General features: G+C 39.4%; 54 protein-coding genes and 1 other annotated feature (1 of these 55 cut by a window edge). Of the genes, 24 read left to right on the top strand and 30 right to left on the bottom strand.

Going from position 1 to position 57671, the window contains the following annotated elements:
* The first annotated feature begins 133 nt into the window (after window positions 1-133).
* The 3 genes from F991_RS08465 to F991_RS08475 all read left to right on the top strand — a co-directional run bounded on the left by F991_RS08465 (window position 134) and on the right by F991_RS08475 (window position 3831).
* Window positions 134-1353, top strand: a protein-coding gene (locus F991_RS08465) for an IS3 family transposase (RefSeq protein WP_145972635.1) whose coding sequence is annotated in 2 segments (ribosomal slippage) — window positions 134-410 and window positions 410-1353 — 1221 coding nt in all. Because the reading frame shifts where the segments join, the coding sequence is not laid out codon by codon here.
* Window positions 409-525 (top strand) — a sequence feature (AL1L pseudoknot). It overlaps the preceding gene by 117 nt.
* 153 nt (window positions 1354-1506) lie before the next feature.
* Window positions 1507-3387 carry a tRNA uridine-5-carboxymethylaminomethyl(34) synthesis enzyme MnmG gene (mnmG, locus tag F991_RS08470; RefSeq protein ID WP_004670589.1) on the top strand — a complete coding sequence of 627 codons (1881 nt, stop codon included), beginning with the start codon at window positions 1507-1509 and terminating at the stop codon, window positions 3385-3387.
* A gap of 111 nt (window positions 3388-3498) precedes the next feature.
* The gene (locus F991_RS08475) at window positions 3499-3831 is read left to right on the top strand and encodes a DMT family transporter (protein WP_004670590.1); all 333 of its coding nucleotides are present in this window, start codon (window positions 3499-3501) and stop codon (window positions 3829-3831) included.
* A gap of 66 nt (window positions 3832-3897) precedes the next feature.
* Here the strand turns inward: F991_RS08475 and F991_RS08480 are convergent, their stop codons facing one another.
* The 4 genes from F991_RS08480 to F991_RS08495 all read right to left on the bottom strand — a co-directional run bounded on the left by F991_RS08480 (window position 3898) and on the right by F991_RS08495 (window position 8199).
* Window positions 3898-5343: a hypothetical protein gene (locus F991_RS08480; protein WP_004670591.1), complete on the bottom strand. Its 1446-nt coding sequence runs from the start codon at window positions 5341-5343 to the stop codon at window positions 3898-3900.
* A 135-nt stretch (window positions 5344-5478) separates the two neighbouring features.
* A complete protein-coding gene (locus F991_RS08485) occupies window positions 5479-6102 on the bottom strand; it encodes a sterol desaturase family protein (protein ID WP_004670592.1) in 624 nt (207 codons plus the stop codon).
* A gap of 95 nt (window positions 6103-6197) precedes the next feature.
* Window positions 6198-7199 (bottom strand): AraC family transcriptional regulator, encoded by a 1002-nt coding sequence (locus tag F991_RS08490; RefSeq protein WP_004670593.1) that lies wholly within the window; start codon window positions 7197-7199, stop codon window positions 6198-6200.
* A gap of 115 nt (window positions 7200-7314) precedes the next feature.
* Window positions 7315-8199 carry a DUF4198 domain-containing protein gene (locus F991_RS08495; RefSeq protein ID WP_004670594.1) on the bottom strand — a complete coding sequence of 295 codons (885 nt, stop codon included), beginning with the start codon at window positions 8197-8199 and terminating at the stop codon, window positions 7315-7317.
* Between the two features lie 100 nt (window positions 8200-8299).
* Between F991_RS08495 and F991_RS08500 the strand changes: the two genes are divergently transcribed.
* The 3 genes from F991_RS08500 to F991_RS08510 are packed head-to-tail and all read left to right on the top strand — an operon-like array spanning window position 8300 to window position 11982.
* The gene (locus tag F991_RS08500; protein WP_004670595.1) at window positions 8300-9871 is read left to right on the top strand and encodes a DUF2271 domain-containing protein; all 1572 of its coding nucleotides are present in this window, start codon (window positions 8300-8302) and stop codon (window positions 9869-9871) included.
* A gap of 34 nt (window positions 9872-9905) precedes the next feature.
* On the top strand, window positions 9906-10496 hold the full coding sequence (locus F991_RS08505) for a PepSY-associated TM helix domain-containing protein (RefSeq protein ID WP_004670596.1): 591 nt from the start codon (window positions 9906-9908) through the stop codon (window positions 10494-10496).
* Between the two features lie 10 nt (window positions 10497-10506).
* On the top strand, window positions 10507-11982 hold the full coding sequence (locus tag F991_RS08510; protein ID WP_004670597.1) for a sulfite reductase subunit alpha: 1476 nt from the start codon (window positions 10507-10509) through the stop codon (window positions 11980-11982).
* Window positions 11983-11999: 17 nt separating this feature from the next.
* Here the strand turns inward: F991_RS08510 and F991_RS08515 are convergent, their stop codons facing one another.
* The 3 genes from F991_RS08515 to F991_RS08525 form a co-directional block, all read right to left on the bottom strand.
* The gene (locus F991_RS08515; protein ID WP_004670598.1) at window positions 12000-12221 is read right to left on the bottom strand and encodes a DUF6500 family protein; all 222 of its coding nucleotides are present in this window, start codon (window positions 12219-12221) and stop codon (window positions 12000-12002) included.
* A 218-nt stretch (window positions 12222-12439) separates the two neighbouring features.
* Window positions 12440-14500, bottom strand: a complete 2061-nt coding sequence (locus tag F991_RS08520; protein WP_004670599.1) for a TonB-dependent receptor plug domain-containing protein — start codon at window positions 14498-14500, stop codon at window positions 12440-12442.
* Between the two features lie 179 nt (window positions 14501-14679).
* The gene (locus F991_RS08525; protein ID WP_004670600.1) at window positions 14680-14952 is read right to left on the bottom strand and encodes a hypothetical protein; all 273 of its coding nucleotides are present in this window, start codon (window positions 14950-14952) and stop codon (window positions 14680-14682) included.
* Between the two features lie 319 nt (window positions 14953-15271).
* Here F991_RS08525 and F991_RS08530 point away from each other — a divergent pair, with 319 nt between their 5' ends.
* From F991_RS08530 to F991_RS08545, 4 genes are all read left to right on the top strand, one after another.
* On the top strand, window positions 15272-17467 hold the full coding sequence (locus F991_RS08530; RefSeq protein WP_004670601.1) for a TonB-dependent receptor: 2196 nt from the start codon (window positions 15272-15274) through the stop codon (window positions 17465-17467).
* Window positions 17468-17793: 326 nt separating this feature from the next.
* Window positions 17794-17979 (top strand): hypothetical protein, encoded by a 186-nt coding sequence (locus F991_RS08535; RefSeq protein ID WP_004670602.1) that lies wholly within the window; start codon window positions 17794-17796, stop codon window positions 17977-17979.
* A gap of 325 nt (window positions 17980-18304) precedes the next feature.
* A complete protein-coding gene (locus F991_RS08540) occupies window positions 18305-19624 on the top strand; it encodes an NCS2 family permease (protein WP_004670603.1) in 1320 nt (439 codons plus the stop codon).
* Between the two features lie 126 nt (window positions 19625-19750).
* Window positions 19751-20749, top strand: coding sequence for an adenosine deaminase (locus tag F991_RS08545; protein ID WP_004670604.1), 999 nt, complete (start codon window positions 19751-19753; stop codon window positions 20747-20749).
* Window positions 20750-20791: 42 nt separating this feature from the next.
* Here F991_RS08545 and F991_RS08550 read toward each other — a convergent pair whose 3' ends face one another.
* The gene (locus F991_RS08550; RefSeq protein WP_004670605.1) at window positions 20792-21346 is read right to left on the bottom strand and encodes a cytochrome b; all 555 of its coding nucleotides are present in this window, start codon (window positions 21344-21346) and stop codon (window positions 20792-20794) included.
* Window positions 21347-21567: 221 nt separating this feature from the next.
* Between F991_RS08550 and F991_RS08555 the strand changes: the two genes are divergently transcribed.
* On the top strand, window positions 21568-21948 hold the full coding sequence (locus F991_RS08555; RefSeq protein ID WP_004670606.1) for a hypothetical protein: 381 nt from the start codon (window positions 21568-21570) through the stop codon (window positions 21946-21948).
* Between the two features lie 40 nt (window positions 21949-21988).
* Window positions 21989-22558, top strand: a complete 570-nt coding sequence (gene rnhB, locus F991_RS08560) for a ribonuclease HII (protein ID WP_004670607.1) — start codon at window positions 21989-21991, stop codon at window positions 22556-22558.
* A 76-nt stretch (window positions 22559-22634) separates the two neighbouring features.
* On the opposite strand, the gene csrA is transcribed toward rnhB, so the two are convergent.
* The 3 genes from csrA to alaS form a co-directional block, all read right to left on the bottom strand.
* Complete coding sequence (csrA, locus tag F991_RS08565) at window positions 22635-22904, bottom strand: carbon storage regulator CsrA (protein ID WP_004670608.1); 270 nt, start codon at window positions 22902-22904, stop codon at window positions 22635-22637.
* Between the two features lie 236 nt (window positions 22905-23140).
* Window positions 23141-24421: an aspartate kinase gene (locus tag F991_RS08570; protein WP_004670609.1), complete on the bottom strand. Its 1281-nt coding sequence runs from the start codon at window positions 24419-24421 to the stop codon at window positions 23141-23143.
* A 63-nt stretch (window positions 24422-24484) separates the two neighbouring features.
* Entirely contained in the window at window positions 24485-27172 is a 2688-nt protein-coding gene (gene alaS, locus F991_RS08575; protein WP_171063430.1) for an alanine--tRNA ligase, read from the bottom strand.
* 223 nt (window positions 27173-27395) lie between these two features.
* On the opposite strand from alaS, the gene F991_RS08580 reads away from it, so the two are divergent.
* Together F991_RS08580 and F991_RS08585 are read left to right on the top strand one after the other, a co-directional pair.
* The gene (locus F991_RS08580) at window positions 27396-28418 is read left to right on the top strand and encodes a type I glyceraldehyde-3-phosphate dehydrogenase (RefSeq protein ID WP_004670611.1); all 1023 of its coding nucleotides are present in this window, start codon (window positions 27396-27398) and stop codon (window positions 28416-28418) included.
* 41 nt (window positions 28419-28459) lie between these two features.
* Window positions 28460-28765, top strand: coding sequence for a hypothetical protein (locus tag F991_RS08585; RefSeq protein WP_004670612.1), 306 nt, complete (start codon window positions 28460-28462; stop codon window positions 28763-28765).
* Here the strand turns inward: F991_RS08585 and F991_RS08590 are convergent.
* From F991_RS08590 to F991_RS08600, 3 genes are all read right to left on the bottom strand, one after another.
* Window positions 28736-29290 (bottom strand): hypothetical protein, encoded by a 555-nt coding sequence (locus tag F991_RS08590; RefSeq protein ID WP_004670613.1) that lies wholly within the window; start codon window positions 29288-29290, stop codon window positions 28736-28738. The two genes, F991_RS08585 and F991_RS08590, sit on opposite strands and share 30 nt — an antisense overlap.
* A 76-nt stretch (window positions 29291-29366) precedes the next feature.
* On the bottom strand, window positions 29367-30671 hold the full coding sequence (locus F991_RS08595) for a hypothetical protein (RefSeq protein ID WP_004670614.1): 1305 nt from the start codon (window positions 30669-30671) through the stop codon (window positions 29367-29369).
* Window positions 30664-31251 carry a hypothetical protein gene (locus tag F991_RS08600; protein WP_228127770.1) on the bottom strand — a complete coding sequence of 196 codons (588 nt, stop codon included), beginning with the start codon at window positions 31249-31251 and terminating at the stop codon, window positions 30664-30666. The genes F991_RS08595 and F991_RS08600 overlap by 8 nt, the downstream gene beginning before the upstream one ends.
* Window positions 31252-31540: 289 nt before the next feature.
* Between F991_RS08600 and F991_RS17480 the strand changes: the two genes are divergently transcribed.
* From F991_RS17480 to F991_RS08615, 4 genes are all read left to right on the top strand, one after another.
* On the top strand, window positions 31541-31687 hold the full coding sequence (locus F991_RS17480) for a hypothetical protein (protein WP_004670616.1): 147 nt from the start codon (window positions 31541-31543) through the stop codon (window positions 31685-31687).
* A 203-nt stretch (window positions 31688-31890) separates the two neighbouring features.
* Window positions 31891-33057: an ATP phosphoribosyltransferase regulatory subunit gene (locus tag F991_RS08605; protein ID WP_004670617.1), complete on the top strand. Its 1167-nt coding sequence runs from the start codon at window positions 31891-31893 to the stop codon at window positions 33055-33057.
* Window positions 33058-33113: 56 nt separating this feature from the next.
* Window positions 33114-34433 (top strand): adenylosuccinate synthase, encoded by a 1320-nt coding sequence (locus tag F991_RS08610; protein WP_004670618.1) that lies wholly within the window; start codon window positions 33114-33116, stop codon window positions 34431-34433.
* An 81-nt stretch (window positions 34434-34514) separates the two neighbouring features.
* Window positions 34515-34820 carry a putative quinol monooxygenase gene (locus F991_RS08615; RefSeq protein ID WP_004670619.1) on the top strand — a complete coding sequence of 102 codons (306 nt, stop codon included), beginning with the start codon at window positions 34515-34517 and terminating at the stop codon, window positions 34818-34820.
* Between the two features lie 427 nt (window positions 34821-35247).
* On the opposite strand, the gene F991_RS17745 is transcribed toward F991_RS08615, so the two are convergent.
* The gene (locus F991_RS17745) at window positions 35248-36243 is read right to left on the bottom strand and encodes a helix-turn-helix transcriptional regulator (protein WP_004670621.1); all 996 of its coding nucleotides are present in this window, start codon (window positions 36241-36243) and stop codon (window positions 35248-35250) included.
* Window positions 36244-36459: 216 nt separating this feature from the next.
* Between F991_RS17745 and F991_RS08625 the strand changes: the two genes are divergently transcribed.
* The 4 genes from F991_RS08625 to F991_RS08640 all read left to right on the top strand — a co-directional run bounded on the left by F991_RS08625 (window position 36460) and on the right by F991_RS08640 (window position 40234).
* The gene (locus F991_RS08625) at window positions 36460-38010 is read left to right on the top strand and encodes a circularly permuted type 2 ATP-grasp protein (RefSeq protein WP_004670622.1); all 1551 of its coding nucleotides are present in this window, start codon (window positions 36460-36462) and stop codon (window positions 38008-38010) included.
* A 94-nt stretch (window positions 38011-38104) separates the two neighbouring features.
* Window positions 38105-38707 (top strand): alpha-E domain-containing protein, encoded by a 603-nt coding sequence (locus tag F991_RS08630; RefSeq protein WP_004670623.1) that lies wholly within the window; start codon window positions 38105-38107, stop codon window positions 38705-38707.
* Window positions 38704-39483, top strand: a complete 780-nt coding sequence (locus F991_RS08635) for a transglutaminase family protein (RefSeq protein WP_004670624.1) — start codon at window positions 38704-38706, stop codon at window positions 39481-39483. Before F991_RS08630 ends, F991_RS08635 begins: the two co-directional genes overlap by 4 nt.
* 16 nt (window positions 39484-39499) lie before the next feature.
* Window positions 39500-40234, top strand: a complete 735-nt coding sequence (locus F991_RS08640; RefSeq protein ID WP_004670625.1) for a proteasome-type protease — start codon at window positions 39500-39502, stop codon at window positions 40232-40234.
* A 57-nt stretch (window positions 40235-40291) separates the two neighbouring features.
* Here F991_RS08640 and F991_RS08645 read toward each other — a convergent pair whose 3' ends face one another.
* The 14 genes from F991_RS08645 to ppsA form a co-directional block, all read right to left on the bottom strand.
* Window positions 40292-40759, bottom strand: a complete 468-nt coding sequence (locus F991_RS08645; RefSeq protein WP_004670626.1) for a DoxX family protein — start codon at window positions 40757-40759, stop codon at window positions 40292-40294.
* 70 nt (window positions 40760-40829) lie between these two features.
* The gene (gene alr / locus F991_RS08650; RefSeq protein ID WP_004670627.1) at window positions 40830-41903 is read right to left on the bottom strand and encodes an alanine racemase; all 1074 of its coding nucleotides are present in this window, start codon (window positions 41901-41903) and stop codon (window positions 40830-40832) included.
* Between the two features lie 59 nt (window positions 41904-41962).
* On the bottom strand, window positions 41963-43408 hold the full coding sequence (dnaB, locus tag F991_RS08655) for a replicative DNA helicase (protein ID WP_004670628.1): 1446 nt from the start codon (window positions 43406-43408) through the stop codon (window positions 41963-41965).
* Window positions 43409-43560: 152 nt separating this feature from the next.
* The gene (locus F991_RS08660; protein ID WP_004670629.1) at window positions 43561-43860 is read right to left on the bottom strand and encodes a TM2 domain-containing protein; all 300 of its coding nucleotides are present in this window, start codon (window positions 43858-43860) and stop codon (window positions 43561-43563) included.
* Window positions 43861-43976: 116 nt separating this feature from the next.
* The gene (gene rplI, locus F991_RS08665) at window positions 43977-44423 is read right to left on the bottom strand and encodes a 50S ribosomal protein L9 (protein ID WP_004670630.1); all 447 of its coding nucleotides are present in this window, start codon (window positions 44421-44423) and stop codon (window positions 43977-43979) included.
* 12 nt (window positions 44424-44435) lie between these two features.
* A complete protein-coding gene (rpsR, locus tag F991_RS08670) occupies window positions 44436-44663 on the bottom strand; it encodes a 30S ribosomal protein S18 (RefSeq protein WP_004648825.1) in 228 nt (75 codons plus the stop codon).
* Between the two features lie 11 nt (window positions 44664-44674).
* Complete coding sequence (gene rpsF, locus F991_RS08675) at window positions 44675-45058, bottom strand: 30S ribosomal protein S6 (RefSeq protein ID WP_004670631.1); 384 nt, start codon at window positions 45056-45058, stop codon at window positions 44675-44677.
* Window positions 45059-45261: 203 nt separating this feature from the next.
* The gene (gene cyoE, locus F991_RS08680) at window positions 45262-46140 is read right to left on the bottom strand and encodes a heme o synthase (protein WP_004670632.1); all 879 of its coding nucleotides are present in this window, start codon (window positions 46138-46140) and stop codon (window positions 45262-45264) included.
* A gap of 10 nt (window positions 46141-46150) precedes the next feature.
* Complete coding sequence (locus tag F991_RS08685; protein WP_004670633.1) at window positions 46151-46480, bottom strand: cytochrome o ubiquinol oxidase subunit IV; 330 nt, start codon at window positions 46478-46480, stop codon at window positions 46151-46153.
* A complete protein-coding gene (gene cyoC / locus F991_RS08690; RefSeq protein ID WP_004670634.1) occupies window positions 46480-47100 on the bottom strand; it encodes a cytochrome o ubiquinol oxidase subunit III in 621 nt (206 codons plus the stop codon). The genes F991_RS08685 and cyoC overlap by 1 nt, the downstream gene beginning before the upstream one ends.
* A gap of 4 nt (window positions 47101-47104) precedes the next feature.
* Window positions 47105-49087, bottom strand: a complete 1983-nt coding sequence (cyoB, locus tag F991_RS08695) for a cytochrome o ubiquinol oxidase subunit I (protein WP_004670635.1) — start codon at window positions 49085-49087, stop codon at window positions 47105-47107.
* A 3-nt stretch (window positions 49088-49090) separates the two neighbouring features.
* Entirely contained in the window at window positions 49091-50134 is a 1044-nt protein-coding gene (gene cyoA / locus F991_RS08700; protein ID WP_004670636.1) for a ubiquinol oxidase subunit II, read from the bottom strand.
* Between the two features lie 299 nt (window positions 50135-50433).
* On the bottom strand, window positions 50434-51210 hold the full coding sequence (locus F991_RS08705; protein WP_004670637.1) for an RDD family protein: 777 nt from the start codon (window positions 51208-51210) through the stop codon (window positions 50434-50436).
* Window positions 51211-51276: 66 nt separating this feature from the next.
* On the bottom strand, window positions 51277-53655 hold the full coding sequence (ppsA, locus tag F991_RS08710) for a phosphoenolpyruvate synthase (RefSeq protein ID WP_004670638.1): 2379 nt from the start codon (window positions 53653-53655) through the stop codon (window positions 51277-51279).
* 158 nt (window positions 53656-53813) lie between these two features.
* Between ppsA and F991_RS08715 the strand changes: the two genes are divergently transcribed.
* Together F991_RS08715 and F991_RS08720 are read left to right on the top strand one after the other, a co-directional pair.
* Window positions 53814-54650: a posphoenolpyruvate synthetase regulatory kinase/phosphorylase PpsR gene (locus F991_RS08715; RefSeq protein WP_004670639.1), complete on the top strand. Its 837-nt coding sequence runs from the start codon at window positions 53814-53816 to the stop codon at window positions 54648-54650.
* 337 nt (window positions 54651-54987) lie between these two features.
* Window positions 54988-57039, top strand: a complete 2052-nt coding sequence (locus F991_RS08720) for a sensor domain-containing protein (RefSeq protein ID WP_004670640.1) — start codon at window positions 54988-54990, stop codon at window positions 57037-57039.
* A gap of 64 nt (window positions 57040-57103) precedes the next feature.
* On the opposite strand, the gene F991_RS08725 is transcribed toward F991_RS08720, so the two are convergent.
* A protein-coding gene (locus F991_RS08725; protein ID WP_171063431.1) for an LLM class flavin-dependent oxidoreductase crosses the window boundary here: on the bottom strand, window positions 57104-57671 show its 3' portion. It continues 434 nt past the right edge of the window; only the last 568 of its 1002 coding nucleotides appear in the window; its start codon lies beyond the right edge, outside the window — the gene reads right to left on this strand; its stop codon occupies window positions 57104-57106.

Raw genomic sequence — 57671 nt, forward strand, 5'->3', positions numbered from 1 at the left:
ACAGTGGTGATCAGGTTAGTAATCTTAGAGCGCTTTGTTAAAAGTACAGGGAAAATGCAACAGGAAGTTTCTTTTTGTGTCATTGAACCGTACCGGGTTTGTCGGAGACTCAATATTCTGAGAGACTATTCCGATGAAAAAACCAACCTATACCCCCGAAATTAGAGAAAGAGCGGTTCAATTACTAATTGAATCTGAAAAAGATTATCCTTCTACTTGGGCTGCAATCACAGCAATTGCGCCTAAGATTGGTTGTACTCCTGAAACACTTCGTGCCTGGCATCAAAAGCATTTAGATCAGCAAAATCCTATTAAAGTACAACAGATATCTGATCAAGAAAAAATGAAGCAAATGGAACGTGAAATTAAAGAATTAAAGCGTGCCAATGAAATTCTACGTAAAGCAGCCGCTTTTTTCGCCCAGGCGGAGCTCGACCGCCCACACAAATAATGGTGGATTTCATCCATAACAATAAAGACTTATATGGTGTTGATGCGATTTGTAGGATTTTACCGATCGCAGCTTCAACCTATTACCGAACTTTAGATCTCGCTGACAATCCAGAACATCGAGCGAAACGAGATCTACATGATGAGCATCATGCTGAACAAATTAAACGAATTTGGAAGGAAAGTTTAGGTCGATATGGTGTACGTAAAGTTTGGCAAAAATTGAAACGTGAAGGCTATGTTATTGCACGTTGTACAGTTGCTCGATTGATGCAGAAGCTAGATATACAAGGTGTTTGGCGTGGTAAGAACAAACAAACTACCCGCAACCGAGATGATCAAAAACGAGCAGATGATTTAGTGAAACGTAATTTTAGTGCTGATCGACCTGACCAATTATGGGTCAGTGACTTTACGTATATTCAAACTCATTCAGGCTGGGTCTATACCGCCTTTATTATTGATGTGTTCTCACGAGCAATTGTTGGATGGAAAGTATCTACACGGATGAATACAGATATGGTGCTCGATGCACTTGAGCAAGCATTGCACGATCGAGGCATGCCAAAGAATGTGATTCATCATTCCGACAGGGGTGTGCAATATCTTTCGATTCGCTATACCAATCGTTTAGAAGCAGCAAATTTACGAGCATCAGTCGGTACAACTGGTGATTCATACGATAATGCTTTGGCTGAAACGGTGAATGGCTTATACAAAACAGAGGTGATTGAATATTTAAAAGCAGATTGGCAAGGTTTAGCAGATGTACAACTTGCGACACTAAACTGGGTAGATTGGTTCAATAAAAAGCGTGTACACAGTGCACTGGGTTATGTGTCGCCTTTTGAGTTTGAAGCAATGTACTATGATAAGATTAACCCGTTAGGTCAGGTGGCTTAACTTAAATAAAAAAGTCTCCGACAAACCCGGTACGGTTCACATTTTTCGCCTTATCAATCCTTTGTAGCCGATAAGAATCTCACTGCTTTTTGTCAAATAACAAGGAAAATCCTGTATAATGCTCTGTCATTTTTTGAATACACATTTACCACTATGCACTATCCTAAAGTTTACGACGTTATCGTAATTGGTGGCGGTCACGCTGGTACGGAAGCGGCGCTTGCTGCTGCACGTATGGGAAGACAAACATTATTGTTGACGCATAATATTGAGACTTTGGGGCAGATGAGCTGTAACCCTGCGATTGGTGGTATTGGTAAATCACATCTAGTCCGTGAGATCGATGCGCTCGGTGGTGCAATGGCACTGGCGGCAGATAAAGGTGGTATTCAGTTCCGTATTTTAAATTCGCGTAAAGGCGCTGCAGTTCGTGCTACACGTGCTCAGGCTGACCGTGTTCGTTTTAAAGCTGCGATTCGTCATACCTTAGAAAACCAAGCAAATTTAGACATTTTCCAACAAGCGGCAGATGATCTTATTGTTGAAGGCGATACGGTTAAAGGTGTCGTCACTCAAATGGGCATTCGTTTCGACACTAAAACTGTGGTGTTGACGACGGGAACATTCTTGGGTGGTGTCATCCATATTGGTTTACAAAACTCAAGCGGTGGTCGTGCGGGTGATCCACCTTCGATTGCCCTTGCTCAGCGTTTACGTGAACTCAAATTACCAGTGGGTCGCTTAAAAACAGGTACACCACCGCGTATTGATGCGCGTACGGTTGATTTCTCAGTCATGACCGCACAACCGGGTGATTTTCCATCTCCTGTGATGTCATTTATGGGTGATGTGTCGATGCACCCAGAACAAGTGAATTGTTATATCACGCATACAAGCGAAAAAACCCATGAGATTATTCGTGGTGGTTTAGACCGTTCGCCGATGTATACCGGTGTGATTGAAGGTGTTGGACCGCGTTATTGCCCATCGATTGAAGATAAAATTCATCGTTTTGCAGATAAAGATTCGCACCAAGTTTTCCTAGAGCCTGAAGGCTTGGATACCCATGAGCTTTATCCTAATGGTATTTCGACTTCATTGCCGTTTGATGTGCAGTTCAATTTAGTTCGTTCGATCCGTGGTATGGAAAATGCGCATATCCTACGTCCGGGCTATGCGATTGAATATGACTATTTTAATCCACAAGCACTGAAATTTACGCTTGAAACTAAAGCGATTCAGAACCTGTATTTTGCTGGTCAGATCAATGGTACTACTGGCTATGAAGAAGCTGGTGCGCAAGGTTTACTTGCTGGTTTGAATGCAGCACGTCGTGCTTGGGAACAAGAAGAGTGGACACCAAAACGTGATCAAGCATATATGGGCGTGTTGGTTGATGACCTCATCACTTTAGGTACTAAAGAGCCTTACCGTATGTTTACTTCACGTGCAGAATATCGTTTGATGTTGCGTGAAGATAATGCTGATCAACGTTTAACGCCGATTGGTCGTGAGCTTGGTTTAGTTGATGATGAACGTTGGGCTGCTTATAGTGAGAAAATGGAAGCGGTTGAGCGTGAAACCTCTCGTTTACAGCATTTGTGGGCTGCACCAAATAACCCAATGGGTAAAAAGTTTGTTGAAATGACAGGCGCAGATCTTAGTAAAGAATGCAGTGCAATTGATTTACTAAAACGTCCAAATATTGATTTCAGTCAAATCGCAGAATTGACAGGTTCGGATGTTGCTCAACATGTGGGTGAGCAAATCGAAATTGCTGTGAAATATGCAGGTTATATCAATCGTCAACATGATGACGTTGCTCAAATGAAGCGTTTGGAAGAAACCAAGATCCCAGTTGATTTTGATTATGATATTGTATCGGGCTTATCTCGTGAAATTACACAAAAATTGAAAACAGTTCGTCCTGAAACATTGGCGCAAGCCAATCGTATTCCGGGTGTGACTCCAGCCGCGGTTCAATTGGTCATGATCACGATTCGTAAAAATAATATGGCGAAGAAATCAGCGTAACGTTTAGCTATATAAGATAAATCCTAAAAACACCCTTTTACCAAAAAGGGTGTTTTTCCTTGTGTATCATGTCTTACTATTTAGTGTGTACTGGGCTAGGTATCAAAATTAATGAAGAATTGGATGTTTTTATTCATTGCAATTATTGCTGAAGTGATTGCAACTTCAGCTTTAAAAAGTAGCGAGGGTTTTACTAAACCGATTGCTTCAATTATTGTCGTGCTTGGTTATATTATTGCATTTTATTGTTTGTCTTTAACCTTGAAAACGATTCCTGTTGGTATTGCATATGCGATTTGGTCTGGGTTGGGGATTGTACTTATCTCGGCTGTGGCTTGGATTGTCTTTGATCAAAAACTAGATGTGTGGGGTATTGTGGGTATTACATTGATTATGGCTGGTGTATTGATATTGAATTTGTTATCGAAAACCAGTGCGCATTAGTTGAATAAAAAAACCGAGCTAAAGTAAGTAGCTCGGTTTTAGAAATGTGATATTACTTAATATCAATTAACGCCCTGCAAAATCAAATACACCATTTAAAATAATGTTTTTATTCACTTCATCAGCAAGAGTTCCTTTAAGTGTTAGCATCGTATTTTTAAAGGTTACTTGGTTGTTTTTTGGGTCATAGCTTACCCCTTGGCATGATTGAGTTGCATTACATTCATAATTGTATTGTATTTCCTCTAACAATAATCCTGTACTAGGATTGGGATTATTTCTTGTTGCTTTGAAATCAATTTTCTTAATTTTATTATCAATGATGCTGACATCGATCGTATCATTTCCGAATTTTTGTATATTGTGATTGCTAACATCAAAATATAAAGCGGGCTGAACGGAGTGTAGAGTATCCTCATTTTTTAAAACAGGTGTTATTTGAAGTTGAGTGAATGGTTTGTTAACTTTTAATGAGCCATCAAGTTGTAAATTGGTCTTGGCGCATTCAGATGGAACAGGCATATTGGGAAATAATGGTGCATTATTTTCATAACTATATACTGCTTGGTTAAATGCTAAAGTAATATCATTAGAATTTTCAGTCGGCTGAATAGATCCGAGTTCTTTAACTGGGAGTGTGAGAAGCGAAGACATACACGCACCAGAGAAGCCATACAATACTTCAGTTTGCAGTGAAGACGCTATAGCGAGATTGTCTTTAAGGTAGGTCGTAAACTCACCTAATTTTAAATCCGCATCAATTCCGTTATCAGTATGTGAACTAAAAAAGAGTGCACTTGTTTCTGGATCATAAATTGCTCCCATTAAAGAAATAGCTTGCTGGTTTGCAGAAATATTCAATTGGCTGGTTTTTCTTATATTTTGCAAAGTTTGTGGAGGAGTTGAGAGGGAACCAGAAAGTTTTCCGTTTAAAGAAATATAGCTTTTTTCAATTGCAGATTGATTATCTTTATTGATTGGAGAAAGACTTGTAATATTTGGGGTTGATAGTTTTGTATTAACGAAATTGATTTCACTATAGCCCGTTTTTTCATCAAATTTAATATCAATATTCTTACAAGAGTCAAAAGCAAAGGATTCTGAGCAAGCAAAAAGATTTGGTTTCGATAGGTTTTGAATTTTCTCATTGAGATAGTTCTCCCCAATAGAAATGTTCAATATTTTCTTTAGAATTGGGTCGTAATTAACATGCAGAGTATTGGCTATATCATTTTTATCGAAATTAAAACTAAATATAATTGAAGCAGTACCTTTGTCAAAATGATGCGTAACAGCGTAAGCATTTATATCTTCATCTTGATTGCTACTTCTTCCTACAATTTGAATGATTGGATCTGAATCTTTTTGGAGTGTTAGATTACTTTCAAATGTTGTTGTAAAAGCTGCTGGGTGAGTTGTATTGTTTGCTTTATGCTCGCTATCACTTCCCCCACAAGCTGAAAGTAGTAGTGATGTAGCTAAAAGAGCGGCATAGGATTTTGCATTTAACATTTTAATATTCTACATAGGATTATTTTTAGAGTTGAATAATAACTATTAGTGATGGTGTTTTGAAGTATTTAATGGAATTAGTTTAATAAAAAGCCTAATCAATAATTAGGCTTTTGTTTTTGAATAAATGAAAACTTATAAAGCCACCTCAATTCCCTGACGTAAATTTAATTGGTCAAGTTTAGAATTTTCATCAATTTTTGCATAGGCTTTAGGGAGTATACGGCGTGCTGCTTTATTCACCCTTTTCTCTAACCAAATAGGCATTTTCATCGCAAGAGGATTCGTTTCTGTGGTTGAAGCATCGGTCATCACGCGTGTTCCCATGATGTAATCAAACCAAGGTCGCGTGACACACCAGTTTGCATTTTGATTACTGGTCATGTGGTGGTCATAGTGCCAAGGAATACGCTTTTTTGCATATTCTGGGTCTAAATGTGATTTTGCATGAACTTTCCAGTAGTTCCAAATCCCATAATATAAGCCTGCTGTAAAAAATGGTGCAACGGGAAGAAAGACTGTTGCAGCAGCAGTTAAACCATATAGTGCTGTTTTTTCATTATAAATCTCAGCATTTTTAAACATCGATTCTGCATAGCCTTCATCATGAAAGCCATTTAAACGAGCACGTTTGTGATGTGCAATATGAGTAAAGAAGGGGCTATTTCTGTTCTTGCTCGGAAATTCATGTAGCCATACCTTATGAAAATACCATTCCATCCCATTCGCAACAAAAACACCTACTGGAAAACCGATCATATTCGCTTACCTCATAAAACTTGATCAGATTTTAGAAACATAGCGCTGAATTTTTTTGACTGAACGGGCAGTTATAATCTGCCGATTAAATCAACTTATTGTTGTTTTCGTAGTCGATAGGCTGTTGGTGTTTCACCAGTCCAACGTTTAAAAGCTCTTGAGAATGCAGATGGTTCAGAGAATCCAGTAAGATATACGATTTGATCAATAGATTCTTGGGTCTGAGAGAGTAAGCGCCGAGCAAGTCGTTCACGATATTGCGCAATTACTTTTTCATAAGTTGTATTCAAAAGTTGCAAATCTGCTCTTAAACTGCGGGCGCTGCGGTTTAATCTTCTCGCCACAATGTTCTGATCAAACTCACTCGATTCCAATAATCCGCTGGCCAAGATCTTTTCTATCTCATCAATAAGTTGATGTTTGTGTAAAAGCTCAAGTTGTGAGGCGGCATGGTGTTCATGGATTTTTAATAACTCAGGTTCATAAGCAGGCGAATGATGGTCTAATAATTTCGCATCAAAGAAAATACAGCCTTCAGTTTGCCCAAGTCTGACATTACACCCCCATATTTTTTTATATTCATCTAGCTTGGCACCTTCATCGTAAGGAAGCCAAATTTCAGAAGGTGTAAAAGCATCTTCACTTATATATTTGAAGAACGTAAGCAAAATTCCTATCGCACATTCTAAATAGTGTCTAACTGGATGGTTTAGACCTGAAATGATCGCAATCTCATTGTCATGGTATTCGAGTTTAAAAGACAGCGCATCAGTGAGTAATGCTTGATAGCGAATAGTGCGTTGTAATCCTTCACCAAAGGTTGGACTACTGAGAAAAAGATATTCAATCACTTGTCCACGAAAGGGTGGAACATGGCTACCAACATGTAAGCCAATATCCTGATCTTGGCTAAAATGTTCCGCAGCGCGCCAAAATCGTTGTTGAGTAGCGTTATCACGACGGACGAATTTATCAGGCGGTTGGTCAGGTAAGTGAACACTGGCAAAGATAGCGGCCGCATCAAGGTTCATCTTGTGCATGGTTTGATAAACCATCCATAGAAAGATGCCTGCATCACTGGTTTTTCGAGAAAGCATATAAACAAAGTAAATATAAGTTTTAAAATAATATACGCTGTTCTTTTTAGGATAGAAATGGAAAAGATCTAATAAAAGAAAGGGCACTTACAATTACAGTAAGTACCCGATGTGCTTATTCAGTTACTTCTACAGTCACGCTATAAGTATAGCTTTCAGCGATTGGTTGTTTGGTATTGTCACTATTTGCTTCAGGATAAACGCCAGTAATTAAATAAATACCAGCTTGCTCCAATTTAACTTCTAATTCGCCTTTTGTATTGGTTTTGACATGCGGAAGTTCACGTCTTTCATTTGCGGTGTAATTGCTCGCACCTTTGAAAATATCAAATTCAACATTCGGTACAGGTTTACCATTCATTAACACGACTGCTTTTAATGCTTCGCCTGCATAAAGTTCATTTGGATGCGTGATAAATTTAAGCTCAAAGCCTTTGTTGCTCACAGTAGGAATAGGACTTGGTTTGCCCTTGGTCACGAAACTTTCAGCAATATAATGATTGATTGTTTGTGCTGTTTTAGCTTTTGCTGGAACTTTGTCTTCAGTAATGAAACGAGGTGGCTGTTGAGTCGCTGGTGCTGCTGGTTTTTGCTCATTATTGGCCGTTGTTGGTGTTGGCATATTATTCATAGGACGTGGCGGACGTACACGTAACCAACGACCATCAATCAATGCGTATTTACTTGGGTTGCCTGTCGCATTTTGTGTGCGAATACGATAAGTTCCTTCGCCATCAAGACTAAATTCGGCGATATTAAATGTTTTGAGTTCTGCCGCTGCATTGACTTGCTGATTACGACCATTCGGTGTTGTTATTTGATAACTGGTTTTAAAATTACGGCTAGGAACAAAGAATTTTTCTATGGTTATACCGCTTTGGAAGCTGACGTTATCAGATTTACTATCGAATACTTCTGGTAATACAAAAGGGCTAGCTGTATGAGCATGGCTTAAAATAGGTAATACAGACAATAACGAAATGGTCAGTAAATGACGCATCATATACCTCAGCTTACAAATTAATAAAAGATTGTAACAATCTACTTGATAACGAGTATCAATTGCAATATTATTTTTACTAAATTTTGGAGTTAAAGTTATGTCATCAGGTGCTGTATTACTTCGTCCAATCAATTTGGTTTTTCGTTTATCTCCACTGATGGCCGCGATGGCAATAATGGCTTCTCCAGTACAGGCGACTATACCAACAGTTGATTCAGCAATCGCACCACCGAGCATCGCTACAGATGCACAAGCTGCAAGCTATCAGTTTCACCAAGATCATGTTTTAGGAACGTCATTGGATGTGATCGTGACGACATCGGAACAAGCTGATGCTGAAAAAGCTTTGCAAGTCATTCAAGCAGAAATTGCTCGACTCGATCAAATTTTATCGGTGTGGCGTGATGATAGTGAAATTAGCCAATTAAATCGTGAGCAAACTATTTCTGCTTCATCCGAACTTTATGATGTGATTGCTGCTTGTGAGCAATGGCGTAGTGCAACCTGTGGTGGTTTTGATGCACGCTTAGGGCAGTTGATCCAACTTTGGGAGCAGAGTAATGATGTAAAGCGTCTCGATCTCGATACGCAAGAAACCTTGCTACAGCAACTTAAAACACAAAGTATCGAATTAAATTCACAAACCAAGCAAATCACAACAAGTTCAGCGATCAAAATCGTCCCAGATGCTTATGCCAAAGGTTATGTGATCGACCGCGCTTTAATTGCGGCAAAGAAAGCAGTGCCACATTTACAAGGTATCTTGATTGATATTGGTGGGGATATGCGTGTTTGGGGACAATCGCCAAACCAAACAGGTTGGAAAATTGGTATACAAGATCCAAATGAACATTTTGATAATGCAGCACCCGCGCAAATTCTAAATATTAAAGATCAAGCGGTCGCGTTTAGTGGTCAAGGCTATCGCCAACTTGCGGGACAGTCTCACTTAGTCAATCCGCAAACAGGTATGCCCGTGCAGCAGGTCGAACAATGTGTTGTTGTCGGACAGTGTGCAGCGGATGCAGATGCCTTAGCCACGGCATTGACGGCAATGACCCCACATGACGGCATGCAGTTGATTGAGCAGTTGGTCGGTTATGAGGCACAGCTTGTAACGCGTGATGGTACACATTATCAAAGTACAGGTTGGTCATCTTTGTTAGATGCAAATCAACCAGCAGTGATGCGTCATGTTGCTTCAAGCGGTGAGGCGACTGCTTGGCCAAAAGGTTATCAAGCGCAGTTAGAGGTGAATATTCCTAAGCTCGCGGTTGAGAAATATCGAGCGCCTTATGTTTCGATTTGGGTGACAGATACCGATAAAAAATTGGTTCGTACGCTTGCAGTATGGGGCAATGATGAAAAATGGATCAACTCTAATTATGTGTGGTGGCGTCGTTATGGTCGTCAAATGACAAATCTTGATGCAGTCGCAAAACCATCACGTCAACCAGGACAATACCGTTTGGCTTGGGATGGTAAAGATGATCAAGGAAAAGTGGTTAAGGCTGGACAGTATGTGATTCACATCGAAACTTCACGCGAACATGGTGATCGTTCTTATCAAACTTTTGAACTGGATGTTGCACCAAAAGCAGTGAACAAAACACTACCAGCTCAAACTGAAATTGGTACGCTTAAACTAAATTTCCAACGTGGTGCTTAAATCTATTCACCACTAAATCAATGGGGCTTGTCTCTTGTATCAACGCCGTGATTTTTACCGCCATGCACGTTATGTGCATGGTTGGCTCTCCGCATTTGCCTTTATTGCGCTTATTTTCTTCTCCGTTACGGGTTTGTTATTAAATCATCCAGAGTGGTTTAAACCAGCACAACAGGAACAAAGTAACACCATTATTTTACCTGAACAGTTAATGCGGACGGTTGCGGAGCAAGAAAACCCAACGCAAACGCTTTTGGATTATTTACGCCAACAACAGTCTTTGGTTGGGAGATATCAAAGCAGTGAAATATTAGACGGAGAAGTGATGATTCGTCTCGATAGTCCTGCGGGTTCGACTGATATTTGGGTGCTATTGGATACTGCCGAAGCTGAGATCACGATGAAGCCAGCATCTACTGTTTCATTGTTAAATGATTTACATCGCGGTAAGAATGTAGGCGCGGGTTGGAGCTGGTTAATTGACATCAGTGCGGTGATCATCGTGTTGTTGTCATTGGCTGGATATATCCTGTTTTTAACCTTAAAAACCCGATTATTGACACATCTGACGCTTACAGCGGTGAGTTTGGCACTGATTACCCTCCTGATCTGGTCAGCGGTTTAAGGGGCGCAATATGACTCAGCCATTATTTTTGGTGATTTGTGCATTACTGTTTTTATTGCTAGTGCATATATTTATTATCATTTATTTATTTTGGCGGCAGTTTAGCCAACGTATTGATACTGACATCAATGCACAACAATATTTGGTGGTTTATGCCAGTCAAACTGGACAAGCTGAGGCTTGGGCAAAACATACCGCTGAACAATTAAAAATCATTCATGAAGAAAAAGTTGAGTTGCTGGATATCCAACAACTCAACCAGCAACACTTGCAACAGCCGAGTACGATATTGTGGGTGGTGAGCACTTATGGCGAGGGTGATGCACCAGATACTGCACAAAATTTTGTGCATAAAATTCTGAATCAGTCCTTAGATCTATCGTATTTGTCTTTTGCAGTTTTGGCATTTGGAGATAAACGCTATTCGAATTTTTGTCAGTTTGGGCAGAGAATTGAACAATGGCTATTGCAGCATAATGCACAAGCATTATTTCCTACCGTATTGGTAGATCAACTCAATAGCGATGATCTAGAACAATGGTTAATTGGTTTAGAGCAACTCACCTCAACCACGTTTACCTCGATAGCACTTGATAAAGAAATGCTTGCCTTCAAATTTGCCCATCGGCAATGTCTAAATACGGGAACTGTTGGTGAAGCAATTTATAAAGTTCAATTGATTGCTGATCGGAATATATCTTGGTCATCGGGTGATATTTTGGAAATCCAATGTGAAAATGACATCACCGAGATTCAACATTTTTTAGACACTCAGCGGCAGGAACACTCAGATGATTTGGTTGCCAAACTAGGAAGATTAAATTTAAGAAAACTTCCTGCGCGAACAGGCCTTTCGTTGCTAGAGTGGATTGCACAATTCGAAGTATTGCCCAAGCGTGAGTATTCAATTGCAAGTTTACCTGAACAAGGTTTAGTTGAATTGGTGGTGAGACAACAAAAAACTGAAACAGGTTTGGGCTTAGGTTCAGGCTGGTTAACGGTTGGACTGGAACAAAATCAACCTGTTCACGCATCGATACGAAATAACCCAAGTTTCCATTTACAGCAGGATGACAAGCCCATAATTTTGATTGGCAATGGTACGGGTATCGCTGGTTTAGTTGCGCATTTGCGTCAAAGAGAACACTGGGGTTACAAGAAAAACTGGCTCATTTTTGGTGAAAGACAACAGCAATTTGATCATTTATATCAGACGGAGATTGCGTACTGGCAGCAGCATGGTTACTTGCCACACGTGGATTATGCCTTTTCGCGTGATCAGACAGAAAAAATCTATGTGCAAGATCGTTTAAGGCAACAATCATCTCGTTTACAAGAGTGGATAGCACAGGGAGCGCTGATCTACGTCTGCGGTAGTTTAAAAGGGATGGCAAGCGGTGTAGATCAAGTGCTCGAAGAACTTCTGGGTACTGAGCAGTTGCAACAACTTAAACGGGAACAGCGTTATTTGCGTGATGTTTATTAAAGATTATCCTTTAGACTTTAAGGCGTTTGCTCAGAGATCAGCGCTTTGATTTTTGTGGCTTTCTCAAAATGATCTAATTTATGTTCCATAATCCACCAATACGCTGCTTCCATCAAGCGTTCAGGGTCATCATTTTTATTGGCGAAAAAAGCATAGAAAGATAGCCCAACATTACTGCCTTTTTTCTCAATTTTTTCATCACAAATTTTCAGGATTCGCGTTTTAAGTTCAGCTCTCATTTTTTCTCTTTGTTTTGTTAATGCATTAAATTTCAACTGTATTTGTACATAATAACAGTCATGCTGCAAACGGTCATTCAGCTATTGTTTATTTTCCATGAGATAAACACACATCCTATCTATTTCTTCAATATAAGTAGGAGGAAAAAAGCCAACGACAAAGGTCATTGGCTTTTTATGAGACGATGTTCGGTTTATGTCAATAGACCCTAGGGATATTAAAACTTCTTTTCGAGTGTGAATTGATAGCTAGGAACACTCTCATTGGTTCTAGCTTGATAGAGACGACCATCAGATTGATGAGTTAAACGTTCTTTAGCATCTGTGCTGAGTACGTTATTTAGGTTTAAACTGGCTGCCCAACCCTCTGTAAAGCGTTTGGTTGCACTGAGATTCAGGCTAAAACGTTGATTGGTGGTTCGATCATAAGGTTGACCATCTAAAGCGCGTGTAAATTCTGGTGTGTAGCTGATATTGAAGCTGCTCGAAACTTGCCAAGGTTTGAAACTATGCGATAAACCTGCGCTGGCGTTGTATGGTGCCACATCACTGACGAGACGCTCTTTGCGTTGCCCATCTTCAATTTTGGCGCGGATGGTGGAGATTTGCCCGTTGAGCATAAGTGCATGACCTGCTTCAGTTTGTTTTAGGGCATAACGAGCAGAAAGCTCAGCACCATAGGTGGTGGCCTCATCTTGGTTTTGTGGACGCTCGACATAGCGAGTATTTTCCAGCGCAATGACTTTTTCGATATAGTCTTTAATTTGACGATGGTACGCTGTTAAGCTTACACCGCCACTGGCAGAATCATAAGCAAGCGTTGATTCAACGGCGCGTACTTTTTCTGCTTTGAGATTTGGATTGCCACCACGATCAGGGTTGTTTAATGAGCCTGCATCACTATCTGTCGAAACAGTGACGGTAGGAATCAAACGGTCTGATTTGGGGCTACGGAAAGCCTGACTTAAATTGGTTTGAATTGCCCACTGATCATTGAGGCTCAAGCGATAAGCAATTACAGGACTTAAATGTTGATCTTGATAATCAACCAAACCTGAACGATTTAACCATTCTTGCCTTGCGCCTAAGGTAATCGTTTGACGATCAGTCAGCCGCCAGCTTCCTTCGCCATAAACTGCATAACGTTGTTCGTCTAGGCTTGGGCTGACATTGCTATCGAGTTCATTAAAACGTGAATCAAAGCCAAATTTGATTTGACGATTTGCATCCAGTTTTCTTAGGCCATCATAAGCCAGACCATATTCATGTATGGTTTCGTCCGTATAAATTCGGCTTTGAGTGGAGCGAGTTAGCTGAGTTTCTGTTTGGCGTTCTACAGATAAGCGAATTTTATCACTGAACTCTTTATCTTTACGTTCATAGCGGGTATTTAGGCGGATACTGTCATTTTTATCATCTTGGGTTTGATTTGCTGAGTATCCTTGCATTTTGATGTTGCGATAAAATAACTCGGCAATGATTTTTTGTTGGTCATCGAGATCATATTGTAGACGAGGCGAAAACATTTGCATGCTGCGATTTATCGTACGTAGGTTTTCACGAGTTCCTGTTTCAGATTCGACTTTTGAGACTGAAGTATTATCGATCCACATTTGATTGGCAGAGAAACTATAAGACCATTGGTTTTCACGACCATCTGCTTGGATGTTGATTTGCTTTCGTTCAGATTGTTGCTGACCACTGTCGCGCAGACCATAACCTAGCTTGACCGTACCATTTAAGCGCGTATTCAGTGGTTCTTTTAAAATAATATTAATGACCGCTGAAGAGGCGACTGAAGATTGAGCTACACTTGGTTGCTTTATAACCTCGATACGCTCAATCATTTCAGGCGTAATCGTGTCAATAACTGACATACCACCACGTGGTCCGCCTTGTACAGGTTCACCATTAATCAAAAATGTTGGCGCACCACCCCCACGAAAACGCATACCAGAAGCGCCACCTCCACCGCGAGGACCGTGCCCTGTTGGGAGTTGAAAGCCCGCCGCTCGACGTAAAGCATCCATCACAGATTGATCACCATATTGGAGCATTTCTTCACGACTGATAATGGTTTTGGGAACTGCACTTATATCGTCGTCTTGTTGTTTTTTGGTATCTACAGTGGCGTTGATGCGCAGGGTTGGCAGTACGTGAGTTGCTGCTTCAACGGGAGTCGCAGAGGGATCAACATCATTTGCAAAAAGTGGGGAACTCATGCCAATTAGTGCAGAACTGAGAACACTCAATTTTCCATAATCGCGTGGATGCTTCATTTTCAATACCCCAAAGAAGAACAGATCAAATTGTTTTGTGTAGCTTAATGTAAGATTGTGTAGAAAAATGGAATATTGGATGGATAAACATTTGAATTCATCATTTTTACATGCATAAAAAAGTTGGGGTACAAAAAATGTGCCCCAACCAAGATTAATTAGAAATAAATAGTTAAGTTTTAATCGTCATCTGTAAGATCACGCCCGCCAGATAAAATCTCTTTTCCTAAATGTCCAAGTTGTTCGAGTGGGGTTTCTGGTGGAGGCGTAGGCGTGTGTTCTTCTAATAAATGTTTTTCTTTAATGTATTTCAATTCTTCTTCACTAACTTTGGGTGGAGGATTAAATTCTCCCCATCTACCAAAATGGATGTTACCTTCAAATGTTTCAGCCTGATCTGTGGGTTGTAAATCTTCATTCGATTGAGATGGATCATTTTGATTATTGGTCATTTTATAATTCCTTAATAATAGATATTTTTATTTTATCAATGTCTTATCACATGTCTTTTATTGAAATAAGCAATGGAGTGATCTAGACCAAATTACTTTAGCAAATTTTTTAAACTAGAAAACATCAACAAACATAAAAATACAAATCTAGTCTTTTAGTGTTCATCGGATTTTTAATCTTTAATGGGTAAAAAATAACCCATAGATTGAAAATTAATACGAAAGTTGGTGAAAATGAGAATTATTTTTATTAAAATTGTATCGTTTTTTTAATCTTTATTTTTTTAATTTTTCGTCTGAACTGTTTTTTGGAATTTTTATGAAATCTTCACATTTAGGCTTGTATCGAAAGCCTATTTTTAAGTTTACTTTGCTCAGTATGATGATGCTGCAAGTGCAATATGCAATTGCAAATGAACAAACTGCGGTGATGCCGACCATTAAAATTGAGGCGATGAGTGAGCTTGATCCGATCAAAAGTTATATTGATTATGATCAGGCGAGTGTGACGCGTAATGGGTTAAAGAAGAAAGATATACCTCAAACCATTGATACGATCGATGTTCAGAAATATAAAATCTATGGTGCAAATGATTTAAGCGTGATGCTACAAGGTACGCCAGGTGTATCAACGACATATGATACTCGCGGTGACGGTATTATGATTCGTGGATTCAGTGCTGATACCAGTGATATCTACCGTAATGGTGTACGCGAAGGGGGGCAAGTTCGTCGTAGTACTGCCAATGTAGAACGTATTGAGATTCTAAAAGGCCCAGCTTCTGTGTTGTATGGGCGTGGAGCAGGTGGCGGTGTAGTAAATATGGTGACTAAGTTCGCCAATTTCGACTCTAAAAGTTCTGTGGGTATCTTTGGCGGTTCTTATGACAATATTGGGGGTACCTTAGATATCAATCAAGTGGTGAATGATAATTGGGCGGTACGTTTAGTTGGTGAAAAATCTGATACCAATAGCTTCCGTTCGGGTATTGGCACAAAACAATCTATGTTTTCACCCAGTGTGACTTATCGCAGTGATGATGAGAAGTTGTTATGGACTACAGAGTATACCTATGACAAATTAGATCGTATTCCTGATCGTGGTCCATCATTTTCGGTATTAAGTCGTTTCCCTGAAAATATTTTAAGAGAAACGGGCTTTGCAACAGCATCAGATTTTATCGTTGATGAATTACAAACGGTACGTACCGATCTAAAATATGAATTTGCACCAGATTGGAAATTTCATTGGGCATTGAGCTATCGTCAAGCTAATCAAGATTTCGATAATTTCTTTGGTGGAAGTTATTGTACTGATGATACGAAAGGGTGCAAACTTGGCTATATCAAGCAATCATATGCTTGGCAAGAAACCATGAATAAGACCACGACAAATACCTTTGATATTACGGGCAAGTTTAATACGGGTAAATTAGAACATCAGGTAATGGTGGGGGCTGATTGGTCACATGAAGATCGTGAGCCGAAGTTAGGTAATTATTCAAGTCAAGATAAAGCTGGATTGCACTATCAATTAATTAATCCTTATAACTCAAAAGATTATATAACTTCATTTGATCGTAGCAAAGGACGACCACAAGAGACATCTTATACCCATCAAAATAATGATAGTTTGGCATTTTTTGTACAGGATCTTATCTCGTTAACACCGACATTAAAGATGATGCTGGGCGCACGATATGACCAATATGAGGTGAAAACTCGTAATGCTTTTACAGGATCTGAAACATACGGTGATTCTGTAAAAATTAATGCTGAAACATTTAGCCCGAATGTTGGTTTTGTTTGGCAGCCAGTTGATAATCAAAGTTTTTATACTTCTTATAGTAAGAGTTTTGCTCCATTTGGGGGAAGTGTTGGAGTTTCGCCATTTACAAGTGGGGGTGTTGACTTAACAGTATTCAATGCTGAACCGCAATATAATGAGCAATACGAAATTGGTGTAAAAAGTGATTGGTTGAATAACCGTCTAAACACACAATTCTCGGTATTTGATATCCGTAAGAAAAACATTCGTTACCGTCCTGATGCAGATAAGCATCCATCGGTGTATGCTGTTGGCGGCGAGCATCAATCTAAGGGTGCAGAGTTTAGCTTTATTGGTCGTGTACTTGACAATGTATTTGTACGTGGTGGCTATGGTTATACTGATGCCAAGGTGAAACAAGATAAAGCAAAGTCTGAAAATGTGGGGAATTACTTAGCAAACACAGCTAAAAATACTGGTAATTTATTCATTCGTTATCTACCTGTTGAAAATATTTATACGGAAGTTGGTGCAACTTATAATGGTTCTCTTTACACCAATATTTCCAATAACCCAGATACAAAACTTGATGGTTGGATGCGTTTAGATGCTGCGGTTGGTTACAAAGGTGAGCATTGGGGTGCAACTTTAGCTGTGAGTAATCTTACAGATAAAGTGTATTGGAGATCGAACACAATGCCGGGAACACCTCGCAACTTCTTGGTGCGTTTAAATTACCAATTCTAATAAGTTAATTTAATGCTATTAAAGAGCAGTTTTGATTAAGCAAAGCTGCTCTTTTTAATATGTAACAGCGTATAAGTAGGGGAAGACATCGGGTATTGTTCACTCAAATTGAAGTGTTAAAGAATTTACACTATATGTTGTTGAAAATACTAAATATATAAATTAAACATCAAGTTTCATATTTTTAAAAGCATAATGATAAATTCGAAAAAAATATTGTGAATTACATTGTAATTACGTTTATTTCGCCATTTATCCTTAAAAAAGTAGAATATTTTACATTCTTTGCTAATCTTAAAGAAAACGGTGAAGCAGAGATAATAATAATGAAGATCGTACTTATACTATTACTTATATTTTCTATCGGTATCTTGGGCTATTCAACACATGTAGATGCCCAAACAAAAAAACGCCAAGAGCTTATGAAAGTTGTTCATGATGCTGAGCATAGTTTGAATGAAATTCAGCATAGCCCACATACAAATTTACCCACACTGAAACAGAGTCATTGATGTCTGAATATCATGATGCTTAGACGGTCCAATTTGATGCATTTCAGCTTGTGATCAAATATTTTTTTAATTTTCGATTCGCAAGTTTTCAATAGAATCTGTTAAAATATTTACCATTAAATAAAAAGCTGCATATTTGTTATGCAGCTTTTTATATTTTTAATTGCGGAATTCGATTTATCCAAGTTTTAGATGTAACACGTATCAAGCTGGCATATAGATTGCTTTTAGCTTTGTATACCTTTTGGTTTAAATTCAAAAAATATTTGAAACACAAAGGTATAGATTTCATCTCCTACGATCCTAGATTTTAACAGGTGCTATTATGGCAATGCCTAATGCTTCGGCTGGTTTGTTAGAACGCTTATTTAAACTAAGTGAAAACAAAACCAACTTTAGAACAGAAGTTCTAGCAGGTGTAACTACATTTTTGACCATGTGTTACATCATTATTGTAAATCCAATGATTCTTTCTGAAACAGGAATGGATCATGGTGCCGTATTTGTTGCTACCTGTTTGGCTGCTGCAATTGGCTGTTTAGTGATGGGGTTGATTGCAAACTATCCAATTGCGCTCGCACCTGGTATGGGGTTGAATGCTTATTTTACCTATTCTGTTTGTTTAGGTATGGGCGTTCCTTGGGAAACTGCTTTAGCAGCGGTGTTTATTTCGGGGATTGTATTCTTAGCAATTAGCTTTATGAAGATTCGGGAAGCGATTGTGAACGCGATCCCGATGTCATTGAAGTTAGCGATTGGTGGCGGTATTGGTTTATTCCTTGCCTTAATCGCACTAAAAAATGCAGGTATTATTGTTGATAATCCAGCAACTTTGGTGGCTTTAGGTGATATTAAACAACCCTCTGTATTGTTGGCTTTATTTGGCTTTTTAATGATTGTGGTATTACACCAGTTCAAAATTCGTGGTGCGATCATTATCAGTATTTTAGTGATCACTGCGATAGCCACTGCTTTGGGCCTAAATGAATTTAAAGGTGTTGTTGGTCAAGTTCCATCTCTAGCGCCGACATTCATGCAAATGGACTTTGAGGGCTTGTTTACTGCCAGCATGATCGGCGTTATTTTCGTATTTTTCATTGTCGATCTATTTGACAGTACGGGAACTTTGGTGGGGGTTTCTCATCGCGCTGGTTTATTGAAAGATGGTAAGTTACCGCGTTTGAAAAAGGCATTGTTTGCTGATTCTTCTGCAATTGTTGCAGGTGCAGCATTAGGGACATCTTCAACTACCCCTTATATCGAATCTGCTTCTGGCGTTGCTGCGGGTGGTCGTACAGGTTTAACGGCTGTCGTGGTTGCGGTATTATTTGTTGGATGTTTATTTCTAGCACCGCTTGCGCAATCTGTACCAGGTTTTGCGACCGCACCTGCATTGTTATTTATTGGCGTATTAATGATTCAGGGTATCACTCATATCGATTGGGATGATATTACTGAGGCTGTTCCAGCATTTTTAACCATCGTATTTATGCCATTTACCTATTCAATCGCGGATGGGATTGCAATGGGCTTTATCAGCTATGCATTGGTGAAACTACTTACGGGCAAGGCGAAAACAGTCCCTTATATGGTTTGGATTATCGCTGCGCTTTGGGTATTTAAGTTTGCGGTGTTTGGCGGTTAAGCTTAGTATTTTTTTTACATTCTCTTTTTGAGCTGTTTTCATTGCAGCTCATCCTTCAAAGAGAATCATAAAAAAGGGGTGTACCCATTTTGGCAACACCCTTTTTTCTTTAGACGTGGAGTTAATATGAATCAAGTCGAGCTGATTCGTGCTTTACCCAAAGCCGAGTTGCATGTGCATATTGAAGGGACTTTTGAACCAGAACTGATGTTTGCAATTGCACAGCGTAATCAGATTCAGATTCCTTACCAATCTGTTGAGGAAGTGAAGCAAGCTTATAACTTCCATAATCTTCAATCTTTTCTAGATATTTATTATGCAGGCGCAAATGTGCTTGTGCATGAACAAGATTTTTATGATCTTGCTTGGGCATATTTTGAAAAATGTGCAGAAGATCGTGTGGTTCATACAGAAATGTTTTTTGACCCGCAAACACACACTGAACGTGGTATTGAATTTGCGACTGTCATTGCAGGTTTGAAGCGTGCTTGTACTGATGCGAAAGCAAAGTTAGGGATTAGTTCTCAACTGATCATGTGCTTTTTGCGTCATTTAAGTGAAGAGAAAGCTTTTGAGACACTTGAGCAAGCATTGCCCTTCAAAGATGACATTATCGCAATTGGACTAGATTCAAGTGAAGTCGGGCATCCGCCAGCAAAATTTGAGCGGGTATTCGCTAAAGCGCGCGAAGCAGGTTTCTTGATTGTTGCACATGCAGGTGAGGAAGGTCCGCCAGAATATATCTGGGAAGCTTTGGACTTGCTCAAGGTAAACCGTATTGATCATGGGGTACGTTCTGAAGAAGATGAGCAACTCATGGCACGCTTAATTGCTGAAAAGATGCCTTTAACGGTTTGCCCGCTCAGCAATTTAAAATTGTGTGTGGTCAATGATATGAAAGAACACAATATCCGCCGTTTATTGCAAAAGGGCGTACATGTGACCGTGAACTCGGATGATCCTTCGTATTTCGGTGGTTATATGAATGATAATTTCTTTGCCATTCAACAGGCTTTGGATTTAAGCCATGATGAATTAAAACAACTTGCCATCAACTCTTTTGAGGCTTCATTTATTTCTGATGAAGATAAGCAAAAGTGGATCACTGAAGTAAAGAAAATATAAGTTAAAAAAACCGCGTAATGCGGTTTTTTTTATGATCAAAATTTATTTCGGACGACGTATCATACTCAGTAATACATTATCTTTATCAATAAAATGATGTTTAATCGCTGCTAAGGCATGCCCAACAATCAGTAAGCCCGCAAACCAAGATATGTAAATATGTAAGGGTTTAACGATTGCCAGAAGCTCTGGATTATCTTGTACTAAACGTGGTATTTCAAATAAATATAAAACTGGAGCTGGATGTCCAGCGCTCCAACTAAACAAACAACCGGTAATCGGTAAAGCCAAAAGCATTAAGTAAAGTAAGAAATGTCCAACATGCGCCAACCTTTTCATCGTCGGTGACATGGTGTTTGGTAATTGTGGAACGGGATGGGTGTAGCGCCAAAAAATACGAATGGCAACTAAGAAGATAATTGTAGTTGCAATATTCTTATGCAGTGTAATCACGCTTCCTTTAAAACTACCATCAACGTCATAGCTGAGAAAATTACCACTATAAAAGCCGATAAGCCAAGCGATAATAAAAATGGCAGCCATGAGCCAATGCAAAACTTGTGCTGTGCGTGTGTAGTATTGTGCTGAGGTTGACATCGCAACATCCTAGCTGTGATATATGAGTGATTTGATTTTAAATATCGCTATTTATTCCGCATACAGTGTATCTGTAACAGAGCGTATTATGCTTGGAACGGTCAAGCTAAAATGGATAAAGTATAACTGTTATATTATGTAAAGATAACTTTGAGTCATATCATAAAGTTTGGCATTTAGGCACAATACGCCTGCCAAAAATTTAGATACAGGTTAAAAATATGAAAAAGTTGGTATTGGTTATTGCTCCCGTTGTTTTAGCATTTGCAGGATGTGCTGCGACAGATACAAATAATACAGCGACGACTTCGCAGCAGCTTGGTGTGGCAGCACTCAAAGTTGCTGTAAATGCAAAATGTTTAAATGAAATCAATAATGTTGCAGCATGCAAGACAGCAACACGTTTTATGACCACAGAACAGCGTAATGATATTCAAACCAATGTTTGTGGCTGTGTCAGTGATAAAGCGCCAGAGAGTGTTACTACTTTTGAGTTGGCAACGGCTGCAATTGATCCATCAGCACGAGCAACGATTGTAAATAAAGTCGTTTCTGAAACTGTGAACGCATGTGTGAATGAAGCTTTGAAGCAAGCTAAATAATAGATCAGGCTGAGTCATCAGCCTTTTTGAGAGTTTAAATATGTTTGTTGCTGGTGTCGATGAAGCAGGGCGCGGACCTTTGGTAGGTTCTGTCGTTGCTGCTGCTGTGATTTTAGATCCGAATAAACCGATTGAGGGTTTAAATGACTCTAAAAAATTGACTGAAAAAAAGCGTGAAAAGCTTTTTTTAGAGATTCAGGAAAAGGCGATTGCATGGTCGATCGCTGAAGCAAACCATCTTGAAATTGATGAGTTTAATATTTTACAAGCCACTTTTTTGGCGATGCGTCGAGCAGTTGAAACATTAGAGACGCAACCTATAAAAGTTATTGTGGATGGTAATCAAATTCCGAAAGGAATCACGATTCCATGTGAAGCCATCGTGGGTGGAGATGCCAGTCATGCTGAAATCAGCGCCGCGAGTATTTTGGCGAAAGTCACCCGTGATCGCCAAATGCATCTCTTAGATCAGCAATATCCTGATTATGGTTTTGCCAAGCATAAAGGCTATCCAACCAAAGCGCATTTTGAAGCAATTGCTGCGCATGGTGTTATTGAGCAACATCGCCGTAGTTACGGGCCTGTGAAAAAAGCCTTGGGTCTAGCATGAATTAAAAACAGGTCGTTTAAAAAAATTAAAGCGACTCAGATGAGTCGCTTTAATTTTATGAGAAGAGTTTTTCATATCAACGATTAAAATTATTATGTTGAGTGAAATCGGTAGCATTTTCTTCTTCATAAGAAGGATATTGATAGTCTTGATCAAGATGTTGTAAATGCTCATGCATGGCACGTTCATGTTGGATACGTTGGTAAATTTCCTCACGATGCACAGAAACTTCTTTTGGAGCATTTACACCAATACGCACCTGATTGCCTTTTACGCCAAGCACAGTAACACTGACTTGATCCCCAATCATTAATGTTTCTCCGACACGACGGGTCATAATCAGCATGTTTATCTCCTTGCTAAACGCTTAAAACTTGCGACAGGGAATTCATTATTTGAAAGCACAGCCTAATATACAGAAAATTCTAACAAAAATATGTAAAAAAATTTATTTCGTAAGTTTTGTGAGAACTTTCTTAAAAACCTCAAGGCTAATATAACAGAGCCACTATAAAAAAAACTATAGTGGCTCTGTTTTTTTTACTATTTACATGAAAGTAAATATGTTTAACGAGCTAATAATTAAGCACGTACACTGCTTTCGCCATGTTCACGGTCTAAACCAAAAGCTGTATGTAAACAACGAACTGCTAACTCAAGGTAGTTTTCTTCGATGATGACAGAAACTTTTATTTCTGATGTAGAAATCATGAGAATATTAATGCTTTCTTCAGCCAATGCTGTGAACATTTTGCTCGCAACGCCAGCATGAGAGCGCATGCCAACACCAACGATAGATACTTTAACAATATCATCACGTGTTACAACTTCACATCCTTCAATGCTACTTGCTGTTTGATCTAAAATCGCTTTTGCTTTCGCTAGATCATTACGGTTCACGGTAAACGTAAAATCAGTTGTTCCATCTTCTTCTACATTTTGGATAATCATATCCACTTCGATATTGGCATTACTGATCGGCGACAAGATTTTAGACGCAATACCTGGTTCGTCAGGAACACCCAAAATCGTTAATTTTGCTTCGTCACGGTTAAATGCAATACCTGCGATGATTGGTTGTTCCATATCGTCTTCTGCCTCAGTGGTAATTAGTGTGCCTACATTTTGTTTGAATTCTTCATCAAAAATACCATCATCATCATTGTCAAAACTAGATAATACACGCAATGGAACTTGATATTTACCTGCGAATTCAACAGAGCGAATTTGTAAAACTTTTGAGCCTAAAGATGCCATTTCCAGCATTTCTTCAAAAGAAATACGATCAATTTTCTTAGCTTTAGGTGCAACACGCGGGTCAGTGGTATAAACACCATCGACATCCGTGTAAATCTGACATTCATCTGCTTTTAATGCAGCAGCAAGCGCGACACCAGAGGTATCTGAACCACCGCGACCTAAAGTTGTGGTATTGCCTTTGGCATCGAAGCCCTGAAAGCCCGCAACAACCAATACACGACCAGCGTCTAAATCTTCGGTCATGATATCTGTGTCAATTGATTCGATACGTGCTTTGGTAAATGCGCTGTCAGTTTTAATACCAACTTGACGACCAGTATATGATTTAGCGTCTACACCAATGGAATTTAGTGCCATAGCTAACATGGAAATCGTTACTTGTTCACCCGTTGACACCATTTGATCTAGTTCGCGTGGGTCAGGGGTGCTGGTAATGGCCTTTGCAAGCGCAAGTAAGCGGTTAGTTTCACCACTCATTGCAGACACAACCACAACCACTTTGTGACCGTGATCATGCCAACGCTTGACACGACGAGCAACATTTAAGATGCGCTCAGGAGTACCCATCGAAGTACCGCCATATTTTTGAACGATTAAAGCCATAGTTATTCCATATAAGCCATGACCCTGAATGGCATCAGGGTCAGTTACACAAAAGTGAAGTTCTTATTGATCAAGCCAAGCAGGCAGTGCTGCAATCACTTGATCAAACTTCTCGTTTAGTGGCGCGCCACCTTGTGCTAAGTCAGGTTTGCCACCACCTTTGCCACCTAGCTCTTGAGCCAAGTGTTTGATGATGTCACCTGCTTTTAGATGTGCAGCATGTTGTTTAGCGACAGAGGCGATTAAACTCACTTTATCACCATCAACGCCAGCTAAAATAATGACTGCATCTTCCAATTTTGATTTTACGCTGTCATGCAAATTGCGTAATGATTTTGCATCCAAGCCTTTTACCGTGGTAATTAGTGTTTGACGACCTGCAATCTCTTTCACTTGATCAAGTAAATCAGCGGCTTGGAAGCTTGCTAATTTTTGATTTAATTGCTCGATTTGCTTTTGCAAAGCTGAAGCAGTTTCAGCAATTGCTTCAACTTTTTCTACAGTTTGATCTTTTTGTGCTTTTAACAAGCTATTGATCGTTTGAATATCAGCATCTGCTTTCTGAATAACATCAAGTGCTTGAGTACCAGTCACAGCTTCAATACGACGAATACCTGCTGCAACACCGCCTTCAGATGTGATTTTGAATAAACCAATATCACCTGTGCGCTTCACGTGGATACCACCACAAAGTTCGATTGAGAAATTCTTTTCATCAATCACAGAACCCATCGAAAGTACACGAACTTCGTCACCATACTTTTCACCAAAAAGCATCATTGCACCTTTTGATTTGGCAGATTCAATATCCAGAAGTTCAGTGCTTACTGGTGTGTTGGCAATCACCTCAGCATTGACCAAACGCTCAATCTGTTGCAATTGTTCAAATGAAACGGGCTGATCATTGGCAAAGTCAAAACGTAAAATGTCGCTGGCAACCAGAGAACCTTTTTGCTGTACGTGTGAACCTAAGATCTGACGTAAAGCAGCATGTAACAAGTGCGTTGCAGAGTGGTTACGCGCAGTCGCATCACGAATATCTGCTTTAACTGTTGCTTCAACATTCTGAGTTGCTTTGAGGCTACCTACAGTCACGATACCTTGATGCACAAATGCACCACCAGATTTCTTGGTATCTTGAACTTCGAAGATGCCCGTATCGTTTTTGAAGATACCTGTATCACCAATCTGACCGCCGCTTTCCGCATAGAAAGGGGTTTGGTTTAAAACGATCAGTGCTTCATCGCCTTCATTGATTTCATCAACTTGAACGCCATCTTTGTAGAGTGCAACAATTTGACCTTGACCTTGTGTTGCATCATAGCCATCAAATTGTGTTTCACCTTCAACTTTAACAATGCTGTTATAGTCAACTGCGAATTTGCCAGCATCACGCGCACGTTGGCGTTGTGCTGCCATCTCTACTTCAAAACCTACTTCATCAATCGTCAGGTCACGCTCACGCGCAATATCAGCGGTTAAGTCAGTCGGGAAACCATAGGTATCATAAAGTTTAAATACAGTTTCACCCGCAATCACATTACCTTTAAGTTGAACAAGTTCAGCTTCTAATAACTTCAAACCTTGCTCAAGTGTTTTCGCAAATTGTTCTTCTTCACGAATCAATGTCGCTTCGATCACGTCTTTACGAGCAGCAAGTTCAGGATAAGCTTCGCCCATGGCTTCAATGAGCGGTTGCAACATTTTGTAGAAGAATGTACCCGTTGCGCCTAATTTGTTGCCGTGACGGACAGCACGACGAATAATACGACGGAGTACATAACCACGACCTTCATTTGAAGGGTTTACGCCATCAGCAATCAAGAAGCAGCAAGAACGAGCATGATCAGCTACGACTTTCAGTGAAGCAGGGTATTCAACTTTTGTCCCTTTCTCATTTGCTTCAGCTTCGATGGCAGTGGTATCGAAACCAATAATATCTGCAGCAGCTTTTAATAAGTGTTGGAACAGGTCAATTTCATAGTTTGAGTTGACGTGTTGTAGTACAGCAGAGATACGCTCCAAGCCCATACCTGTATCGACAGAAGGTGCCGGAAGAGGGTGCATCACACCATCCGCAGTGCGGTTGAACTGCATGAATACGTTGTTCCAGATTTCGATGAAACGGTCGCCATCTTCTTCAGGTGTACCCGGTAAACCGCCCCAAATATGATCGCCATGATCATAGAAAATTTCTGAACAAGGACCACAAGGACCTGTATCACCCATTGCCCAGAAGTTATCTGAAGAAAATTTTGTGCCTTTATCACCAATACGGATAATACGCTCAGGAGCTAAGCCAATTTCTTTATTCCAAATATCAAAGGCTTCATCATCAGTATGATAAACCGTGACATATAAACGATCTTTAGGCAATGCTAACCATTGTTCACTGGTTAAGAAATCCCAAGCAAACTTCAATGCATCGCGTTTGAAATAATCACCAAAAGAGAAGTTACCTAACATTTCAAAGAAGGTATGGTGACGTGCGGTGTAACCGACATTATCAAGGTCGTTATGCTTGCCGCCAGCGCGTACACATTTTTGTGACGAAACTGCACGGATATAATCGCGCTTTTCTAAGCCTAAGAAACAGTCTTTAAACTGGTTCATACCAGCATTGGTGAATAGCAAAGTTGGGTCGTTGGCGGGAACAAGTGAACTCGAAGCGACACGTGTATGCCCTTGCGATTCAAAGTAACGCAAAAATGCTTCACGGATTTCAGCGGATGTCATAAAACGAGTACTCACAACCAAGCGTCCATAATTTTGAAAGTGCTAAATTATAACGGAAATTACCTGTGCAACCAACGATTTTACAAGCAATATCATATAAAACTGTGATTAAGCTAAAAATCTATATTCAACAACGCTGTTCATGTTTTACCATAGACAAGTCTGATGACACTTTATACATAAAGTATTCACAGATATTGATACACAAAGATGATGTTTTTATGAATAAGGGTTCTACATGCAACGTATCGCGATTAATGGATTTGGCAGAATTGGTCGGAATGTATTACGTGCATGGTTTGAAAACCCTAAACAATTTCAATTTGAAATCGTTGCAATTAACGATATTGCTGACGTACAAACTTTAGTCCATTTATTTAAATATGACACCACGCATGGACGATTTGCGGGTCAGGTCGAAATTCAGATTGAAAATGAACAGATTTTTCTAAATATTCAATCCAACCAACGTCAGCTAAAACTACAAGTCTTTAAACAGGCACAGCCAGAATTGCTGCCGTGGACGAATCTAGAAATAGATGTGGTGCTTGAGTGTACGGGTTTGTTCCGTTCCAGAGCGGATGCAACGCGTCACATAGAGGCGGGGGCAAAACGAGTCATTATTGGAGCTGCTCCGTTTGATTCTGTGGATGCTGCAATTGTCTATGGCGTCAATCATGCCGAAGTTAAAGCCACCGACCAAATTATTTCCAGTGTGTCTTGTACCACTCAAGCGCTCGTGCCATTGGTCAAAATTATCGATGATGCATTTGGTATTGAAACGGCATTAATGACTGAAATCCATGCGGTGACAGCAGATCAATCAGTACTTGATCATGCACATCGGGATTTACGCCGTGCGCGTGCAGCGGGACAAAATATTATCCCAACAACTTCTAGTGCATTGGGCGCACTCAAACGAGTCATGCCAAAGATGGAAAATCGAATCGATGGCTATTCGATCCGTGTACCGACGATTAATGTGGCAGCGATTGATTTAACCTTTGTTTCACACGCGCCGATTACTGTGCATAAAGTCAATGAAGTATTAAAAAAAGCAGCACAATTTGATTATGCACAGATTATGCAAGTTACGGATGAAGACCTTGTATCAAGTGACTTTAATCATTCACCTTATTCTTTAATTGTTGATTTGACTCAGACAATAGTTGTCGGTCATCAAGCGAAAGTTTTTGCGTGGTATGATAATGAATGGGGCTATGCAAATCGTTTACTTGATTTATGTGAATCATTTGTGTGAATGATTTAGTTTAAATTTTATAAATTAACTTGGGGATTTAAATGACATTCATATTGATGTGGGGATTTATTGCGCTTTTATTATTAGCGGTTATTTTTTTATTCTGGTTTCAGTTTAAAAATAAACCAGAGCCAAATTGTGATGCTCAAATTTTACATGTAGAAGAAAAGGTTTTGCATTTAGAGCTACATCTTAAAAAGAGTTTAGAAATCATGCAGGACTTAGCCAAGAAAATGCATACTCAGCAAGAAGTGCTCGATAAAATGATCGCCAATGTTGCTGCGCTGGAAAAGCAAAATGTTGAGTTGGTGAAAGTGTTAGAGACTTTGGTCGGGCATCGTAAATAACGATTCATCACAAACATCTCCACTTGGTAAAGAAATGACCGTACCATCTAAAACCTTATCAAACTGCTTATAAGCTGATAGTCGTGGCTTGGTATTGGTTGTTACACCAAGTATTTCTTGTACCACACTTCCATTTTTGGAATCACCATTGCTAAAACGTTCATAAATACAACCAATGGCTCTCGACCCTTCATTCGTGATTTGTTTTACTAGAATTTTATTTTGTGTATCTGCCAGTAATTTTTTCTGTAACTGTTTTGCATACTGACTCACGGCTTTACGTTGTTCTTCAGTTGGGTAGGTTTTCTGGATGTATGCATCAATATCATCACGGATACCATTCTGATCGGCATCAATACCAGCAACAGTATCGGTACGATCGAGTTTTGGTAGCTCACCGCTATTTTCCATTTTTGCAATTTTTTCGGCAGGTGTAAGTGGCGTATCTGATTTAGAATCGTCATCATTACCACAGCCTGTGAGTATCGACATACATAACAGACTGATTATGATTTTTGTTTGCATAAAATTTTGCTCAATGAATACCTCTCTGAAAATTAAGGAGGTATTCATTATAAAATAATATGAAGGTCTAATAATATTATTCCAAAGAAACAGAGTACTTTTGAGTCTGAGGGTCTAGATTAACACGAACATTAAACATGTCGAAGGTTGGGGTATCTCTTGTTTCAGCACCCATTACGACAGATTTTGTACCAAGTACGCCAGCAGCATCTGATGAAATTTGTACAGTTGCTTTTCTACCTTCTGCACGAGCATAGTTTGCTAGAGAAATGTTATAAACACCTGTTGAGAGCTTGGTCTTGTCACAACTTGCGAAATAATGCTCTGGACCAAAGCTATGTGTATTATCTACATCTAGATAGCCTGATGTACCTTGCTTGTTGCTATAAAATACATGACTACCTGATGGCTCAAATGTATGCAAATCCACATCCCCACTTCCATCCCATGATAAGGTTACAGTGAAGAATCCTTGACTAGCTTGGGTTGGAGGTGCTTTTAATGATGCTAATGCAGTATCGACATACCCTTTGATACTTTCGTACATACCAAAGGCTGGGTTCATATACGTTTCTATGAGACCATGCCCCAAAAAGTCACGCCCATGATTATTCATCAATGGTTTGAATATCGGAATGTTATGGGTCACAGGTGGCACACTACCAAATGCTCGTAGTCCATTAATGACTAAATCTTGATCCGCAAGAACATGTGAGCCATTGGTGATTGGTGAGGCAGGCGCAATGTGTATCACTTGAACTGATTCACTGGATATTTTACTTGTCGTGTAGTTGTATGCATTATTTACAAATAGGTTGCCTTGTGAATGAGCAACAAAAAGCAGTTTTTTCCCTTCTAGTATCCAACTGTCGATTTTTGTTTGATGCTCTTCATAGTTCGCAATCGTTGCAGGTGGATTTGCCAATAAGGCAGATAAGTTTTTAATAAAGTTTGCTTGTAATACTTGTCGCCATTGCCCAGCATTAACAATTAACTCAGGAATGCTAAGGTTAATTCGATCCCACCAAGTGCCTTGATCTTTTAAGACTTGAAAGAAGAGTTCCCAGCGTTCTCTTAATAGATGCTGTTCTTCAAAACGCTGTTCAAAAGTTTCGACAAAATCTTCATAGCCATTTGAGTGGTTATACATCACGTCATAGTCAATGGTTCCTCCATCTGGAGAAGTCTCTCCATGGATAATTCTTAATCTTTCCAAATTATCACGAGCAACCTGATGTGATGTCATAACACCATTAAAAAGGGCAAAAACAGTTTCCCCATCGACTTTGCAAATATTATTTTCAGCTGAAATTTCACTTGCGTGAAGAGAGCTAGAGAAAATTAATGTGGTCGATAAGATAAAAGTAATAATTTTATTCATCACAAACATCTCCACTTGGTGAAGAAATGACTGTGCCATCTAAAGCTTTATCTAAGGCAATATATTGCAATAAGCGTTGTTTCGTATTAGTTGTAACACCAAGAATTTCTTCAACAACACTTCCACCATTAGGTGAATTTCCACTAGGCACTTTCTTAAAAATGCAACTAATTGCTCTTGAAGTGGTATTTGTTGCTGCCTTAACTATAATTTTATTTTCTAAATCAACCAACAAAGACGCTTGTAAGCTTCTTGCATACTGACTCACGGCTTTACGTTGTTCTTCAGTTGGGTAGGTTTTCTGGATGTATGCATCAATATCATCACGGATACCATTCTGATCGGCATCAATACCAGCAACAGTATCGGTACGATCGAGTTTTGGTAGCTCACCGCTATTTTCCATTTTTGCAATTTTTTCGGCAGGTGTAAGTGGTTTATCTGATTTAGAATCGTCATCATTACCACAGCCTGTTAGTATCCCCATACATAACAGGCCTATTATGATTTTTGTTTTCATAAAACCCTCATTGATTAAATGTCTTTTATAATGAATCGCCTGAAATTTAGGCATATTCATAATATAACTAAATGGCTATAAAGGAAATTGTTTTATTAAAGGTAATTTTTAATATTAAGGTTGGTTTAATAATATGTATTTTAATTTTGTTTCTCTAATTAATGAAGATGTTTTACGTATGAGTTCGATTAATTAAATATTATTTATGCAATAAATCTAGTGAATTACCCTAACGATGGCTAGATGTATTTCATAATGTATGTTTTCTTTTCTTAGCAAACTTATTATATATGTTTTTATTGCCCAAGCTTTTTCTTATTAATGTTTAAGTGAGAAACTTCGCCTAGCTATGTTAGAAAAAGGTTGTTTTGCGTTCAATACACAAGCGATTAAAGCGATTCAAAAATCAAATAAGGTGAATTGGAAACAAGGTGATAGTTCAGGTATTGGGCAGTTCTTTGGAAAGCGAACTTGGTTTTTTGAGCCAGATCAATAACAATAATCTATTGAAAATATTGGTTAATTATATAAAATCTGTTTGTTTTTTAGAGAGTGGAATAAGCAGTTTTTATTCAAATTCTCAGGTGCATCGCATAAATCTTCATGCTACACTACGCTGAATCGGGCATTCACCCGATTTTTTTATGTGGCTGCTTTTTGTGTGGATGCTTCCACGGTGAACAGATTTTAGGTTTGAACATGACCATTTCAGAGACATGGTTGCTCCCTGACGGGGTAGCAGATGTATTACCCGAACAAGCGCAAGTGGTTGAAACTCTGCGCCGAGAAGCTTTAGATTTCCTCGCAGTTCGAGGTTATCAATTGGTCTATACGCCATTTATTGAACACATCGAATCGTTGTCCTCACTTTCCGAATCCAATCAAGATTTAGATTTAGTTACTTTCAAAGTGATTGATCAACTATCTGGTCGTTTGCTTGGAATTCGTGCGGATATGACACCGCAAGTTGCGCGTATTGATGCACATGTTCTTCCCGTTGAAGGTGTTGCACGTTATTGCTATGCAGGCACAGTGTTACATACAAAAGCACAGAACTTTAATGCAACGCGCACACCTTTACAGTTAGGTGCGGAGTTGTATGGTCATGACAGCATCGAAGCTGATGTTGAAATGATTGATGTGATGTTAGGTTTAATTGAACATGCGCATACCTTAGAGGGTGTTCATTTAGATTTAGGGCATGTTGGTTTATTCCGCAGCTTGGTCAAACGAGCAGGATTAAATAAAAATACCGAAAACCAACTGTCAGATTTATATCAACGTAAAGCATTGCCTGAGTTAGAGGAATTTACCCAAGACTTAGCAATGGGCGCTGATTTTTATGCATTAGGTCGTTATGCAAGTGATCTTGATGCTTTACAAACGCATTTAAGCCAAGATATTTTGAATGATGTTGATTTTAGAAATGCGTTTGATGCATTAAAAACAACATTTGCGCAAATTCAATCACAATGGTCTAACCTAAATATTGGGATCGATGTGATTGAGTTGCGTAGTTATCACTATCATACAGGTTTAATGTATGCCATTTATGCACCTAATCGTGCTGCGCCACTTGCACAAGGTGGACGCTATGATGGCATCGGTGAGCATTTTGGACGTGCACGTCCAGCAACAGGATTTAGTTGTGACCTATATGCTTTAGGCGCTACCCAGTTTGTGGAAATAGAAACTTTAGTTGCCCCTAAAGGTCATGACCAAGATTTATTAAAAGCAATTGCGGATGCCCGAAGCCAAGGTCTACGTGTGGTGCAATTGTTAGGTAGTGATGATTTAAGCTCGGTGCCTTATGCGACCCATCAGATGGTGTCTCAAAATGGGCAGTGGGTGATTGAAAAAATTTAATTGCTAAGCTCACAGCTTGGTTTCCAATTTTAACAGCATGATGTAATGAGGCTATTATGGGCAAAAATGTTGTGGTACTTGGTACCCAATGGGGCGACGAAGGCAAAGGTAAAATCGTCGACCTGCTCACAGATCAAGCGGCTGCGGTCGTACGCTATCAAGGTGGACACAACGCGGGTCATACGCTTGTGGTCGGTGGTAAGAAGACTGTATTACACCTCATTCCATCAGGTATCTTACGTGAAAACGTATTATGCTTAATTGGAAATGGTGTGGTTCTATCTCCTGAAGCATTAATCAAAGAAATGGCAATTTTGGAAGCAGAAGGCGTACCTGTTAAAGATCGTCTCCGTATTTCTCCAAACTGTCCATTAATTTTGCCAAACCACATTGCACTTGACCAAGCACGTGAGAAAAAACGTGGAAATGCCAAAATTGGTACAACAGGTCGTGGTATCGGTCCAGCTTATGAAGATAAAGTTGCTCGCCGTGCTGTGCGTGTAGCAGATTTGATTCGTGGTGGTGCGTTACTTGAAGAAAAACTTCAGGAAATGCTAGAGCTTCATAACTTCCAGCTTTCTCAATTCTATGGCGTTGATGAAGTGAAGTTTGAAGATGTACTTGCTCTTTGTAATGAATGGCGTGAAGTACTAGCTCCATTGGTCATTGACGTGACTAAAGTGTTACATGATTACCGCAAAGAAGGTAAGGCGATCATGTTTGAGGGTGCACAAGGTTCATTACTTGACATCGATCATGGTACTTATCCATATGTAACCAGTTCAAATACAACTGCTGGTGGTGTGAGCTCTGGTTCAGGTATGGGACCACTTCATTTAGATTATGTACTTGGTATTACCAAAGCTTATACAACTCGTGTTGGTGCTGGCCCATTCCCAACTGAGTTGCACTATGATGCAGTGACAGATCAAGGTGATGCGATTGGCCGTCATTTAGGAACAGTAGGTCACGAGTTTGGCGCGTCTACTGGTCGTCAGCGTCGTTGTGGTTGGTTTGATGCTGAGATTTTGCGTCGTTCAGTTGAAGTAAACTCTTTATCAGGTATCTGCTTAACGAAGTTAGATGTTTTAGATGGTTTAGAAGAAATCAAAATCTGCGTGGGTTATGAAGATGTAGATTCTGGCTGTGCTGGTTCATCAGATGCGATTTCATTTGAAAGCCTAAAGCCAATCTATGAAACCATGCCTGGTTGGAGTGAGTCTACCGTTGGCTTGACTCAAATTGATCAACTGCCTGCAAATGCATTGGCTTATGTACGTCGTATTGAAACGTTAATTGGTTGCCCAATTGATATCGTTTCAACGGGCCCTGATCGTGCAGAAACAATTGTTTTACGTCATCCATTTTCAGCATAAGCTGAGTCGATGATAAAAAAGCCCTCAAATTTGTTTTGAGGGTTTTTTTATGGAAAACTTTTGAATAAGGGGGGGGGTTGTATGACATTAAAATTAATTGCCGAAGATTTTATTCAGCCAGATAAAATCGAAATTGTTTTACCACTTTATCGAGAGCTTGTTGAGAAAACAAAAGCAGAAGCTGGGTGTTTAGCTTATGATCTTTATCATGATATAAAGCAGAAAGGGCACTTTGTTTTTATTGAAGAATGGGTTGATCGAGCTGCTTTAGATCAGCATATTCAGTCAGAGCATTTTCAAAGACTTGTAGCTGACATAGATCAATATCAAGTTCATGTGGGACGTTTTACGCATTTACATGGTTTTGAAGCATTATTGCAAGAATAGTTTTTGTGTATTTAACATCTATTTATAAAACCAGCGATAATAGATATCTTTCATCATAGTTTAGCCGCTTTGTATTTCTCCCGACGGGAGAAAAAAGGGATGTATGTAAAAAGTTTAATAGCAAAAAATCAGCTTTTGAATCCCATCTTTGTTATTTCACAGATTCTATAATCCTCGTTATATTGTTTTTACATTCAAAACAAAGAGGGTTTTAATAATGACCATGAAAACGATTCGCTACAATGGATATGAATTAGCATGCCGATGCTGAATTATATTCTAGTGATGAAATGGCACAAACCAATTCTGATCGCATGGGGGGAAAGAATTGGTTTGATTATTTTAATAGAACAAAAATCAGCTTATTTCTAAATAAAAAATTCTAAAAAGTTTGAGAGAACCAAGTGGTTCTCTTTTTTTAGTTGGATTATTCTTCCTTCACCGCATTATAAACAACCGCTGGTTCAATATTTAATAACTTTTTACCAAAACTTCTTAACCACCACACCAGTTGCGAGGTAAAAGGAACAGTGGCACAAACCACAACGATATTTTCCTCTAGAGGCTGAATGACCTGATCTTTGCTTAGCTGACTCTCATAGAAACTTTGAGCGGTACTTTCAGTCATGGTGAGTTTCAGTTCAACGAGCTCAGTTGCTTTACTATAATCAACGCGGAAACCCAGCGCACCAGAATCAATATAGCTATCAATATCGAAATTTACAGGATGTAGTGCGCGGCTATCTAATACTGTAGCTGCTTTAAAACGGTGCAAAGCAAAAGTTTGTACATCGGTTTTGTCATTCCGTGTACAGATCAAATAAATCACAGCACCTTTTTGGACCAAAGCTAAAGGATTAAGAATATAGCTCTTATCTTCACCTTGATTGATTCTTGCTCGATAAATGCACTCAATTTGCTTGTCTTGTAGTAGCCCTTCGTAAATTGCTTGTTGCGCGTGCTTATCCACCATAGGTGGAATTAATGGTTGATTGGCAGGGACAATACGAACGCGGTTGATCCATTGTCTAACGTTGTTTTGAGTGGAGAGACTACGTTTTGCCAGATCAAACCAAGGAGTCATTTCCTCAAGTAAACTTGGGGGAAGTAAGTGACGTAAATGTTCTTCTACCATCATAAAAGTCACTGCTTGTGAGCTGGTCATATGTGGCAAGCTTTGGATAGGGGCATCTGAACGCCAGCGCCATCCTTGGGGTACGGTTTTATTGCTTTCAATCGGGAAGCGTTGTGCGATTTGATTTAAATCGCGTTGAATTGTACGGAGGCTGATTTCAATCCCTTCACGCTCTAAGATTTCTTGTAATTCACGGGTGCCCATCCATTTTCCTGTGGAGAGACGAGATAAAATTTGCCATTGGCGATAAAGGCTATTTGAGGTTTCTTTTTCTTGTATGGATGACATAAGCTGGGTACGTAATTTAATGATCTAAAGCAGACACAATAAAAAAACTATATCTATTTAGCAAGCCCATCATATTTAGATTACGTATTTACGACTGAAATGTACCCAAACTTGTTTAAATATTTTAAATCTGATCAAAAAAGAAGCTTTTTATATGAATGGCACTGAAATTGCTTATTTGATTTATGAATAAATAAACGATGAAGCGAGGTTTATATGTCAGAACAAGAACACAACCTAGATATCAGCACAGACTATTACGCTCCAGATCAAGTAGCGACAGTCTCGGTACATTCATCTACATTTACTCAACAGCTCAATGTCAAAAAAAATCTATTTGAGCAACTAAAGTCACAATTTTTTAATGAGATGTTAGACGATGAAAGTTTTAATGGTGAAGCATCAAGAAAAATTGAGCAATGGTTGAGCCTGCATAGTCTTGATGACTTAAAAGCACTCGGTGCTGAGGCAAAACAACATTTTTTATATCAAGGTATTACCTTTAATGTTTATGCCGATCAAGAAGGGGTAGAGCGAACCATTCCTTATGATTTGATCCCGCGTGTCATTGAAAAAAAACAGTGGGAAAAGATCGCAGCAGGATGTACGCAACGAGTCAAAGCGTTGAACTACTTTCTAGACGATATTTATCACGGACAAAATATTTTAAAAGAGGGTTTGATCCCTGCACAGCAAGTGATGACACATGAGGCTTTCCAACCGCATATGTTAAAGCATGCTTTAAAAGGTAAGGTTTATTCACAAATCAGTGGTATTGATATTGTTCGAGATGGTCGAGGCGATTTTTTTGTTCTTGAGGACAATTTAAGAACACCTTCTGGTGTGTCTTATATGATCGAGAGTCGTAAAATTAGTCAAAAGCTGATGCCAGATTTGTGCCTAAGTAATAATTTACAAGGGATCGAGCACTTTCCAAGCGTGTTACGAGAAATTTTAGAAGAAAATGCATATGTTGATCATCCCTTAATCGTTGTTTTAACGCCGGGTCGATTTAATTGTGCCTATTATGAGCATGCATTTTTAGCGCGTGAAATGGATGTTCCCTTGGTGACCAGTCGAGATTTATTTGTAGAGGATGATAAAGTTTATGTCAAAACGATTCGTGGCCGTCAACAAGTTGATGTGATTTATCGTCGGGTAGATGATGAGTTTTTAGACCCATTGATTTTTAGACCCGATAGTTGTTTAGGTGTTGCTGGCCTTATGGCGGCATATTTACAACATAATGTGGTGATTGCCAATGCGCCGGGAACAGGTGTGGCAGATGACAAGTCTATCTATCCCTATGTGGATCAGATGATTCAATTCTATTTAGGTGAAACGCCAATTTTGAATAATGTTCCGACTTATCAATGTCGTGATGCTGAGCAGCTTGATTATGTGTTAAGCAATCTAGAGAAATTGGTGGTAAAAGAGGCGCAAGGTTCAGGCGGCTATGGCATGTTAATTGGTCCTCAGGCAAATGAACAACAAATTGAGGCATTCAGAGAAAAAATTATTGAAGCGCCGCATTTATATATTGCACAAACAACTTTAGCACTATCCGTTGCACCTACACTGACATCTGATGGTGTGGCAGAACGACATATTGATTTACGTCCCTTTGTACTAAGCTCACCTTATCGCACTGAAATCGTTCCTGGTGGCTTAACCCGTGTCGCTATGCAAGCAGGTTCGTTGGTTGTTAATTCTTCTCAAGGTGGAGGAATCAAAGATACATGGGTGGTTGAAACATTACCTTCTTAACGGTCTTCCTAGCAGTGCTTTAGTCTAAAACACAGAACTGTATTTTATCGGGATGTGTTCTAGATGATTTTAAAATATATAAGGGAGGACATGTATGGTTTTACTTCGCTCAAATGCCCAACATATTTACTGGTTGGGTCGTTATTTATTTAGAATTGATCATGTTGTACGTCAGTTGCCATTAGCTAATGATCAGCAAGCAGCGGCATTTGCTCAAGCGCTTTATTTGCAGATTGATGATGCTGAAAGTTTAAATCAGTTTATGTTGGATCGAAAGCAGCCTTATTCATTGTTGAGTCAGCTTGAGATTGCGCGTGATAATATTCAGGAGTTAAGAGGGCTATTATCGGCTCAAGCTTATGCGGAACTCAATCATCTCATTAAAAATGCACCATCTGATGCTTTAGCAATTGGTGATATAGTGAAGCAATGTTGTGCAATTTTAGAAACAGAGCAAGAGGAAATTTGCTTATTCCTACATATTGGACAGAACGTAGAACGAATCGATACCTACTTCCGTTTTCAGCATAATATTAATCATGTGCTTAATACGGTCGAACCCATCATTGAACGGTTGTTTCATTTAGGTTGGGACGATTTAAAGCCGAGTTGGGAGATATTGAAAGATCAGCCTTATTTAAATCAGTTTTATGCATTTACTTATACGCTGGAAAATCAATTTGAGGTAAGCTCATGAAGCTAATGGTGAATCACCAAACTCATTATCGTTATACCGAGACTGCACGAAACAGTGTGCAGTCTATAAAAATGATGCCCCAAAGTTCTCAGCATCAAATTGTTGAGACTTGGCATGTGAGTGTGCCAGGACAATACACATGCAAGCGGGATGCTTTTAATAATTTATGGATTACAGCGACTCAACGTCATGATTATCGTTATTTAACAATTATGGCACAGGGGATTGTTGATTTATTGGATACTGAACTCGGTTATTTTGAAAGTGATATTTCCCCAATGCTTTTTCAGCAGCGTACCGCAATAACTTGTTGTGATTTAGCCATGTCGGACTTTGCTCATTCAGTGGTTAAAGTTAAAGATCGTCAACATTTGATTCTTTTATCAGAGAAAATTTTACAGCAAATTTCTTATCAACCACAAAGTACATCAGTCACAACCTCTGCAATAGATGCATTTTATGCAGGTCAAGGTGTCTGCCAAGACCATGCACATGTATTGATTGCGATGTGTCGTGTACTACAATTACCTGCACGGTATGTTTCGGGATATTTATACGATCGAAATCAACCACACCTTGCCAGTCATGCATGGGCAGAGGTTTTTTTAGATAATCAATGGTATTGTTTCGATGTAAGTAATCAAATATTTACACCTCAGAATCATATCTACGTTGCAGTTGGACGTGATTATCTAGATGTTGCACCAATTCGTGGTGTGCGTGAACAAGGTGGCGTTGAAAGTATGATGTCTACTGTTCAGGTATTGGCTTGTTGAATGTAAAGAGAGAAAGATGACCTATTGTTGTGCATTAAGATTAGAGCAAGGTTTAGTGTTGATTAGCGATACTCGAACCAATGCAGGGGTCGATCATATTTCTGTATTTCGTAAATTGCATACCTTTGGTGTCGAGGGCGAGCGTTTTATTGCACTGCAAACAGCAGGCAATTTGGCAACCACTCAAGCGGTTGTTGGGCACTTGCAAAATACTTTAACTTTAAACCAAGAGCCAAACCTGTATACGGTAAATACCATGTTTGAGGTTGCTGAACTGGTTGGTAAAACCTTACGTCGTGTTTTAGAAGATATTACGAGCAATACACATGAGCAAATGAATTATTCATGCAGTATTTTGGTGAGTGGTCAAATTTTGGGTGAAGATATACAGCTCTATAATGTCTATCCTGAGGGTAATTTTATTCGCGCAACAACAGATACACCATATTTTCAAATTGGTGAAAGCAAATATGGCAAACCCATTTTAGATCGCGCATTACACTATACGATGCCTTTAAGCGAAGGTTTACGCTGTTCATTAATTTCTTTTGACTCAACCTTACGTTCCAATGTTTCTGTTGGTTTGCCTTTAGATGCTTTGGTTTATCATAAGGATAGTTTTAAAAGCCCTGCTGCCAAGCGTATCAATGAAGAAGATCCTTATTTCACCCAGATCAGTAAACAGTGGTCTGAAACCTTGCGCCGTGGTTTGCAAGAGTTACCTGAACCAACAAATGATTATGGTTTATAAAGATCTGAAAGTACCAGTTCACCTGAATAAACATTTATTTTGTGTAGTATTTTTAGCTTAAGACGCAAATTTTTTGTTTAGGATATGATCCAAGGACATAAATCGAGATTTAGATGTAATCAGGATCGCTAAGATCAGCATATATAGAAAATCGTGAATATAAAAAAACCAGCTGAGCCAGCTGATGGAATCTAGATTGGGCGGAATCGTGTGAATTCCAACCGTGTAGAGTGCAGTAAGACAAATGATAAATAAGAGAATACTGCCGATTTGTGTAAATAATCCAATAATTAGCAAGAAGCCTGCTAACATTTCCGTAGCTGAAACAAAGCTACTCATCATCTCAGGGAATGGAATGCCTGCATCAATAATCGTCTCTAGCATAATTAATTTATTTTTCTCAACGAAAAGTTTATTGAAACCCGTTGTGAAAAAGAAAATGCCGAGTGAAATTCGTGCTAGAAAGAGAACAAATTGCTGAAACGGCATTTTATAGAGTGGATTATCGTAAATAAATTTCAACATGCTTTTTTTCGTTTAAATCGTCAAAACCGTATTAAAGATAAAACGAAAAAAGAGCACAAGGCGTATTTGGTTACGGGTTTGTCCGCCGAGATGGTCTTTGTGTTAAACGACACAGTAGTTCGTATCCAATAGTGCCATTGGCATCTGCAACATCATCGACTAAGCGATGCTTACCCCAAAGTTCAACTCGGGTGCCTATTTCTGCCTCAATGCCAGTTACGTCGATTGCGAGCATATCCATGCTGACACGCCCGACAACTGGAACAAGTTGTTGATTAATCGCAACGACGTTTGGTTTTAGATAAGCACGCGGATATCCATCGCCGTAACCAACAGAAACGATGGCAATTTTCATATTTTTTGCCGCAGTGAAACTAGAACCATAACCGACATGCTCACCTTGTTGAATATGATTTAAGGCAATGATTTCAGCACTAAAGGTCATGACTGGTTTTAAATCAAGTGTATGTACGTTTTTATCAGCAAATGGCGTTGCACCATAAAGCATGATTCCCGGACGGACAAAATCGAAATGTAATTCAGGATATTTAAAGATAGCCGCAGAATTACAGCAAGAAGCCATGATCGGCTCACAAGCTTGTTTTACTTGTAGAAACTGATCTATTTGCTGTTCGTTTAAAGCGTGGTCTGCATCTGCGTTGGCGAAGTGCATGGCCAATACACAATTGAAACCTTCCGCCTTTAAACGATGGATCACATGTATAATTTCAGAGCTTTTAAAACCTAAACGATTCATACCGCTATTTAGTTTTATCCAAACTTTTAAGCCAAGTGCGTTATAAGTATTTTTATGTGCTATCAACCATTCAACTTGTTGAGCGTGATGAACCATACATTCAAGTTGATATTGAATCACATGCGTCATTTCATCTTCAGAAAAAACGCCTTCAATTAACGTAATGGGTTGAGTGTATCCAAGTTGCCTGATTTCAATTGCTTCTTCTAAGCAGGCGACACCAAAAGCATCTGTGCGATCTAAGGCGGCTAAGCAGTCTTTGATTCCATGTCCGTAAGCATTGGCTTTAACCATGCTTACAATTTTTGAATGTGGAGCAAGTTGTTTGACACGGTTTAAATTATATTGCAGCGCAGAACTGTCAATATAAACTGTTGCTTGGCGCACCCTGATTTCTCCTTTGGGACGACTTGGAAAAGTATATAAAGCAGGTATTAAATCAACTATTATTCATCGTTATCATATTGCGCATAGAATTCTGGTGATAGATTGCTAAATCGAGTGTATTGACCCTCAAATGCTAAACGGACAGAACCAATCGGGCCATTACGCTGTTTCCCGATAATAATCTCAGCAGTACCTGCCTCTTTAGATTCTTTGTTATAGACTTCATCACGGTAAATAAACATGATTAAGTCAGCATCCTGCTCGATGGCACCAGATTCACGCAAGTCAGACATAACAGGGCGTTTGTTTGGTCGGTTCTCCAAACTACGGTTAAGCTGTGACAGTGCAATCACAGGGCATTGCATTTCTTTTGCCAAGGCTTTCAGGCTTCGAGAAATTTCAGAAATCTCGCCGACACGGTTATCTCCCATGCCCGGGACTTTCATCAACTGTAAATAGTCGACCATGATACAGCCAATTTTGCCATCATGCATTTTGGCGATACGTCGTGCACGTGCTCTTAGTTCAGTTGGTGGCAAGGCAGAGGAGTCATCAATATACAATTGCATTTGTTGTAACTGCAAAATTGTACCTGTGACTTTGGTCCATTCATCTGCATCAAGATTACCTGATCGTAAATGTCCTTGATGGACTTTCCCCATCGCAGAAATCAAACGCATGGCGATCGAGTCGGCTGGCATCTCCATAGAAAAAACCAGAGCAGGCAATCGATTATATTGTAAAACACTTTCAACCAAGTTCATGGCAAATGTGGTTTTACCCATCGATGGACGCGCTGCAACAATGATTAAATCTCCAGCTTGCATCCCAGAGGTTTTATTATCCAGTTCTAAGAAGCCTGTAGTTAAACCTGTGATACTTCCTTCTAATTTAGAAAGTTCATCGAGTTTCATGATTACATCGGCTGTCACTGAACTAATCGATTTAGGACCTGAATCTTTTTTATTATTATTGTGTTGTTCTGCCAATGAAAAGATTTGAGTTTCAGCAAGATCAAGGATTTCACTGACAGGACGACCTTTGGTATCGTAAGCATTTTGCAGAATATCTGTACTTACTTTGATCATTGTACGTAGAGTCGAAAACTCTTTGATCTTGCTGGCATAGGTTTCAAGATTATAAAAACTTGAAGGCGAGTCTGCCATCAATTGCATTAAATATTCTTCACCACCAATTGCATCGAGTAGATTTTGTTTGAGCAACCAATCATTGACTAAAACGGCATCATAAGGCGAGTTTTCTTGGGCAAGTTTCTCAATCGCACGATAGATGTATTTATGGCGTGTTGCATAAAAATCATTTTCTTTGAGTAAGTCACTGACTTGTTCGAATGATTCAGCAACCGTCATCAATGCGGCTAATACCGCTTGCTCAATGGCAAGGTTATGGGGTGGGGTACGGAATTCCTTTAGTTGACCTGAGTCACTCATTTTACTCTCTGTCTTTGGAGGATTTTTTGTAAAATTGGCATTCGCCTGTGACATAACAAGACCTAATAAAAAGATGAAACACTAACGAGTGACTATCTTAATCCAAATGAAGTTGATCTGGAAAATTTAATTCAGTGAAAATTGTGTAAGTGATGCAATAGCATAATAGATAGTCACTTCTGCTATTGCATAATGCGATTCTGTTTTTAAGAGCTTGCAAACCAGTCTGGTACGAATTTACCATTTTTTAAGCGATAAGCAGAAAGACCATAACGAAGATCATTTTTGCGAGCATCTTTGACAAAGCCATTGTCTTTACCCAAAGAATAGAGGAAAGCATCAAGGAGGAGTAGGGTGGCATCGATAAACCACCACAGGCCTAAACCACCAAAGGTAATCAATTTTAAAATACCGCTGGTTTTTTTGCCGAGATAGAAACGATCTATTCCGAACAATCCTAAAAACATAGCGAGTATCAAAGCAATTAAACGGTTTTTCTTTTGCATATCTAACCCTATATTATAGATGGGTGATTATCAAATCATAATTAAAGTTGAATGTTCTTTATATTTTTTAGGCATAAAAAAAGAGCATGTAAAACATGCTCTTTTTTTTGCAGAAATTACTCAGATACGATAGTAACGAGAACTTCAGCAACAACATCATGATGCAATTGAATTGCGACGTTGAATTCACCAGTGTGACGAAGCGCACCGTTTGGTAAACGAACTTCTGCACGGTCTACAACTAGACCAGCATTCGTTAAAGCATCAGCAATATCACGAGTACCGATAGAACCGAAAAGTTTACCTTCATCACCAGCTTTAGCAGTGATAACGATATTAACTTCGTTCAATTGTTCAGCACGTGCATTTGCAGAAGCTAAAATGTCAGCTTCTTGTTTCTCAAGTTCAGCACGACGTGCTTCAAAAGCAGAAGTATTTGCTTCAGTAGCAGCTACTGCTTTACCTTGAGGAATCAAGAAGTTACGACCGTAACCAGCTTTAACTGATACTTTGTCGCCTAATTTACCAAGATTTTTAATGCGTTGTAATAAGATAACGTCCACAGCTCACCTCACTTACTTATGGTTGTCAGTGTACGGAATCAAAGACAAATAGCGAGCTTGTTTAATAGCTAATGCTAATTGACGTTGATAACGAGCTTTAGTACCTGTAATACGGCTAGGAACAATCTTGCCGTTTTCAGTAATGTACTGTTTTAAAGTGTCGATATCTTTATAGTCGATGTACGCAACTTTCTCAGCTGTAAAGCGGCAGAACTTGCGACGACGGTAAAAACGTGCCATTGAGGTTCTCCTTATTCAGCTTCTTGAGTGACGTGTTGTGCTTCTTCACGTTGAGCTTTACGCGCACGTTTTTCTTCAGCACTTTTCGCAAGTAAAGATTCTTCAGTAATTGCGTGTTCACGACGAATAATGATGTTACGAATAATTGCATCGTTATAACGGAACAATTCCTCTAATTCATCAAGAGTCGTTTGACCACATTCAACATTCATAAGAATGTAGTGCGCTTTATGAATTTTGTTAATCGGGTAAGCCAATTGACGGCGGCCCCAATCTTCTAAACGGTGAATTTGACCTTCAGCTTCTTTGATCTGAGAGATATAGCGTTCTACCATACCTACAACTTGATCGCTTTGATCTGGGTGTACTAAAAGTACGATTTCGTAATGACGCATTGTCAGCTCCTTACGGTTTAAACAGCCCCTAACAACAATGTTAGAAGCAAGGAGTCATAACTTAAAAAGTTAAGTCGCAAATTGCGAAGCTGCGATTTTAGACAGGTTTAGTTGAAATCGCAAGCGATATTCGTCGTTTGGCGTGAAGTAAGGCAGTAAAGCCTAGATATGCGAATAAAAAGATAGAGCTGATCTCTATCTTTTTAAAAAATTGGGAGGAAAGGTGCAGGGCTGTTGAAAGTAAAACTAAAACTTAAACTAATCACAGTGATTAAAATCACTGAAAATAGGAAGAAGCGTTTTGCCCAAAGCTGATCGTTCTCAGCTTTAAACCCTAAAATACCAATGTAGAACCAGTACACGCAAAGTGCATTACAGATCACCAGAAAAATAACATTGGTGTATCCATAGACATACAGTGCATTCATCGCCAGCGTAAATAAAACCACATAAATGAGTGATTCTATTTTCGTTCGAAGAATAGAACGAGCTACAGGTAAAATAGGAATTCCTGCATTTTTGTAATCGTCAAAGCGATAGATTGCGATTGCCCATGAGTGTGGCATTTGCCATAAAGCATATGCAACAAAAATCAAAAGGGCAGCCATATCGAATTGATGACTAACAGCCGTATAACCAATAACAGGAGGACTCGCCCCAGAAATACTACCAATCACGGTTTGATGGATTGTGGTACGTTTCGTCCACAAACTATAAAAACCGACATAGACCACAAAACCAATAACTGCGAATAAAAAAGCATAAGCATTGACATAAAACCATAGAATGCTAAAGCCAATCAGACCAAGTACCAATGCATAAAGTAATGCAATGGGAGAGGAGATTGTTTTTTTAACAAGTGCACGGTTCATGGTGCGTTGCATTTTTTGATCGATGTCTTGATCAATTACATTATTTACAACACAACCAGAAGCAACCACGAATGTTGTTCCGATTAAGGTCAATAATAATAAGAAGAGGTCTATAGAGCCTTGGGCGGCTAGAAAAAAGCCGCCCAAGGTGGTAATGAAATTACCGAAGAGAATTCCTGGCTTAGTCAGGAATAAGTATTTTTTCAACATGTCAATCAGTTTAGATCATCATGTTGTAATGTAGATAATTCATAATCCACACAGAACCGACTAGAAGTACAGCGATACATAAAATTGTGTAGATAAATGCAATAAGGTTCCAACGTTGATCAGATGATGTATTCATGTGTAAGAAGTACACAAGTTGTACAAGTACCTGAGCTACGGCAGTGATTGCAATTACTGTAACTAAAACGCCACGACTGAAACCGCCAGCCATCACCATCCCGAAAGGGATGATGGTGAGTAGGACAGAAAGGATAAAACCAACCGTGTATTGTTTTACATTACCGTGTGATGCGCCAGCAGCATTATGATCATGACTACTCATTAGAGAACTCCCAGTAAGTAAACTACGCTGAATACACAGATCCAAACGATGTCAAGGAAGTGCCAGAACAAGCTTAAGCAAGCAAGACGACGTGTATTCGGTAGTGTCAAACCGTTCTTCTTGATCTGATACATGAGTACGATCATCCACACTAAACCAGAGGTTACGTGGATACCGTGTGTACCAACCAAAGTAAAGAACGCTGATAAGAATGCACTCTTAGTTGGGCCATAACCTTCATGAACAAGGTGATGGAATTCATAGATTTCCATCCCAATGAACGTTGCACCAAAAATAAAAGTAATGATTAACCATAAAAGAACTTGGTTAACATTCTTTTTATAAGATGCAAGTACTGCAAATCCAAATGTCACAGAAGAAATAAGGAGTGCAAAGGTTTCAGCTAATACGAATCCCAAAGAATCATGGAATAAGTCGTATGCACTAGGTGTACCAGGTGGAATATGACTGCTTAATACAGCAAATGCGATGAAGAGTGATCCGAAAAGGATCAAGTCACTCATCAAATATGTCCAGAAACCAAAGACCGTTATATCGGTATCATCATGTTCGTGATGACCGTCGTGTCCGTGGTTATCGTGATGAAGTACTTCAGCCATATCCTTAGTCCTTCTTCAAGTGTTTTTCAAGTAACGCATAGCGCTCATTCTCAATACGTTCTACCTCAGCAGCAGGAACATAGTAATCCACATTCTTTGTGAATGAGCTTACGATGAAGCTGATGATAGCAGCGACGAATGAAACGACAACAAGCCACCAAATATGCCAGATGAGAGCAAAACCAAGAATGGTAATGAACATCGCAATGACGAAACCAGCAGCACGATTTGTCGGCATGTGGATATCTTCATATTTGGTATTGCGAGCGTATGCTACACCATTTTCTTTGTCGGTCCAGAAGCGATCGATACCATCGGCAGCAGGAACATGCGCAAAGTTATAAAATGGAGCTGGAGACGAAGTTGCCCATTCTAACGTACGGCTATCCCATGGGTCGCCAGTGTAGTCCATATTGTCTTTGCGTTGTAAGAAGCCAACGATGATTTGCATTAAGAAACATGCAATACCGATTGCAATCAAAACAGCACCAAACAATGCGATCGCTAAGTATGGATCCCATTCAGGGTTGTCATATGTATTCAAACGACGTGTCATACCCATGAAACCAAGGATATAAAGTGGCATGAATGCAAAATAGAAACCGATGAACCAGAACCAGAATGAGGCTTTACCCCATGCTTCATTGAGCTTCCAACCAAACATTTTCGGCCAGTAGAAGATGATGCCGGCAAACATACCAAACACCACACCACCGATAATCACGTTATGGAAGTGAGCAATCAAGAATAATGAGTTATGTACAAGGAAGTCCGCAGGTGGAACAGCCATAAGTACGCCAGTCAAACCACCGATACCAAAAGTCACAAGGAAGCCGAGCGTCCATAACATTGGTGTCGTGAATGTGATACGACCTTTATACATGGTGAATAACCAAGAGAAGATCTTCACACCTGTAGGAATCGCAATAACCATGGTCATGATACCGAAGAACGCATTGACGTTCGCACCAGCACCCATGGTAAAGAAGTGGTGAAGCCATACAACAAACGCAAGTACAGTAATCGCGATGGTTGCATACACCATAGACTTATAACCGAACAACGCTTTACGAGAGAAGGTTGCTACGATTTCTGAGTATAAACCAAAGGCTGGTAATACTAAGATATATACTTCAGGGTGACCCCATGTCCAAATCAAGTTCACATAAAGCATTGGACTACCGCCAAGCTCATTTGTGAAGAAGTGGAAACCGAAGTAACGATCTAGCGTAAGCATTGCAAGTGTACCTGTTAATACAGGGAACGAAGCAATGATCAATACAGCCGTACAAAGTGAAGTCCAAGTGAAGATCGGCATGTCCATCAGTTTCATGCCTGGCGCGCGCATTTTAATAATGGTAACAAAGAAGTTAACACCTGTTAAAAGCGTACCGAGACCAGAAACCTGAAGTGCCCAAATATAATAATCAACACCAACACCAGGAGAATACTCAATACCTGATAGAGGAGGATAAGCCATCCAACCTGTTGCTGCGAACTCACCAAGCGCAAGAGATGCCATCATCAAACCAGCAGCACCGGCGAATAACCAGAAGCTCAAAGAGTTTAATAATGGGAAAGCCACGTCACGTGCACCAATTTGCAGTGGAACGGCGATGTTCATCATACCTACAACAAGACCCATTGCTACGAAGAAGATCATGATTACGCCATGCGCAGTGAAAATCTGATCGTAGTGTTCTGGGTGTAAATAACCTTCACCGCCACCTTTAGCGAGGAAAAGCTGTAAACGCATCATGATTGCATCAGCAAAACCACGCAGAAGCATGACCACTGATACGAGGATATACATGATACCAATTTTTTTATGGTCTACAGAGGTGAACCATTCGTTCCACAAGTAGCCCCATTTTTTGAAATAAGTAATACCTGCAAGAAGTGCGATACCACCTAAAACCATTAATGCAATAGTCACCAACACGATTGGATCGTGTGGAATTGCATCCAACCCTAACTTTCCAAACATGTCTTATTCCTCTGTAGAAGCTGTCGCATGTTCAACATCAGTGGCGTGGTCAGCAGAAGATGCTGAGTGATCTGCACCATGATAGTTGCTCATGTATTGATTGATTACAGATTCGAACAATTTAGGCTCAACCGAAGAGTAATAAGTCACTGGATGTGGGGCAGTAGGATATGATTTCATTTCCTCAGCCGCTTGTTTCTCTTCTGGTGTTTTTGCTTTGGCGATTAGAACTTCGATCTGATGTTTAGAACGGTTACCATCACGTAAAGTTGCTAATTCAGCTTGGTCAAGTGTACCTTTTTGAATTGCTTCAGTATTGATACTTGTACCATTACCCGCTTTTACCGCTTCTACCCACTGTGCAAATTCTGCGTCACTAACACCATGCGCCATGAAACGCATTTGTGAAAAGCCATAACCAGAATAGTTCGCAGAAATACCACGGAAGATACCTGGCTCATCTGCCAATAAGTGAAGATGAGTTTGCATACCTGCCATCGCATAAATTTGACCGCCTAACTGTGGAATGAAGAATGAGTTCATTGTGAAGTTAGAGGTGATTTTAAAGCTGAGTGGCGTTTTTACTGGGAAGCGTATTTCATTTACCGTACCAATATTTTGCTCAGGATAGATAAATACCCATTTGAACTGTTCAGCAATTGCTTGAATCGTTAATGGTGCTTTATCTGATTCTAATGGACGGTAAGGGTCATACTTGTGGGAACCCCACCAAGTTAACCAAGCTAAAATACCAATAATAATGACTGGAACACCCCAAACAACGATCTCAATTGTCGTAGAGTGTGCCCAAGTAGGTTTATAGTCTGCATCTTTATTTGACGCGCGATATTTCCAACCAAACCATAATGCCATAATGATTGATGGGATGACCACCAATAGCATTAGATAGATCGCAGTCATCATCAGGCTACCTTGACCCTGACCAACTGGACCTTTACTGTTTAGAAGTACCATATCACCACCGCACCCAGTTAAGAGCACAGCAAGCGTTGATAAAGACAATACAGCTAAAATCGTTTGTCTCATTTTACAACCTCGGTGAAGAGTCCCATTCCCTAATTAAATTATGGGATAGCGAATAAAGTGTCGCATGTTTGCTAAGAATTTCTTTTAATAAATGCTTAACAAACATGCGACACCGCTACGTTGTTGGGCATTATGCCTCATATTGAAAAACTAAGCTACTGATAAAGTGGTGTGAAATGCTTGTTTTAAAACCCGAATTATTTTGTAGGGATTGTTATTTCGCGATATGCTTTTTCTATAAATATCAGCTTAATATAAAGAAAAGAGGATTTAATCCTCTTTTCTTTATTGATTTGTAATTATTGCTTAATCACTTTGGTTTTTGCGAATTTATCGTGTAATGTTTGGCGGTTTTTGCCAAGTGCAAATGCATAGTCAATGATTGTGATAATCGGGACTAACAGGAAGTTTAAAATAATAAATAAAACGCTACGCAACCAAAACGAGCGGATTAAACTCACCTGATCGTTGCTTTCGACATCAACAATTTTAATTCGAGCAAGTTTTTTGCCGATACTTTGACCAGATTTGGCAATAAAATAAGCTTGAATCATGAGCATAACCAAGATATAGATCATGATGCTCTGCCATGCTTCAACGGGAATGAGTTGAAACAATTGTTGTTGCAGTTCGGCGGCTTTCGATGAAGCAAACTCAGTTGCTTGCATTTGCTGTTGCAGTTCAGAAAGCTGCTGAAGTTGTTCATCGTTGAAATAAAATGATGGAATAGCTAGGGTTGGTAGCCACAACATGAGATCAACCGCTTTGGCTAATGCACGAGAACCAATAGATGCTAGTTCGACATTGCTTTCTTGTGTAGATGCTTTAGCTTGATACTGTTGAGTAGGAGATACTGTTTCAGTTTGAATTGGCGATGGAAATGGAGTTGATGTATGACCAATTGGTTCATACACAAGTTTTCCTTGGGTTAATTCACCAAGCGTTTTCCATTCTGCCATCCCTTCATGCCATGCAAGATCAGTAAGAAGAACTTCTTGACTAGCAAGCATTTGGTTGATTTGTTCTAAGGTATAGGGACCAGCTTGCTGATTATTACGAGCCAAGTAAATTTGCATATATTCTAAATCTCTATCACAAATGATGAAAAAAGACCCCACCAGTGGGGTCTTTTACAATAGTGGTTAAGCTTGCTTAATTTTTTCTTCAGCCAAGAAGAACCAAGTATCAAGCACTGAATCAGGGTTAAGTGAAACAGACTCAATGCCTTGTTCCATGAGCCATTTTGCAAGATCAGGGTGGTCGGAAGGACCTTGACCACAAATACCCACGTATTTTCCTGCTTTACGGCAAGCATGAATCGCCATAGAAAGTAGGGCTTTTACTGCTGGATCACGTTCATCAAATAAATGCGATACGATGCCAGAGTCACGGTCTAGACCTAATGTTAATTGAGTTAAGTCGTTTGAACCGATTGAGAAACCATCGAAGTGCTCAAGGAATTGTTCAGCCAATAAAGCATTGGTTGGTAATTCACACATCATGATGACTTTCAAGCCATTTTCGCCACGTTTCAAACCATTTTGCGCAAGCAGTTCGATGACACGTTTTGCTTCAGAAACAGTACGAACGAATGGAATCATGATTTGAACGTTGGTTAAGCCCATTTCATCACGTACTTTTTTCAAGGCACGGCATTCAAGCTCAAAACAATCACGGAAGTTGTCGGAAACATAACGACTTGCACCACGGAAGCCCAACATTGGGTTTTCTTCTTCTGGTTCGTATAACTTACCACCGATTAAGTTTGCATATTCATTTGATTTGAAGTCAGACATACGAACGATGACTGGCTTTCCTGCAAATGCAGCAGCAAGTGTTGAAATACCTTCAACTAACTTCTCAACATAAAACTCGATAGGCGAGGTGTAACCTGCAGTACGTGTTAGAACAGCAGCACGCGTTTCACGTGGTAAGCTTTCAATGTTGAGTAATGCTTTTGGATGCACACCGATCATACGGTTGATGATGAACTCCAGACGAGCAAGCCCAATACCTTCGTTTGGAATTTGAGCAAAGTCAAACGCTCGGTCAGGGTTACCGACGTTCATCATAATTTTGAACGGAAGCTGAGGCATCGAGTGAATCGAGTTGCGTTGAACTTCAAAGTCTAACGCGCCTTCATAAATAAAGCCCGTATCGCCTTCAGCACAAGAAACGGTGACTTCCTGACCATCAGTAAGAACTTCTGTTGCATTACCACAACCTACAATTGCAGGAACACCGAGTTCACGGGCAATAATTGCTGCGTGACAAGTACGGCCACCACGATTGGTTACAATCGCAGCAGCACGTTTCATGACAGGTTCCCAATCTGGGTCGGTCATATCAGAGACAAGAACATCACCGTCTTGAACTTTGTCCATTTCTTTAATCGAGGTAACCACACGAACTTTACCAGAACCAATACGCTGACCGATTGAACGACCTTCACAAATCACTGTGCCGCGTTGTTTGAGTAGATAACGTTCCATTGTACCGACATTTTGACGGCTTTTTACTGTTTCTGGACGTGCTTGAACGATATAGATTTGACCATCATCGCCATCTTTAGCCCATTCGATGTCCATTGGCGAACCATAATGTTCTTCAATGATCAGCGCTTGTTTGGCTAATTCATGTAATTCATGATCGTTTAACGCAAATTGTTGACGTTCTGGTTTTTCGACATCAACAACAACAACTGATTTACCCGCAGAACCTTCTTCACCATAAATCATTTTTTGGTGTTTAGAACCGAGGTTGCGGCGTAAAACAGAGTGTTTGCCATTATTTAATAGCGGTTTAGATAAATAGAACTCGTCAGGGTTAACTGCACCTTGCACGACCATCTCACCCAAACCATATGATGCGGTAATAAACACGACATCACGGAAACCTGATTCTGTGTCTAGGGTAAACATAACACCAGCAGCACCAGTTTCAGAGCGAACCATACGTTGTACGCCAGCAGAAAGGGCAACGACACTATGCTCAAAACCTTGGTGTACACGATAAGCGATTGCACGATCATTATACAGGGAAGCAAAAACTTCTTTAATCGCAATAAGAACGTTATCAATACCGCGAATATTTAAGAAAGTTTCTTGTTGACCTGCAAATGAAGCGTCTGGTAGATCTTCAGCAGTAGCAGATGAACGTACAGCAACAGCGATGTCTGGATTACCGTTTGAAAGTGCAGCAAAAGCGTCACGAATTTCTTGTTCTAGTGCGGAAGTGAGCGGAGTATCAACAATCCATTTACGGATTTTTGCACCAGTTTCGACAAGTGCATTTACATCATCAACATTGAGTTGAGCCAATTCAGCCTGAATTCGAGCGTTTAAACCGCTTTGATCTAAGAACTCACGATAGGCAGCAGCAGTCGTTGCAAAACCCCCTGGTACCGATACACCAGCATTGGATAAATGGCTGATCATTTCACCTAGAGATGAGTTTTTCCCACCTACGAGTTCTACATCGTGTTTCCCTAGTTTTTCCAGACCGATTACGCGCGCTTCCAAAGTATTTACTCCACTTTTTTTGCAGGATGAATGACCATCATTGGTATGAAATTATACGAAAGTGCTTAGAATTAGTATTTTACTAAGCGACAGTCATGTTAGATGAGTTTACTATAAAGATTATAGAGCACTAAGACAAATGTTTAAGGAGAATTTTGATGCCCGAAAGTAAACAAATTAAACGGAGCGTATTTTTTATTTCAGATGGGACAGCAATCACCGCAGAAACCCTTGGACATTCACTACTTGCGCAATTTCCAAACGTAGATTTTGACATTCATATTATGCCTTATATCACCACTGAAGAAGCGGCAATGAATGTGGTTGTAGAAATCAATGCATGTCAAAAACGTGATGGCTCTTTACCGTTGGTTTTTGATACTTTGGTTGATCCAAATGCCCGTGAAATTATCAATACTGCTAAAGCCGTAAATTTGGATGTATTTGAAGGCTTAATTAGTAAACTTGAACAAGAGCTGGGTATTCCACCAACGACATTGGTTGGACAAACGCACGCAGTAACAGATTCAGAGTCATATAAGGCGCGTATTGATGCGGTGCATTTTGCACTGGACAATGATGATGGTGCGCGAACACGTCATTATGATAAAGCTGATTTAATTTTAGTGGGTGTTTCACGCTCTGGTAAAACCCCAACCTCAATTTATTTGTCGTTACAATTCGGGATTCGTGTTGCAAACTACCCTTTAACTGAAGAAGATCTGGACGACAACCGTCTACCAACGGTCTTGAAAGCACATAAAAATAAGCTCTTTGGTTTAATGATTGATGCTGAGCGTTTAGTTGCGATTCGGAGTGAACGTAAGGCGAATAGTCGTTATGCAAGTTTTAGTCAGTGTCAAATGGAATTACGTGCGATTGAAGGAATTTATATTTCAGAAGGGATTAAATACTTAAATGTCACTGAAATGTCGATTGAAGAAATCTCAACGCGTATTTTGCAGTCGACAGGTTTAAAACGTCGTATTGGTTAATCAAATAGGGCTGCCTAAACACTGCTGGATAGGTGGCCTTTGATTGAAATTTTTTTCTAAATTATGATGCTAAGTTTGTAATAAATATTTAATTAAAAATAAACAATTGATGTTGAATGATAAAATCTAATTAATAAAAATGCCGCTATGATGTTAAATTCCACACGTTTATGATAAAATATTGTGATACAAATCTCACTTTTGCTATAATTGATGGTATGTGGTTTTTATTGCAACTGAACATCTTGAAATAAAGAATTCTGTTTGAACGTAAAGCCAGTAAAGTTATTTAAAAGCATGTGAATTCTTGGCTTTAACTTTTCAATCAAACCATCAAATGAACGAAGTCCAGCAAAACGTTTTCAATAGTATACCGAGTCTAGTCTGGTTGCTTTCAGATCAGGGTGACGCTTATTTTTTCAATAGCGTCAGCCAAGAATATATCGGTTTAAATGAATTAGAGAAGTTCAAAAAAAATTGGATGGATTTGATCCATTCAGACGATATTTCGGTTTTTCAAAGCGAATGGCTACAAGCATTCTCATATAAAACTCCTTTTCATGTTGAGTGCCGATTGAAACATCGATCAGGTGCATATCGATGGTTTTTATTGTCTGCAAAACTTGTAGCAAACAACTCTGGTGATCATGCATATTGGTTTATTAATAGTGTCGATATTCATGAAACCAAACAATATCAACAAAATCTAGTGCAATGTATTAATGCGCAAACCAACATGCTTGATAATAGCGTGGATTGCATCAAACTCTTAGATGTAGATGGTTGTTTACTGCATGTAAATAGAACTGGATGTATTGCCTTAAATATTCCCGAAAGCAATCATCGATTTGGGATGAAGTGGACAGAGCTTTTAGCGCCTGAAGTACGATCAAAGGCAAATTATGCATTAAAGACGGCACTTAAAGGTAAAACCGCTCGTTTTCGTGGCATGAGTGGTCACGGAGAAGATAAGCAATATTGGGACAATTTACTCACGCCGATATTAAATGATAACGGTCAAGTTGTGCAGATTCTTTGTCTGTCTCGTGATGTAACTGCTCAAAGACAAACAGAAATTCAACTGCGCATTTCGAGTGAATTGGATGAATTGACAGGATTGTACAATCGTCGTTTCTTTAAACTACAACTTAAACGTGCATTGCAAAGACATAAAAAGAGTGAAAAGTTTCTTGGTTTAATGTTGTTAGATTTAGATTATTTTAAACATGTCAATGATACGCTTGGGCACGCTGCAGGAGATCACTTACTGCGTGTTTTATCGAAGCGAATAGAAAACAATCTACCCGAAAATACTTTTGTGGCGCGTTTAGGCGGTGATGAGTTTGCTATTTTAGTCAATGGAATTGATGCTGAGTTTGATCTTGAAAAAGTTGCAATTGAAGTTAGTCGACAGTTAGATGCACCAATCACGTATGCGGGTAATTTAATTAATGGCAGCATGAGTATTGGCTGTGCGATTTACCCACGAGATGCAAAAGATTCCTTGAATTTAATGAAATGTGCAGATACCGCATTAAATGATTTAAAAGCCACGGGGCGCGGTGGTTTTCGTATGTTTAATCAACAGATGCAGGTTGCTGCGCAAAATATCGCCATTCAATTAACTGAAGCACGTCATATTATTCGTGATGATCTTATGGTTCCGTTCTATCAACCTAAGGTGCGCTTATCTGATGGCAAGGTCGTTGGATTTGAAGCATTGTTACGTTGGCAAACGGACGATAAGCGTATTCATTCACCTATTAATATTGAACAAGCTTTTCAGGATTATGTGTTAGCTACACGAATTAGTGATGCGATACAAAATAAAGTTTTTAACAATATTGCCATGTGGATTGAGCAAGGGTTGGCTGTTGTTCCTGTCTCGATTAATGTAGCGCCTGTTGAATTTCTTAAAGATAATTATGCTGAGCGCTTATTGTATCGTTTGAACCTGTATAAAATTCCGCATCATTTGGTCGAGATAGAAATCACAGAACACATTTTGGATGATCGTGGTTCTGACTATGTGATTCGGGCATTAAATTTGCTCAAACAGCAGGGCGTTAAGATTGCACTTGATGACTTTGGAACAGGGCATTCATCACTTACAAGATTAAGGGATTATCCTGTAGATTGTTTGAAAATTGACTGCGATTTTATTCGTCAAATGAATAGTGACGAGGCGATTTTAGCAATCGTGCAAGCAATTATTGCTTTAGGGCCAAAGTTATCTTTGGATATCGTTGCTGAAGGTATTGAAAATGCTGAGCAATTAGAGTTGCTGAAACAATTTGGCTGCTCGATCGGGCAAGGTTATTTATTTAGCCGAGCAGTCAATATGCAACAAGCGACACACATGCTGAAACGTGAAATGCACCTCTATTGATTTACTGAAGAAGCGAAAACAACAAGGCTTAAATTGAATAAGCCTTGTGGATGGAATCGAGACATTAATTATTTTTAATATCCATCAATAGACTAAAGTTGTCTAAGCGTTTTTGTGTGTCATAAATATCACAAGTGAAAATAAACTCATCTACATCATATTGAGCCGCGATTTTATTTAAGCCAGCTTTAACGGTATCTTGAGAACCAATTTGAGCCATTGCATAAAAGTTTTGAATCGCCAGTTGCTCAGCACCAGTTGCAAGACCTTGTGTAGAATCAATCGGTGGCTTGAGTTTTAAGCTATGACCACGAATCAGATTTAAAATACGCTGATATGAACTGGTTGCTAAATATTGTGCGTCTTCATCTGTTGCCGCGACGACAGTGGGAACACCCATTGAAATATATGGTTTCTCCAAATATTCTGAAGCTTGGAAATTCTCGCGATAGATTTCGATGGCTTGACCTAACATTCTTGGCGCAAAGTGCGAAGCAAATGAATAGGGAAGTCCGAGCTTTGCCGCGAGCTGTGCGCTAAACAGACTTGAACCCAATAACCAAACTGGTACATGCGTATTTTGCCCAGGCGTGGCAATAATTCTTTGGTTGGGTTGAGGTGCTTTAAAGTAT

Origin of the sequence: Acinetobacter sp. CIP-A165, assembly GCF_000367985.1 — a bacterium.
In the GTDB taxonomy this organism is placed as follows: domain Bacteria; phylum Pseudomonadota; class Gammaproteobacteria; order Pseudomonadales; family Moraxellaceae; genus Acinetobacter.

What these genes read in the sequence shown, in the direction of transcription:
- F991_RS08630 (WP_004670623.1), top strand. Translation starts at nt 38,105, where the DNA reads ATGGTTTTACTTCGCTCAAATGCCCAACATATTTACTGGTTGGGTCGT.
- F991_RS08475 (WP_004670590.1), top strand. Translation starts at nt 3,499, where the DNA reads ATGAAGAATTGGATGTTTTTATTCATTGCAATTATTGCTGAAGTGATT.
- F991_RS08615 (WP_004670619.1), top strand. Translation starts at nt 34,515, where the DNA reads ATGACATTAAAATTAATTGCCGAAGATTTTATTCAGCCAGATAAAATC.
- F991_RS08540 (WP_004670603.1), top strand. Translation starts at nt 18,305, where the DNA reads ATGGCAATGCCTAATGCTTCGGCTGGTTTGTTAGAACGCTTATTTAAA.
- F991_RS08685 (WP_004670633.1), bottom strand. Translation starts at nt 46,480, where the DNA reads ATGAGTAGTCATGATCATAATGCTGCTGGCGCATCACACGGTAATGTA.
- rpsF (WP_004670631.1), bottom strand. Translation starts at nt 45,058, where the DNA reads ATGCGTCATTACGAAATCGTACTTTTAGTACACCCAGATCAAAGCGAT.
- cyoE (WP_004670632.1), bottom strand. Translation starts at nt 46,140, where the DNA reads ATGTTGAAAAAATACTTATTCCTGACTAAGCCAGGAATTCTCTTCGGT.
- F991_RS08515 (WP_004670598.1), bottom strand. Translation starts at nt 12,221, where the DNA reads ATGAGAGCTGAACTTAAAACGCGAATCCTGAAAATTTGTGATGAAAAA.
- cyoA (WP_004670636.1), bottom strand. Translation starts at nt 50,134, where the DNA reads ATGAGACAAACGATTTTAGCTGTATTGTCTTTATCAACGCTTGCTGTG.
- F991_RS08595 (WP_004670614.1), bottom strand. Translation starts at nt 30,671, where the DNA reads ATGAATAAAATTATTACTTTTATCTTATCGACCACATTAATTTTCTCT.
- F991_RS08640 (WP_004670625.1), top strand. Translation starts at nt 39,500, where the DNA reads ATGACCTATTGTTGTGCATTAAGATTAGAGCAAGGTTTAGTGTTGATT.
- F991_RS08645 (WP_004670626.1), bottom strand. Translation starts at nt 40,759, where the DNA reads ATGTTGAAATTTATTTACGATAATCCACTCTATAAAATGCCGTTTCAG.
- rnhB (WP_004670607.1), top strand. Translation starts at nt 21,989, where the DNA reads ATGTTTGTTGCTGGTGTCGATGAAGCAGGGCGCGGACCTTTGGTAGGT.
- F991_RS08605 (WP_004670617.1), top strand. Translation starts at nt 31,891, where the DNA reads ATGACCATTTCAGAGACATGGTTGCTCCCTGACGGGGTAGCAGATGTA.
- F991_RS08520 (WP_004670599.1), bottom strand. Translation starts at nt 14,500, where the DNA reads ATGAAGCATCCACGCGATTATGGAAAATTGAGTGTTCTCAGTTCTGCA.
- F991_RS08495 (WP_004670594.1), bottom strand. Translation starts at nt 8,199, where the DNA reads ATGCGTCATTTACTGACCATTTCGTTATTGTCTGTATTACCTATTTTA.
- F991_RS08720 (WP_004670640.1), top strand. Translation starts at nt 54,988, where the DNA reads ATGAACGAAGTCCAGCAAAACGTTTTCAATAGTATACCGAGTCTAGTC.
- F991_RS08570 (WP_004670609.1), bottom strand. Translation starts at nt 24,421, where the DNA reads ATGGCTTTAATCGTTCAAAAATATGGCGGTACTTCGATGGGTACTCCT.
- cyoC (WP_004670634.1), bottom strand. Translation starts at nt 47,100, where the DNA reads ATGGCTGAAGTACTTCATCACGATAACCACGGACACGACGGTCATCAC.
- F991_RS08545 (WP_004670604.1), top strand. Translation starts at nt 19,751, where the DNA reads ATGAATCAAGTCGAGCTGATTCGTGCTTTACCCAAAGCCGAGTTGCAT.
- F991_RS08535 (WP_004670602.1), top strand. Translation starts at nt 17,794, where the DNA reads ATGAAGATCGTACTTATACTATTACTTATATTTTCTATCGGTATCTTG.
- F991_RS08660 (WP_004670629.1), bottom strand. Translation starts at nt 43,860, where the DNA reads ATGCAAAAGAAAAACCGTTTAATTGCTTTGATACTCGCTATGTTTTTA.
- F991_RS08600 (WP_228127770.1), bottom strand. Translation starts at nt 31,251, where the DNA reads ATGAATATGCCTAAATTTCAGGCGATTCATTATAAAAGACATTTAATC.
- F991_RS08580 (WP_004670611.1), top strand. Translation starts at nt 27,396, where the DNA reads ATGCAACGTATCGCGATTAATGGATTTGGCAGAATTGGTCGGAATGTA.
- F991_RS08480 (WP_004670591.1), bottom strand. Translation starts at nt 5,343, where the DNA reads ATGTTAAATGCAAAATCCTATGCCGCTCTTTTAGCTACATCACTACTA.
- F991_RS08490 (WP_004670593.1), bottom strand. Translation starts at nt 7,199, where the DNA reads ATGCTTTCTCGAAAAACCAGTGATGCAGGCATCTTTCTATGGATGGTT.
- F991_RS08610 (WP_004670618.1), top strand. Translation starts at nt 33,114, where the DNA reads ATGGGCAAAAATGTTGTGGTACTTGGTACCCAATGGGGCGACGAAGGC.
- F991_RS08625 (WP_004670622.1), top strand. Translation starts at nt 36,460, where the DNA reads ATGTCAGAACAAGAACACAACCTAGATATCAGCACAGACTATTACGCT.
- F991_RS08510 (WP_004670597.1), top strand. Translation starts at nt 10,507, where the DNA reads ATGACTCAGCCATTATTTTTGGTGATTTGTGCATTACTGTTTTTATTG.
- cyoB (WP_004670635.1), bottom strand. Translation starts at nt 49,087, where the DNA reads ATGTTTGGAAAGTTAGGGTTGGATGCAATTCCACACGATCCAATCGTG.
- F991_RS08550 (WP_004670605.1), bottom strand. Translation starts at nt 21,346, where the DNA reads ATGTCAACCTCAGCACAATACTACACACGCACAGCACAAGTTTTGCAT.
- F991_RS08525 (WP_004670600.1), bottom strand. Translation starts at nt 14,952, where the DNA reads ATGACCAATAATCAAAATGATCCATCTCAATCGAATGAAGATTTACAA.
- rpsR (WP_004648825.1), bottom strand. Translation starts at nt 44,663, where the DNA reads ATGGCACGTTTTTACCGTCGTCGCAAGTTCTGCCGCTTTACAGCTGAG.
- F991_RS08590 (WP_004670613.1), bottom strand. Translation starts at nt 29,290, where the DNA reads ATGCAAACAAAAATCATAATCAGTCTGTTATGTATGTCGATACTCACA.
- mnmG (WP_004670589.1), top strand. Translation starts at nt 1,507, where the DNA reads ATGCACTATCCTAAAGTTTACGACGTTATCGTAATTGGTGGCGGTCAC.
- F991_RS08485 (WP_004670592.1), bottom strand. Translation starts at nt 6,102, where the DNA reads ATGATCGGTTTTCCAGTAGGTGTTTTTGTTGCGAATGGGATGGAATGG.
- F991_RS17480 (WP_004670616.1), top strand. Translation starts at nt 31,541, where the DNA reads ATGTTAGAAAAAGGTTGTTTTGCGTTCAATACACAAGCGATTAAAGCG.
- F991_RS08715 (WP_004670639.1), top strand. Translation starts at nt 53,814, where the DNA reads ATGCCCGAAAGTAAACAAATTAAACGGAGCGTATTTTTTATTTCAGAT.
- F991_RS08705 (WP_004670637.1), bottom strand. Translation starts at nt 51,210, where the DNA reads ATGCAAATTTACTTGGCTCGTAATAATCAGCAAGCTGGTCCCTATACC.
- F991_RS08530 (WP_004670601.1), top strand. Translation starts at nt 15,272, where the DNA reads ATGAAATCTTCACATTTAGGCTTGTATCGAAAGCCTATTTTTAAGTTT.
- F991_RS08635 (WP_004670624.1), top strand. Translation starts at nt 38,704, where the DNA reads ATGAAGCTAATGGTGAATCACCAAACTCATTATCGTTATACCGAGACT.
- F991_RS08500 (WP_004670595.1), top strand. Translation starts at nt 8,300, where the DNA reads ATGTCATCAGGTGCTGTATTACTTCGTCCAATCAATTTGGTTTTTCGT.
- F991_RS08585 (WP_004670612.1), top strand. Translation starts at nt 28,460, where the DNA reads ATGACATTCATATTGATGTGGGGATTTATTGCGCTTTTATTATTAGCG.
- F991_RS08555 (WP_004670606.1), top strand. Translation starts at nt 21,568, where the DNA reads ATGAAAAAGTTGGTATTGGTTATTGCTCCCGTTGTTTTAGCATTTGCA.
- dnaB (WP_004670628.1), bottom strand. Translation starts at nt 43,408, where the DNA reads ATGTCACAGGCGAATGCCAATTTTACAAAAAATCCTCCAAAGACAGAG.
- F991_RS17745 (WP_004670621.1), bottom strand. Translation starts at nt 36,243, where the DNA reads ATGTCATCCATACAAGAAAAAGAAACCTCAAATAGCCTTTATCGCCAA.
- csrA (WP_004670608.1), bottom strand. Translation starts at nt 22,904, where the DNA reads ATGCTGATTATGACCCGTCGTGTCGGAGAAACATTAATGATTGGGGAT.